Raw genomic sequence first — 54,370 nt, 5'->3', positions numbered from 1 at the left:
CATCGGGAAGGTCAGCAGCAGCGCCAGCCCGGCGAAGGCCCAGGCGGCGAGGAACTTGCCGGTCACCGCCTCGGCACGGGTGATCGGCAGGGTCATCAGCAATTCGATGGTCCCCGACTTGCGTTCCTCCGCCCACAGGCGCATGGCGATGGCCGGAATCAGGAACAGATAGAGCCAGGGGTGGAAGTTGAAGAAGGCGTTCAGATCAGCCTGGTTCCGCTCGTAGAAACTGCCCAGGTAGAAGGTGAAAACGCCCGATAGCACAAGGAAAATGACGATGAACACGTAGGCCAGCGGCGTGGCGAAATAGCTCGCCAGCTCGCGCCTGAAGATGACCGGCAACTGCTTCATGCCGCCTCCCCCCGGGTCAGGCTGCGGAACACTTCGTCGAGGCGGCCGCGCTCGACATCCAGCTCGCGGATGTGCCAGCCGCGCTCGGCGATCAACGCATTGACCTGCGGGAAGATCACCTGCCCCGGCTGCGCCAGCACGGTCAGGCTGCCGTCCACGGTGTTCTCTTCCAGTCCGGCGACGCCCGGCAGCGCCGCCAGCGCGGCGTGGTCCAGCGCGCCTTCGGCCACCAGCGTCACCGCCTGGTGGTAGCGCGAGCGGCTTTCCAGCGTCAGCGGCGTGCCGTCGGCCACCAGCCGGCCATTGGCGATCACCACGGCGCGGGTGCAGACCGCCGTAACCTCTTCGAGGATGTGCGTGGAAATGATGATGATGCGCCCGCAGGCCAGGCGGCGGATCAGCTCGCGCACCTGGTGCTTCTGGTTCGGGTCGAGGCCGTCGGTAGGCTCGTCGAGGATCAGCACCTGGGGATCATGGAGGATCGCCTGGGCCACGCCGACGCGGCGCTTGAAGCCTTTGGACAGGGTTTCGATGGACTGCTCGCGGACCTGTTCCAGTTCCAGTTGCTCGACCACCCGGCCGACCCGCTCGCGCTTCTGTGCGCCACGGAAGCCACGGACCTCGGCGATGAACTCGAGGAAGGCGCGGACCCTCATGTCGCCATAGCAGGGCGCCCCTTCGGGCAGGTAGCCGATCTGCCGCTGCGCCTCGAGCGTTTGGGTGAGGATGTCGTGGCCGAAGATGCTCGCGGTGCCGGAAGTCGGCGCGAGGAAGCCGGTCAGCATCTTCATGGTGGTGGACTTGCCGGCGCCGTTGGGGCCGAGGAACCCCAGCACCTCGCCCTGCGCCACGCGCAGCGACAGATCATCGACCGCCGTGTACGGGCCGAAGCGTTTCGTGAGTCTTGTTATTTCGATCATGGTCTCTCACCGTGCGCCCGTCCCGGTACGCGGAAACGCTGGAGGGAGACGGGCTCTCCAAATGGCAGCGGGACTATAGGAATGCACGGCGGGGCAATGCAAGGCAACGTGCCTTACCAAAGATTACAAGGCACGCCGCCATCACCAACGCTGCGGCCGACCCGGCACGGGCAGCCGCGAAGCGTCAGGGACTGACCTGGTAGCCGCGTCCCTGCAGGCAACTGCTGTAGGCGGTGGCGCTGGCCGAACTCTGCGCGCTCTGCTGATCGCGGCGGCCCTGGCGACGCTCCTGGCGCTGGCGCATACCGCCGGCCACCGCGCCGGCAGCGGCGACTTCACCGGCGCGGTTCTGCCGGTACTGCTGCTTGGTATCGTCGCTGACCCGGTCGTAGACCTCGTCATGCTGCCGCCCACGCACCTCGGCGCCGACCGCACCCGCCGCCGCCCCGGCTGCCGCGCCGCGCACGCGTCCGCCGACATGCGGGCTGGACGTGCCGGCGCTGCTCGCGGCGTTGGCGGCAACCCCGTTGCAGTAGTCCATGTCCTGCTGCATCTGCTGGCTGCTCTGGCCATTGAGCGGCATCACCGACTGAGCCCCGGCCGGCGTCGCGCAGACCAGCGCCAGCAGACATCCCCAGGTAACGGTACGCATCGCTCCACCTCCATCGAATGGAACCCTGATCAAGCAGGATAGCCCCTGCCGACGGGGCGTCAGCCCGGCTCCGACCAAGCGCCCACGGCTTTGCTGCACGCCCCCTGATCCGGCACACTAGCGCCCCTGAGCAATCGCTCGTTTTACTTCTGCCAGCCATAGGGCCTGTATGCCACGTTACCCGTTCCGCCGCTTCGGTTTTGGTGCCCTGCGCCGCCTGCTGTACCTCTGGGTGCGCTCGGAAACCATCAACCAGTCGGCCTTCAGCCTGAAGATCGACCGCAGCAAGCCGGTCCTCTACGTCCTGCAGCAACCCTCGGTAACCGACCTCGCGGTGGTGGACAGCGAATGCCGCAAGGCCGGCCTGCCGCGGCCGGTGATGCCGGTGGCAGTGGGTGAATCCATCGAGCCGGCGGCCTTCTTCTACCTGACGCCGGAGCCCGACTGGCTCGGCCGCCAGGACAAGCGCGGCGCGCCGCCGGCGCTGGTGCGCATGCTCGGCGCCATCGGCCAGAACGGTATCGACGACGCGCAGATCGTTCCGGTCAGCGTGTTCTGGGGCCAATCCCCGGACAGCGAGAAGAGCGCCTGGAAGCTGCTGTTCGCCGACAACTGGGCCGTCACCGGGCGCCTGCGCAAACTGGCGCGCATCCTCATCCTCGGCCGCAAGACCCGCGTGCAGTTCTCCGCGCCCATCCACCTGCGCGAACTGGTCGAGCAGGACAAAGGCCATGCGCGCACCCTGCGCATGGTGCAACGCATCCTGCGGGTGCATTTCCGCAACCAGAAGACCGCGGTGATCGGCCCGGACCTCTCCCACCGCCGTACCCTGGTCAAGGGCCTGCTGCGCGCGCCGCTGGTGCGCCAGGCGATCCAGGAAGAGTGCGATACCCAGAAGATCGCCCAGGAAAAGGCCGAAGCCACCGCCCTGCGCTACGCCAACGAGATCGCCGCCGACGTCTCCTACCCGGTGATCCGCTTCCTCGAAGTGACCCTGACCTGGTTCTGGAACAAGCTCTACGAGGGCGTGAAGGTCAACCACATCGAGCGCGTGCAGGACGTCGCCCAGGGCCACGAGATCGTCTACGTGCCCTGCCACCGCAGCCACATCGACTACCTGCTGCTGTCCTACCTGCTGTTCCGCAACGGCCTGACCCCGCCGCACATCGCCGCCGGCATCAACCTCAACATGCCCATCGTCGGCTCCATCCTGCGCCGTGGCGGCGCCTTCTTCATGCGCCGCAGCTTCAAGGGCAACCAGCTGTACACCGCGGTGTTCAACGAATACCTGCACACCCTGTTCAGCCGCGGTTTCTCCACCGAGTACTTCGTCGAAGGCGGCCGCTCGCGCACCGGGCGCATGCTGCACCCGCGCACCGGCATGCTGGCGATCACCCTGCGCAGCTTCCTGCGCGACTCGCGCCGGCCCATCGTCTTCGTCCCCGTGTACATCGGCTACGAGCGCGTACTCGAAGGCCGCACCTACCTGGGCGAGCTGCGCGGGGCGGCGAAAAAGAAGGAGTCGATCTTCGACATCTTCAAGGTCATCGGCGCGCTGAAGCAGCGCTTCGGCCAGGTCTGGGTGAACTTCGGCGAGCCGATCCACCTCGACCGCTTCCTCGACCAGCAGCAGCCGGACTGGCGCCAGCAGACGCTGGGCCCGGAATACCGCCCGGCCTGGCTGTCGGACACCACCAACCACCTGGCCCGCGACGTCGCCCGCCACCTCAACGACGCCGCCGCGATCAACCCGGTGAACCTGGTCGCCCTGGCGCTGCTCTCCACCACCCGCCTGGCCCTGGACGAAACCGCCCTGGCGCGGGTGATCGACCTCTACCTCGACCTGCTGCGCAAGGTGCCCTACTCACCCAGCGCAACCCTGCCCGACGGCGACGGCCAGCAGCAGATCGAATACGTGAAGAGCATGAACCTGCTCAGCGAACAGAAGGACGCCCTCGGCCACATCTGCTACCTCGACGAGCAGAACGCGGTGCTGATGACCTACTACCGCAACAACGTGCTGCACATCTTCGCCCTGCCGGCGCTGATCGCCAGCTTCTTCCAGAACAGCGGGCGGATCAGCCGCGAGCAGTTGCTGCGCTACACCCGCGCGCTGTATCCGTACCTGCAGGCCGAGCTGTTCATCCGCTGGAACCTGGACGAACTGGACGCCGTGGTCGACCAGTGGCTGCAGGCCCTGGTGGCCAGCGAACTGCTCAAGCAGGAGAACGACACCTTCATCCGTCCGGCCCCCAGCTCGCGCCAGTACGTGCTACTGACCCTGCTGGCCCGCTCCATCGCCCAGACCCTGCAGCGTTTCTACATGGCCATCTCGCTGGTGCTCAACGCCGGACAGAAGCAGCTCAGCGCCGAGGAACTGGAAAACCTCTGCACCGTGATGGCCCAGCGCCTGTCGATCCTCCACGGCCTCAACGCCCCGGAGTTCTTCGACAAGAGCCTGTTCCGTCACTTCATCCAGACCCTGCTGGACGAAGATGTGCTGCGCAAGGACGAACACGGCAAGCTGAGCTACCACGAACTGCTCGGCGAACTGGCCGAAGGCGCGGCCAAGCGGGTGCTGCCGGCGGAAATCCGGCTGTCGATCCGCCAGGTCGCGCTGGACCGGCCCAGCCAGGAGCAATCCCCCAGCGCAGAGCCACCCGCCACCCAGGCCTAGCGCGCCCGTCGGCGACATCCGCCGAATACTTGACGCACCCTGCCGCGATCGTTAGTTTTCTGACACATCATCCATCGATCGCGGTCAGGGACGCTCCCGTGTTCAACAGGATCCTGCTCGTCTGCGTCGGCAACATCTGCCGTAGCCCCACCGCCGAACACCTGCTTCGCGAATCCCTGCCAGGCAGCGGCATCGCTATCGCCTCGGCGGGGATTAGCGCCCTGGTCGGCCACCCTATCGAGAGTACCGCGCTGGCTATCCTCGGCGACCACGGCCACCGTCCGCCGCCCCATCGCGCCCGTCAACTGAACCGCGAGCTGATCCACGAGGCCAACCTGGTGCTGGTCATGGAACACGGCCAGATCCAGGACGTCATCCGACTCTCGCCCGAGGCACGCGGCAAGACCTTCCTGCTCGGCAAATGGCTGCACAACCTGGAAATCCCCGACCCCTATCGCAAGGGCCCGGAGGCGTTCGAGCACAGCTACCGGCTGATCGAACGCGCGGTATCCAGCTGGGCCGGGCGGCTACGCCCGCGAAGACAGCAGGTGCCCGGCCAACCGGGCCAATCGGCATGACGCCGACACCTCCACGGACCCCGTTCGGTTGTCGGGTCCACCCTCGGCGCACGAAGCACCAGGAGTCCACAGCCGTCCATGAACAACCAGCACACGCCCCCGCCCTTCGATGACCGCGACCTCGGCCAGCCACCGCGCCGTCTGCGCATCCTGCATGTCGCCGAAACCATCCAGGGCGGCGTCGCCAGCTACCTGGAAACGCTGGACAAGACCTCCCCCCACGACAACCGCTTCCTGATCCCCGGCAGCCAAGCCCACTGCACCTCGATTGCTCCCGACAAACTGCTGCCGTTCAAGGGCGAGCGGCGGCTCACGCGCATCGCCCACCTGTTCAAGGCGCTGCATGGCGCCCTGCGGCGCGAACGCTATGACCTGATCCACCTGCACAGTTCGCTGGCCGGCTACGTCTTCGTCCTGCGCCGGCTGGCGCTGCTGAAATCTCCGCCCGCGGTGTACTGCGCCCACGGCTGGTCGTTCCTGCGCGAAACGTCACGCCTGGAACACCTGGCGTGCCGCTCCCTGGACTTCCTCACCGGCGTGCTCGCGAACGGCATCATTCATATATCCCGCACCGAGCAGGCGCGCGCGGCGTTCATCCCCAATGCCAACCAGGCCGTGCTCTACAACCCGATCGATCCGCACTACATCGCGCAACCGCCATCGACCACCGAACGGTCGGCCAATACCGTGCTGTTCGTCGGTCGCCTGGATTACCAGAAGGGCTTCGACGTGCTCTACCGCGCCTTCCTCGATCCGGCGCTGCAGGACTGCCGGCTGCTGGTGGCCGGGTCGTCGGTACTCGCAAGCTCCGCCTACGGGGAAACCGCCAACGTCCGCTTCCTTGGCTGGCAGAACAAGGAAAGCCTGCACCGGCTCTACGAGCAGGCCACGCTGACCATCATGCCGTCACGCTGGGAAGGCTTCGGGCTGGTGGCCATCGAATCCCTCGCCAGGGGCACTCAGGTACTGGTCAACCAGACCGGCTCGCTGCCGGAGATCGTCGCGCCCGTTGGGCTGGTGGCGGACCTCTCGCGCGCGGACACACTGGTCGAACAGCTCAGGCACGCCCTCGACGCGCCGCCCCGCCATACGCCCGAAGCCCTGCACGCCTTCGTCAGGGAGCGCTTCGCGCCGGAGCGTTTCGCCCGCGAGCTCTCGGCCTTCTACGCCAGGACCCTGGGCATCGACGCCAGCCTGCAGAACCTGCCCGCGCAGTCGTAGCCAGTGTCTGGAGCCGGCCGCCGGGACATCCGGCAACACATCTCCCTCACCTGGATCAGGGACGCTGCAACTATCCTGGGGCATGCTTGTCCTACGCCCCCCTGAGTTCAAGGAGAGTCCCACCCCATGAAAGCCCTTCCCCTCCTCCTGATGGCCGGCCTGCTCGCCGCCTGCAGTTCCACGCCCCCGGCGAGCAAGGCATCGCTGGACGGCGAAGTGTTCTACCTGCAGCGCATCGCCCTGCCGCCGAGCGCGAAAGTGACGGTCAGCCTGCAGGACGTATCCCTGGCCGACGCCCCCGCCCAGGAACTGGCCCAGCAGACGCTGGAGCCGGGTCGCCAGGTGCCGCTGGCCTTCCATCTGGAATACGACCGCGACGCGGTCAAGCCGGGCCATAGCTATGCCGTCAGCGCGCGCATCGAGGACAATGGCCGCCTGATGTTCATCAGCACCGAGCGCCACAGCGTCAAGCTGGACGGCCAGGACCCGCAACCGCTGCGCGTACGCGTCGACCCGGTGCGCTGATTCACCACGCCGCCGGGTTTTCCCTGGCGGCGTCAGTCCGTTAATCTCCCCGCCTCATTCTCCACCTCGGCGGCCACACTGGCCGCCGAACTCCGTTCAAGGAAGTTTCGATGTTGCGAATCCCCGCTCTGCTGGCCGGCGCCCTGCTCTCGGTCAACGCCTTCGCCCTGTCCCTCTCCGACCTCAGCCAGAGCGACGCCTCGGGCGGCCTGAAGGACGCATTGACCCAGGGCGCGCAGGTCGCCGTGCGCCAGCTCAGCCAGCCTGGCGGCTTCAGCAATGACCCGCAGGTGCGCATCGAACTGCCGGGCAAACTGGGCAAGGCCGCCAAGACCATGAAGCAGTTCGGCATGGGCGCGCAGGTCGACCAGCTGGAAGCCAGCATGAACAAGGCCGCCGAGGCGGCCATGCCGCAGGCCCAGGCACTGCTGCTGGACGCCGTGAAGAAGATGACCGTGACCGACGCCAAGGGCATCCTCCAGGGTGGCGACGATGCCGCCACCGAATACCTCGACCGCAGCAGCCGCGAGCAACTGCGCGCCAAGTTCCTGCCGATCATCAAGCAGGCCACCGACCAGGTCGGCGTGGCCAAGCAGTACAACGCCTTCGCCAGCCAGGCCGCCGCCTTCGGCGTGGTCGACGCGAAAAGCGCCAACATCGAGAACTACGTGACCGAGGAAGCGCTGGACGGCCTGTTCAAGGTCATCGCCGAACAGGAGAAAGGCATTCGCCAGAATCCCACCGCCGCGGCCACGGGCCTGGCGAAGAAGGTGTTCGGGGTGCTCTGAGCCTCTCCCGAACGGCAAAAGAAAAGGCCCGGCAGATGCCGGGCCTTTTCATGTCGAGCAGTTCCCGCTCGCGAACATCTCCCGGCGACCAGGGTGTGAAGCGGCTCGCTCCTACAACGGAGCTCGACCAGCAGGCGACTCCTCAGTCTCACTCTGGGCAATGAACTCCAGCATCTTTTCGCTGCCGTCGACCAGATCGGCGTGGATCGCTGCGCGGGCGGCGGTGCCGTCGCCTTCGCGCAGCGCCCGCAGGACGTCCCAATGATGCTCGATGGCCATGCGCTCGTTGAAGTCGGCGTAGGCCTGGGCGATCAGCGGGCCGGTGCGCATCCACAGGCTGTCGAGGAAGGCGCGCAGCAGCGGCATGCCGGCGACGTCGGCCAGGGCGAAATGGAACGCCTGATTGAGCTTGAGCGCCGAAACCAGGTCCTCGGCATGGATCGCCGCCAGGTTGGCGCGGATGTTGGCTTCCAGCGCATTCAATTGCTCGGCGCTGGCCCTGGCGGCAGCCGTCTCGGCCGCCAGCCCTTCGAGGGCCACGCGGATGCTGCGGATTTCCAGGTACTGCTCGCGGGTAAGCAGCGGCACGCGGATGTCGCGCGGCGTCCTGAGTACCAGTGCCTGTTCCTTGGCCAGTTGCAGGATGGCGTCGCGCACCGGGGTCACGCTGGTACCCAGTTGCTGGGCCAGGTCGCGGATACGCAGGCGGTCGTCCGGCTTGAAGCGGCCGGTGATCAGCGCCTCGTGCAACAGCGCATAGACGCCGCTGCCCAGGTAGGAATGGTTCAGTCCTTCGATCGGGTAGTTCATCGCTTTCTCATCGCGTGCTGCGGCATTTCCGGCGCGCATGATGCGGATTGAGCGCGCCGGATGCCAGCGGGATCACACATGCTGGCCGCCGTTGATGTGGATTTCCGCGCCATTCACGTAGGACGCGCCACTGGTGCAGAGGAAATGGATCAACGAGGCGACCTCCTCCGGCTTGCCCAGGCGGTGCATGGGAATGTCGCGCTCGACGATCAGCTCGGTCCCGGAGGAAAGGATCGCGGTATCGATCTCCCCCGGCGCGATGGCATTGACGCGCACGCCGTGCGGGCCGAAGTCGTGGGCCATCTCGCGGGTCAGCGCCGCCAGCGCGGCCTTGGAGCAGGCGTAGGCGACGCCGGCGAAGGGATGCACCCGTGAACCGGCAATGGAGGTGACGTTGATCACCGAGCCCTTGGCCGCCTTCAGCTCATCGAACAGCCCGCGCGCCAGCAGCGCGGTGGAGAACAGGTTGACGTTGAACACTTTCAACCAGGTGGCGTAGTCGCTTTCCAGCACGCCCAGGCGCTCCCCGTCCTGCCCTTTCGGCGAGATGCCGGCGTTGTTCACCAGCGCGTGCAGGGTGCCACCGAGCTTTTCGCGGATCTGCGGCAGGCTGGCCTGCACGCTGTCGATGTCTTCCAGGTCCAGGTGGATGTGGTTGATCAGCCCTTCGGCCCAGGGGCATTCGGCGCTCCAGTCCTGGCGCGAGGCGGTGAACACGCGCCAGCCCGCGGCGTTGAAGTGCTTCACCGTCGCGTGGCCGATGCCGCGGCTGGCGCCGGTGAGCAGCAAGGTCTTGGTCGGATTCATTGCATCCCCCTGCAAAAATGGACGTCCGTGGTGGCACGACGAGTATCGGCGTGCGCAATGGATCAAATAAAAACATGATGCATCATGTTTTGGAAGGTGTTTAAATCGACTTCGCGTCAGCCAATTCCAAACAACAACAAGAAACTGGAGGACATCCCATGCTCGACCGCACCTGCACCGCGCGCTCCTCACCCTGAGCCAACGGGCGACCGGTCGGCCTCCCAGCTCGGGCCGCCCCAGCCCTTCTCTTGAAGCTGCCTTCTTTTCGATGGGCCGGATTGGCCCGACCAGGAGTAATTGCATGTTCAAGAAAGCCGTAGCACTGATGATGCTGGCCGGCGGCGCCGCCCAGCTCCACGCCGAGACACTGACCGTGGTGTCCTTCGGTGGCGATAACAAGGTGGCCCAGGAAAAGGCCTTCTACAAACCCTTCGAGCAACAGGCCAAGGTCACCGTCCAGGGCGCCGAGTACAACGGCGAGATGGCCAAGATCAAGGTCATGGCCGACACCGGCAAGACCAGTTGGGACGTGGTCGAGGTGGAATCCCCGGAACTCATGCGCGGTTGCAGCGAAGGCCTGTTCGAGCAGCTCGACTGGTCGAAGCTGGGCAAGCGCGAGGACTTCCTCGACGCCGCCGTGAGCGACTGCGGCGTGGGCATCTTCATCTGGTCCACGGTGCTGACCTATGACGCCAAGAAGCTCGCCAGCGCCCCGACCGGCTGGGCCGACTTTTGGGACGTGAAGAAGTACCCGGGCAAGCGCGGCCTGCGCCGTGGCGCCAAGTTCACCCTGGAGTTCGCCCTGGAAGCGGACGGCGTGAAACAGGCCGACCTGTACAAGGTGCTCGGCACCAAGGAAGGCGTGGACCGCGCGTTCAAGAAACTCGACGAGATAAAGCCCTACATCCAGTGGTGGGAAGCCGGCGCGCAACCGCTGCAATGGCTGGCCGCCGGCGACGTGGTGATGACCAGCGCCTACAACGGCCGCGTCGCCACCGCGCAGAAGGAAGGCCGCGACTTCGCCATCCAGTGGAACGGCAGCATCTACGACCTGGACCACTGGGCCATCGTCAAGGGCAGCCCGAAGAAGGAGCTCTCCGAGCAGTTCATCGCCCTGGCCAACAAGCCCGAGCACCAGAAGGTCTTCGCCGAGAGCATCCCCTACGGCCCGACCAACAAGAACACCATCCCGCTGATCGACCCGGCCATCGCGCCGAATCTGCCCACCGCGCCGCAGAACCTGGAAAACGCACGCGCGATGGACACCGAGTTCTGGATCGACCACGGCGAGGAACTGGAACAACGCTTCAACGCCTGGGCGAGCAAGTAAGCCGGTGGCGACCGTCCGGCCCGCCCCGGACGGTCGCGCCAGCCTCGCCGCAGCGCCTGTCCGCCTGAACCCGCAGTACCGCGCTACCCGCTCCACCCACGCTGAACCCGCTGGAGATGTACCCGTGCCCCTCAACACCGCGCCCGTCCACGACCACCTGCTGGAAGCGGCTCCCGCCCAAGTGAGCGACGTCCAGGCCACCGCCATTGCCGAGGAATACTTCGGCCAGCGCGGCACGCTGAACCGCCTCGCCGGCGAACGCGACCTGAACTTCCACATCAGCCACGGCCACGGCGACGACCGCCTGCTCAAGCTCTCCCACCCGCTGGAAGATCCGCAGGTGGTGGACTTCCAGACCCGCGCCCTGCTGCGTGTCGAAGCTGCCGACCCAACCCTGGCCGTGCAGCGCGTCTATCCCTCGCTGGGCGGCGAGTACCAGATGCCTGTGGAAGTCGACGGCCAGCCAATGCTTGCGCGGCTGTTCTCCTTCGTCGACGGCGTACCGCTGCACCGCGTGCCGCAACGCAGCCGCGCCCTGCGTGAAAACCTCGGCGACGCCCTGGCGCGCCTCGGACTAGCGCTCAACGGCTTCGAACACCCGGCGTCCGGCCACGAACTGCTGTGGGACATGAAGCACGCCTCGCGCCTGCGCCGGCTGCTGGCCTACATCGAGGACCGCGAGCAGCGCGCGCTGGTCGAACGCTTCCTCGATAACTTCGAGCGCCACGCACTGCCCCGCCAGGCCACGCTGCGCGCCCAGGTCATCCACAACGACCTGAACCCGCACAACGTCATCGTCGACGCCGCGCATCCCGACCTGCTGCGCAACATCCTCGACTTCGGCGACATGGTCCACGCCCCGCTGATCAACGACCTCGGCGTCGCCGCCGCCTACCAGGTGGGCGAACCGGACGCACCGCTGGCCCCCGCCTGCGAGATGATCGCCGCCTACCACCGACGCTGCCCGCTGCTTGAGGCCGAGCAGGAAATCCTCGCCGACCTGATCGCCACGCGCCTGATCATGACCCTGTGCATCACCGCCTGGCGCGCCAGCCTGCATCCCGAGAACCGCGACTACATCCTGCGCAACACCCGTCACGCCTGGCAGGGCCTGCAAGGCCTGGCCCGCCTGAGCCGCGAGCAGGCGCAGGAACAGATCGCCGCCGCCTGCCGCGCCCCGGCCCACTCCATCTCCAGCGGAAAAGAGGAGCCCCGCCCATGACCATGCCCAACGGATTCAGCCCGGCCGACGCCGACCGCCTGAGCGCTGAAGAGCGCCGCCTGATCGAGCGCCGCGAGCGCCTGCTCGGCCCGGCCTACCGGCTGTTCTACGAGCGCCCGCTGCACACCGTGCGCGGCGAAGGGGTCTGGCTCTATGACAAGCAGGGCAACCGCTACCTCGATGCCTACAACAACGTCGCCTCCATCGGCCACTGCCACCCGCGCGTGGTGCAGGCCATCGCCAGCCAGGCGGCGGTGCTGAACACCCACACCCGCTACCTGCAGGAAGGTATCCTCGACTACGCCGAGGACCTGCTCTCCACCTTCCCCGCCGGCCTCGACCAGGCGATGTTCACCTGCACCGGCAGCGAGGCCAACGACCTCGCCCTGCGCATCGCCCGCCACTACACCGGCGGCACCGGGGTGATCATCACCCGCTTCGCCTACCACGGCGTCACCGGCGACATCTCAGAACTCTCGCCCGCCCTGGGCAGCGGCATCACCCTGCCCGCCCACGCCCGCACCGTGCGTGCGCCGGACGCCTACCGCCTCGGCGCCGAAAACGTCGCCAGGACCCTCGCCGACGACGTGCGCGCCGCCATCGCCGACCTGCGCGCCCACGGCATCAAGCCCGCCGCGCTGCTGCTCGACGGCATCTTCGCCAGCGACGGCGTGCTGCCCGATCCAGCCGGTTTCCTCAGCGAAGCGGTGAAGGTTGCCCGCGACGAAGGCCTGCTCTACATCGCCGACGAAGTACAAAGCGGCTTCGCCCGTACCGGCGCGACGATGTGGGGCTTCCAGCGCCACGGCGTGCAGCCGGACCTGGTCACCCTCGGCAAGCCGATGGGCAACGGCCAGCCGATCGCCGGCGTGGTGGCTCGGGCGGACATCCTCGATACCTTCGGGCGCAACGTACGCTACTTCAACACCTTCGGCGGCAACCCGGTGTCCTGCGCGGCGGCCCAGGCGGTGCTCGACGTGATCCGCGACGAACGCTTGCAGGAACGCTCGCAGCGCATTGGCGACTTCATGCTCCAGGGCATCCGCAAGCTGGCCGAGCGCCATGAACTGATCGGCGACGTGCGCGGCGCGGGGTTGTTCCTCGGCGTCGAACTGGTGACCGAGCGCGCCGACAAGACGCCCGCCACCCACCAGACCCGCCGCGTGGTCAACGCCATGCGCGAACGCGGCGTGCTGATCAGCGCCGCCGGCCCATTGGAGAACATCCTGAAGATCCGCCCGCTGCTGGCCTTCGAGCAGGAACACGCCGAGCTGTTCATCGACTGCCTGGACAAGGCATTGCAGGAAGTTGCCGGCTGAATCGACAGCGCAGGCAGAAACGGGCGTGGGCTACGGAGGTTTACCCCTCGCAGCCCACGCCCGTTTTCAATTCAGTGATCTTCAGAAACCTGCGCCGACGTTGATCATCGCGGCGGAATTGCCCAGTACCACCAGCTCGGTGCCGACCGGCCCGAGGCGAACGCCGAGGGAAGGAATGATCGCCGGTGCCACGCCGTAGCGGTTCAGCGGGATCTTGTCGCGGTACTTGCCGTGATAACCCTGCAACGCACCGCCGGTAACCTTGGCGTAGAACGGCGTACCCTCCCGGTCGAAACGCTTGCCGGCGTAGGCATAGTTGGAGCGCTGGCTGAAGGAGTTGCGGAAGGTCGCCCCGCCGAACACGATACCGTCGGCTCGATTGCGCTCGAGGCCGATCAGATCCTGGTGGTTGTTGTGCTCCGGGTCGTGGCTCCAGTGAGTGGTGTAGACACTGCTCTGCAGGTACCAGAAATCCCCGTTCCCGGCTTGGGCGGCGGCGCAGCCGAGTGTCAGCAGCAGCGCAATCGACAGGGCGGAACGGTTCATGGCAACAGCCTCGGGGAGCCTTCAGAAAAACAGGCTCAAAGCCTAAGCCTCCCACCCTGAACCCTCTCTGAACCAATGCCGAACAGACCTGGACGAAGCTTTCTTCAGCCTTCCAGCGCGACCAGTTGCTGCCGGCTCTGCTCGAACCAGCGCAGCAGGTAGCCCGCCAGCAACTGCGTGCGGCGCGGCAGGCGGCCCTGGTACGGATGGATGAGGAACACCGGTTGGGTGCGGGTCTGGTACTCGCGCAGCAGCCAGATCAGGCGACCTTCAGCCAATTCCTGCTGAATCATGTAGGACGGCAGCCGGCTGATACCCGCGCCGGCCAGCGCCGCCTTCTTCAGCAAGGTGTAGTGGTTGCTCGCCAGCAGGCCGCTGACCGTCACCCGGAACAGTTCGTGATGGCGCTGGTAGAGCCAGATGCCGCTGTCCTGGTAATGGGTGTTCTGCAGGCAGGAATGCCCGGCCAGTTCCGCCGGCGACTGCGGCACGCCGTGTTGCGCCAGATAATCCGGGGTGGCGCAGGTCAACTCCTGCAGGGCGAACAGCGGCTTGGCCACCAGGCGCTCGTCCACCGCCAGGCTGCCGGAACGAATCGCCAGGTCGAAACCATCCGCCACCAGGTCACGCCGTTCGTTGGACAGGTCCAGTTCGAGACGGACGTCCGGGTACTCACGGGAAAATTCCATCAGCCAGGCATCGAAGAAAGTCTCGCCCAGGGACACCGGCACGCTCAAACGCACCGTGCCCCGCGCCTCGTCCTGCAACGCCAGCACCGCCTGCCGCGCTCGCACCGCCTGGAGGTTGAGCGCCTGGACCTCGGGCAACAGCGCAGCGCCCGCAGCGGTCAGCGACAAACGCCGCGTCGTGCGGTGCAGCAGCGTTGCACCCAGGGCCTGTTCCAGGGCGGAAATGCGCTTCGACAACTGCCCTTTGCTGCAGCCCAGGCGCTCCGCCGCGCGGGTGAAACTGCCGCATTCCAGGAGCACGGCGAAGGCCGAAAGGTCTTCCAGATCGCTGGCAATTGTTTCCATATGAAAACCAAAGGTTGTCGATTGGCTGGATTATCACAACAAGACGCCACTTTACTCTGTAGTCGTCTTCAGCCAAATCCCCTCGGAGCCTTCATGAAAATCATCCTGATCGGTGCCAGCGGCACCCTCGGCCAGGCCGTCGCCAACGAACTGGGCCAGCGCCATGAGATCATCCGCGTCGGCCGCAACAGCGGCGACCTGCGCGTGGACATCACCGACAGCGCCTCGATCCGCGCACTGTTCGAGCAGACCGGCGGTTTCGACGCCCTGATCAGCGCCGCCGGCACGGTACACTTCGGCCCGCTCGCGGAAATGGGCGAGACGGAAATGGCAATCGGCCTGAAGGACAAGCTGATGGGCCAGGTGAACCTGGTGCTGATCGGCAGCCAGTACGCCAACGACGGCGCCTCCTTCACCCTCACCAGCGGCATTCTCAGCGAACAGCCGATCGTGCTGGGCAGCTCGGCCAGCCTGGTCAACGGTGCGCTGGAAGGCTTCGTGCGCAGCGCCGCCCTGGAACTGCCACGCGGCCAGCGGATCAACGCGGTGAGCCCGAACGTGCTGGAAGAGTCGATGGAAGGCTATGCGCCGTTCTTCCGCGGCTTCAAGCCGGTGCCGGCCGCCGACGCCGCCCTGGGCTTCGCCCGCAGCGTGGAAGGCGCGCAGACCGGGCAGGTATACAAGATCTGGTGATGGTGCAACGCGGGTGACACGTTCGCCTCGGTTCGCGAGCAAGCTCGCTCCTACAAGTTGCAGCGCTCTTCGTAGGAGCGAGCTTGCTCGCGAACGGATCCCTACTCGGTCTTCCCCGCGTAGCAGACCGGCGAACTCCCCTCGCCCTGCTTCTCCAGCTCGTCCTCGAGAAACTCCGCCAGCACCTGGGCATTGTTGTGATCCTCGTCCTTGGCCGCGTAGAGCAACGTCAAGTTGCCCTTCCGCGCCAGGTCGAGCAGCCCCATCCAGTACTCCGGGTGGGCATTCAGCTCGCGGTGGTACGCCGTGCGAAATTCTTCGAACAGCCCCGGATCGTGGTGGAAGCGCTGACGCAACTCGTTGGACGGTGAAACCTCCTTGGCCCACAGCTCCATCTGCAGGTCTTCCTTGCGGATCCCGCGCGGCCACAGGCGGTCCACCAACACACGCTGGCCATCCTCCGGTGCCGCCGGCTCATAGGCACGCTTGCAACGAATCATCCGATTTCCTCCCCGAGCCTGGCATTACCCTTGAGATGACCGGCTTCGCTGGGTAACGTGGGCCCACTTTCGAGGGAGCCCGTTCCATGCGATCCAGCCGTTTCATTCTGTTCAGCCTGCTACCCCTGTTCGCCGCCTGCCAGGTGTGGACACCGAACAAGACCGATCTTAACGCCTCCACCCGCCTGCAGGGCGAACTCAGCCGACAGGACGGCAAGCTGATGTTCCGCAGTTGCGCCGAACAGCGCCGCTTCAGCGTCGAGGACAGTGGCAATACCGGCCTGCCCCGCGAAGCCAGCAGCCTGTTCGACGACGGCGCCAGCACCCTGTTCGTCGACCTGCGCGGCAACTTCAGCGGCAGTACCGCCTCGGGCACCGACGGCAAGCTGGAAGTCAGCAAGATCTATCGCCTGCAGCACGAAGGCCCCGGCTGCGACGATCCGAACTTCAAGCGCAGCATCGTCCGCGCCCACGGCAATGAACCGGGCTGGAGCGTGCTGATCAACAACCAGGGGCTGCTGCTCGAACAGCCCGGCAAGGCATCGCTGGTGGTGCCCTACATCGCCGAGGGCCTGCCCAATGGCAGCACCAGCTACTCCAGCGAGGCCAACGGCGAAAAGCTGGAGCTCTGGGTCGCCCCGGCGCGCTGCCAGGACAGCATGAGCGGCGCGCTGACCAACCTGTCCGCCGAGCTGCGGGTGGACAACCAGGTCATGCAGGGTTGCGCCTATCCGGGCGGATCCAGCAACGACTGACTGCCCCGCGCTCCCGCTTGCGGGGGAGAAGTAGCCTGAGGGGTCTTTGATCCTGCAGGAGCGGACCAGCGCTTTCCCGACTCAGAGCGCTCGTTCGGCGGCCTGCCGTGCGTGGATGGCCGTGGTATCGAACAGCGGCACCGACGCGTCCTGCGGGCCGACCAGCAGGGAAATCTCGGTACAGCCCAGGATCACCGCCTGCGCGCCGCGCGCCACCAGCGAAGCGATGATGCTTCTATAGGCCTCGCGCGACTCATCGCGAATCCGTCCCAGGCACAGCTCCTCGTAGATGATCCGGTGCACCACCTGGCGCTCGTCTGCCGAGGGCGTCAGCACCGCCATGCCGAACCGCTCCTGCAACCGGTCCTTGTAGAACGCCTGCTCCATCGTGAAGCGCGTGCCGAGCAGGCCGACCGTCGTCACCCCCGCCGCGCGGATCGCCTCGGCGGTCGGGTCGGCGATATGCAGCAGCGGAATGTCCACCGCCGCCTCGATGGCCGACGCCACCTTGTGCATGGTGTTGGTGCAGAGCACCAGGAAGTCCGCGCCAGCCGCCCGCAGCGAACGCGCCGCGTCGGCCAGCAGGCGTCCGGCGGCGTCCCAGTCGCCGGCATGCTGCAGACGCTCGATCTCGTGGAAATCCACGCTGTACAGCACGATCTTCGCCGAGTGCAGGCCGCCCAGGCGTTCCTTGATGGCCTGGTTGATCTGCCGGTAGTAGGGAATGGTGGATTCCCAGCTCATGCCGCCAATCAGTCCGATGGTTTTCATGGGTTCACTCCAGCCCACAGCAGGGAACGCCGCCCGACAGCGCCGCGCCCTGTTCGGCGCACTGGCGCACGGTCTCGATCAGCGGATCGAGATCGAAGCCCTGGGACAGCAGCCACAACGGGTTGTAATAGGTGGTCTCGTAGCGCTCGCCGCTGTCGCAGAGGATCGCCACGATCGAGCCGCTCTCGCCACGCGCCACCATCTGCTGCGCCACCAGCAACGCGCCGACCAGATTGGTGCCGCTGGAACCGCCGACACGTCGGCCCAGTCGCTGCGCCAGGTAATGCATGGCCGCCAGCGACAGATCGTCCGGCACCTGGCAGCAGGCATCGATCACCGCGGGCAAGAAGGATGCTTCCACGCGCGGCCGACCGATACCCTCGATGCGCGAACCGTAGCTCAGCGTCAGGTTGCGGTCGCCGGTGCGGTAGGCATCGAAGAATACCGAGCGCTCGGCGTCGGCGCAGAGCACGCGGGTGTCATGCCGGCGATAGCGGGCGAAGCGGCCAAGGGTGGCCAGTGTGCCGCCAGTGCCGGGGCTGGAGACCAGCCAGGACGGTTCGGCGAAACGCTCGTGGCGCATCTGCTGGAAGATCGACTCGGCGATGTTGTTGTTCGCCCGCCAGTCGGTGGCGCGCTCAGCGTAGGTGAACTGGTCCATGAAGTGCCCGCCGGTTTCCTTCGCCAGGCGCTCGGACTCGGCGTAGATCTGCGTCGGGTCCTCCACCAGGTGCGCCTGGCCGCCGTAGAAGGCGATCTGCGCGATCTTCTCCTTGGAGGTGCTGGCCGGCACCACGGCAATGAACGGCAGGCCGAGCAGCCGCGCGAAGTAGGCTTCGGAGATCGCCGTCGAGCCGCTGGACGCCTCGATCACCGGAGCGCCCGGCTTCAGCCAGCCGTTGCACAGCGCGTAGAGGAACAGCGAGCGCGCCAGGCGGTGCTTGAGGCTGCCGGTGGGGTGGCTGGACTCGTCCTTGAAATACAGGTCGACGCCCGGCAGGCCAGGCATCTCGAGGGGGATCAAATGGGTATCGGCGCTGCGCTGGAAATCCGCCTCGATGATGCGAATCGCCTCGCGGGTCCAGTTACGGTCTTGGGCGGACATGCTGTTTCCTCGTCGAATGGCAGAAAGTCAGTCCAGCACACCGGCGGGTGGCGTGGGCGGCGCGCTGCGCCACTGACTGACGGCGACCCCGACGAACACCAGGCCGGCGGCCAGCGCCTGCTGGCCGCTGAACACTTCGCCCAGCAGCAGCGCGGCGAAGATCAGGGTGAACACCGGAATCAGGTTGATGAAGCCCGTCGCCTGGCTCGCCGGCAGGCGGCTGACGCCGAAGTTGTACAGGCCGTAGGCGCCGACGGTCACCACGCTGCCCAGGTAGATCAGCGCGAACCAGCCGCTGGGGCCCGGCGCGGACGGCAACCCGGAGCTGAGCAGCGCCAGCGGCAGGAAGAACAGCGAGCCGACGAACGCCTGCATGGCGGTCAGGATGAACGGCGAGTAGCGCGCCGACAGGTGCTTGAGCAACAAGGTGTAGCCGGTGGCGCAGAGCATCGCCAGCAGCTCGTAGAAGTTGCCCAGCAGCGGATGCGGCGCATGGCCGTCCGACTCGCTGGCCAAGGTCAGCCAGAGCGCGCCGAGCACCGCCAGGGCGAAACCGAACCAGGTGTTGCGAGCGATCTTCTCGTGCAGCAGGAAGAACGCCCCCACAGCCACCAGCAACGGCAGCAGCGCCGTGATCATGCCGGCCTGGGCGGCGCTGGTGTGCTGCAGCGCCAGGGACTCGAAGATGAAGTACAGGCAGGGCTCGCAGGCGGCGAGCCCGAGCAGCCATTTCCAGTCGCCCGGCCGGTAGTCGATGCGTCCGCGCCAGCGCCAGGCGATGAGGAAGATCAGGCTGCCCAGCGCCATGCGGACGAAGATCACCCACATCGCCGGCATTTCCTGGAAGGCGAATTTCAGGGCGATGAAGGAACTGCCCCAGAGCGCCATCGCCAACACCAGGCACGCCAGGGCGAACGGCCGGGATTGCTGCACGGGACGCTCCAGTCAAAAGATCCCCGGAGTATAGGAGGCGCGCGCTTGCGGCCGACAGGTACAGAACGGGAGGGAAACTGTATGGGCCGGGCGGACGCCTGTAGGAGCGAGCTTGCTCGCGAACCGTCTCAACGACCTATCCGCCGGTGAATCCGTTCGCGAGCAAGCTCGCTCCTACAAAAGCAGGTCGGGATCACTCCCAGGGCTTGCCCTTGGTCCCCCGCTCCACCGGCGCACGCTGCTGCATCGCCGCCTTGGCCAGCAGGTGCGCACTGATCGGCGCGGTGATGAACAGGAACACGGTGATCAGCAGCTCATGCAGGCTGACGCCCTCGCCACGGGTGCTGAAGTACAGCATGGAGCCCAGGATCACCCCGCCGACACCCAGGGTCGACGCCTTGGTCGGCGCATGCAGGCGGGTATAGAAATCCGGCAACCGGTACAGGCCGATGGCGCCGAACAGGGCGAACAGGCTGCCGGCCAGCAGCAACGCACTGACCAGCGCTTCGATGATCCATTCGCCGTTCATTCGATGATGTCTCCGCGCAGCAGGAACTTGGACAGGGCCACGGTGCTGACGAAGCCCATCACCGCGATCAGCAGCGCCGCCTCGAAGTACAGGCCGCTGCCCTTCCAGATGCCGAACAGCACGATCAGCGCGATGGCCTCGATCGACAGGGTGTCCAGCGCCAGGATGCGGTCCGCCGTACCCGGCCCGCGAATCAGCCGCGCCACGGTGAGCAGCAGCGCGAGCCCCAGGATCGCCAGGCACAAGGGAATCACGTAGCCGAGCATTCGAATACCTCCTTGAGCGGCGCCTCGTAGCGGGCCTTGATGTCCGCCGCCAGGGCCTGCGGGTCCGGCACGTCGAGGCCGTGGACCAGCAGCGTGCGGCGGTCGTCGCTGAGATCGGCGGAGACGGTTCCCGGCGTCAGGGTGATCACGCTGGCGAGGATGGTGATCGCCAGGTCGTCGGTCAGCTCCAGCGGAATCTCCACGAAGCCCGGCTGCAACCGGGACCTGGGCCCCAGCACCAGCCTGGCCACCTGCAGGTTGGCGAGCACGATGTCGTACAGCACCAGGCCGAGGAAGCGCAGCAGCAGGCCAGGCCGGCGAATGCGCGGCGCGGACAGCAGCAGGTTGCGGCACAGCAGCGGGATCGTCAGGCCGAGGAAGGCGCCGAGCAGCCAGTGGCCGAGGGAGAAATCGTTGACCAGCAGCAGCCAGGCGAACAGCAGGATGGCGCTGAGCAGCGGGTGCGGGAGGACGCGACGGATCATGCGCCACCTCCCAGCAGGATCGCCTGGCGGTACAGGTCGACATCCAGCAGTTGCGCCGCGGTCGCCTGGGCGTAGGCCAGCAGCGGCCGCGCGGTGACCACCAGCAGCGGCGCGCTGGCCAGCAGCCCGAAGGTCGCCAGCAGCTTCACCGGCTCACGCTCGGCGCTGCCCAGCACGGTGCGGCCAGTGCGCCAGAACAGCGTACTGCCAGCGCGGCTCAGCGCGACGATGGTCACCAGACCGCTCACCAGCACCACGCTCCACAGGGCGATGGCTTCGCTGCCGCCGCTCACCGAACGCAGCAGCATCAGCTTGCCGAGAAACCCCGACAGCGGCGGCAGCCCGGCCACCGCGATGGCACCGAAGAAGAAGGCGCCGCCCAGCAGGTGCGGTTGCAGCAGCGCCGGTCCTTGCACCAGGCGGCCGGCCTTGTCGCCACGCTGGCGGGCGATCAGGTCGGCGAGCAGGAACAGCCCGCCCGCCACCCAGATGCTGTGCAGCATGTAGTAGAGCGCCGCCGACAGCGCCGCCTGGGTCCCCAACGCCAGCGCCGCCAGCAGGGTGCCGGCGGACACCACCACCAGGTACGACAGCAGCCCCTGCAGCGTGGTCGCCGCCAGCGCGCCCAGCGCACCGGCGACGATGCCCGCCAGCGCCAGCGGCCAGAGCCAGGCTTGCGCGAGGTTCGCCAGCTCGCCGGCCTGCTCGCCGAAGATCAGCGTGTAGACCCGCAGGATCGAATAGATGCCCACCTTGGTCATGATCGAGAACAGCGCCGCCACCGGCGCACTCGCCTCGGCATAGGCCCTGGGCAGCCAGAAGTACAGCGGCAGCAGCGCGGCCTTGAGGCCGAACACCACCAGCAGCAACAGCGCCGCCGCCCGCACCAGCGGCGCCTGCTCGACGCCCAGTTGCGCCACGCGCTCGGCCATGTGCGCCATGTTCAGGGTGCCGGTGATGCCGTAGAGCGTGCCCACTGCGATCAGGAAGAACGCCGAGCCGACCAGGTTTAGCACCACGTAGTGCACGCCCGCCCGCACCCGCCCTGCCCCGCCGCCATGCAGCAGCAGCGCATAGGAGGCGATCAGCAGGATCTCGAAGAACACGAAGAGGTTGAACAGATCCCCCGTGAGGAAGGCGCCATTCAGACCCAGCAACTGGAACTGGAACAGCGCGTGGAAGCGCTTGCCACGCCGGTCATCGCCACACAGCGCGTAGATCAGCGACAGGCAGGCGAGCAGCGCGGTGGCCGCGACCATCAGCGCGCTGAGGCGATCGAGCACGAGGATGATGCCGAACGGCGGTTGCCAGTTACCCAACGCGTAGAACTGCACCGCGCCGCTGTCGGCCTGTTGCAGCAGCACGGCGGAGAGCGGCAGCAGCGACAGGGTGGCGAGCAGCGACAGGCCGCGCTGCGCCCGCTCGCCGAGCGGACCGGCGAGCAGCAGGCAGCCGGCGAACAGCGGCAGCAGGATGGGCAGGATCAGCCAGTGGTTCATCGGTCCTGCCCTCCTTCCTGGCCATTGCCACCGTCCACATGATCACCACCGGTCTCGGCCAGCCCACGCAGGGCCAGGACGATGACGAAGGCGGTCATGGCGAAGCCGATGACGATGGCGGTCAGCACCAGCGCCTGGGGGATCGGGTCGCCGGCGTTGGCGACCTTGCCGATCACCGCCGGATCGCCGGCCAGCCGGCCCATGGCGAAGAGGAACAGGTTGACCGCGTAGGACAGCAGGGTCAGCCCCAGCACCACCGGGAAGGTCCGCGCGCGCAGCAGCAGGTAGACGCCGCTGGCGGTCAGCAGGCCGAGGGCGATGGCGAACAGCGCTTCCATCAGTGCGCCTCCTTGGACAGCATCGGAGCCTCCGGCGGTGCGGTGACCGACCCCAGGCCCGAGAGGATCAGCAGCGTCGCGCCGACCACGGTGAAGTACACACCCAGGTCGAACAGCATCGCCGTGGCCAGCTCGATCTCACCCACCAGCGGGATGTCGAAGTGGCCGAATGCAGAGGTAAGGAACGGGAAGCCGAAGAACCAGGCGCCCAACCCGGTCAACCCGGCGATCAGCACGCCGAGCCCGGCGAGGCGGCTGTAGTCCAGCGGCAGGCGCGTGTTCACCCAGCGGTTGCCGCAGGCGATGTACTGCAGGACCAGCGCCACCGAGGTGATCAGCCCGGCGATGAAACCGCCGCCCGGCAGGTTGTGCCCGCGCAGGAAGATGAACACCGAAACCAGCAGCGCCAGCGGCAGCATCAGCCGCGACAGCACGCCGAGGATCGGCGGGAAGCGGTCCGCCGCCCAGGTCCGCCCCTCGTCGTCACGCTCGGTGCGCAGCAGGCGCAGGCCATCGAGCAGGGCGAAGATGCCGACGGCGGCAATCGCCAGCACGGTGATCTCGCCGAGGGTATCGAAGCCACGGAAGTCGACCAGGATCACGTTCACCACGTTGTGGCCGCCACCGCCGGATACGCTGTTCTCCAGGTAATAGCCGGCGATGCTGTCGTACGGACGGGTCAGCACGGCATAGGCCAGCAGGGTCACCATCACGCCCGCGCCTATCGCCACCACGAAGTCGCGCAGGCGACGCAGGCTGCTGGATGACACCGGCGTGCGCGCCGGCAGGTAGTACAGTGCGAGCATCAGCAGGACCATCGTCACCACTTCCACCGACAGCTGGGTCAGCGCCAGGTCAGGCGCGGCGAAGCGGGCGAAGGCCAGCGCCACCAGCAGGCCGGCGATGCTGAGGATGACCAGCGCGGTCAGGCGCTGGCGATGGAACCACACGGTGAGAGGACCGGCCAGCGCCAGCAGGACCAGGCCCAGCGCGGTGATGCCGTCCAGGGGCGTCTGCGCGCGCGAGCCTTCGAGGCCCGACAGCGGCGCCAGGCCGGCGAACACCACCACCACGGCGGCCAGCACCAGCAGCATGGCGTAGCGCTGCAGAGAACCATTTTCCAGGTAGCCAGTAATCCGTGTGGCGATGCACGCCACGCGTTGCACCTGCTGTTCGAACACCAGCTTGGCGTCCACCACCGGCAACCCCGCGTACCAGTCGAACAGCGGCTTGCGCAGCACATAGAGCAGCACACCGCCGGCGCTGGCGACGAAGCTCATCGCCAGCGGCTCGTTGAAGCCATGCCAGATCGCCAGGCTGTACTCGGGCAACGCGCCGTTGAGACTCGACGCGGCGGCGCCGGCCAGCAACGGGCCGACGGTCAGCGACGGCAGCACCCCCACCAGCAGGCAGATCAGCACGAGGATTTCCACCGGCACCTTCATGTAGCGCGGCGGCTCGTGGGGATGCGGATTGGGCAGGTTGATCGGCTCGCCGTTGAAGAACACGTCGTGGATGAAGCGCACCGAATAGCTCACCGAGAACAGCGCGCCCAGCGTCGCCAGCGCCGGGATCACCCAGTTGAAGCTGCCCATCATGCTCTGCGCCAGGGTCTCGCCGAAGAACATCTCCTTGCTGAGGAAACCATTGAGCAGCGGCACGCCGGCCATCGATGCCGAGGCCACCATCGCCAGCACGGCAGTGTGTGGCATGTACTTCCACATGCCGTTGATGCGGCGCATGTCGCGGCTGCCGGTCTCGTGGTCGACTATCCCGGCGGCCATGAACAGCGAGGCCTTGAACGTGGCGTGATTGATGATGTGGAAGATCGCCGCGACGTTGGCCATCGGCGAATCGAGGCCGAACAGCAGGGTGATCAGGCCCAGGTGACTGATGGTCGAGTAGGCCAGCAGGCCCTTGAGATCATTCTGGAACAGCGCCATGAAGGCGCCCATCAGCAGGGTCGCAAGGCCGGTCAGGCTGACTAGGTAGAACCACAGGTCATTGCCCGAGAGCAGCGGATACAGGCGCGCCAGCAGGAACACACCGGCCTTCACCATAGTCGCCGAGTGCAGGTAGGCGGACACCGGCGTCGGCGCGGCCATCGCGTGGGGCAGCCAGAAATGGAAAGGGAACTGCGCGGACTTGGTGAATACTCCCAGCAGCACCAGGCACAGCGCCAGCGGGAACAACGGGCTGGACTGCAGCACCTCGCGCGCGCCGAGCACACTGGAAAGCTCGAAGCTGCCGACCACATGGCCGATCAGCAGGATACCGGCCAGCAGCGCGAGACCGCCGCCACCGGTGACCGCCAGAGACATGCGCGCACCCTTGCGCGCATCCGAGCGATGGCCCCAGAAGCCGATCAGCAGGAACGACGACAGGCTGGTCAGCTCCCAGAACACCAGCATCAGCAGCAGGTTTTCGCTCAGCACCACGCCGAGCATGGCGCCCATGAACAGCAGCAGGAAGGCGAAGAAGCGCCCGGCGGGCTCCTTCTCGGAGAGGTAGTAGCGGGCGTAGAGGATCACCAGCAGGCCGATCCCGAGGATCAGCAGGGCGAAGAGGAAGCCCAGGCCGTCCAGGCGCAGGCTGAGGTTCAGGCCCAGCTCCGGCAGCCACGGCGTGCTGACCACCCGGGCCTCGCCGCCCAGCACCGCGCGCTGGCTCAACAGCAGGATCAACCCCGTCAGCGGCACCAGGCCGGTGGCCGCCGCACAGGCGCTACGCCCGAAGCGTTCACTCAGGAGGGGCAGCAGCACCCCGAAGAAAGGCAGCGCAATGATCAGCGCCAGCATCATGACCCACTCCTATCGCCGCCGGGCGGCCCCATACAAACGACCCCGCGCCCTGCGGCCGGCGTGCGAAGGCAACGATTATCCATATCTATCGATTACGTGTCATGGATTGAACTATTACTAAAATCCAGACTGCCCACGCCCGTTGCGGCGCGCGCAGGAAACAGGCTCCCGGAAACGATAGCGCGCGACAGCCGGAAGACTGTCGCGCGCTGAAGTCCGGCTACCTCAGGGTAGCCGCATGGAGCTTAGTGGGAGACGCGGCTGGTGCCGTTGACGGTCAGGATGCGCACGCGCTCGCCGACACGGAACACGGCACCTTCGTCGACCTGCTGGACGTAGGCGCGGGTGCTGCCGTCGTCTTCGCGAACGGTGATTTCCACACCCTGGGTGCGGGTCAGGCCTTCCTCGGTGGCCGCACCGAGCAGGCCGCCAGCCACGGCGCCGATGATGGCGGTGACATAGCTGCCCTTGCCGCCACCGATGGCGCTACCGCCGATACCGCCGACCGCGGCGCCGGCAACGGAGCCAATCGGGGTCTTGGTGCCTTCGATCTTCACGGGGCGCAGGGCCTGGATGGTACCCATGCGAACGTTCTGCACGGTACGTGCCTCTTCACGGGTATAGGTGTCGCCAGTCAGGCTGGACTGGCAACCGCCAAGGGTGAGAGCCAGAGCAGCGAACGTCACAGCGAACAGGGCGGATTTACGCATGTATGAAACCTCCGGATAGGGCGACGAATATTAGACTCCGACGACAGCCCTGCTGTCACGCCAGGCCTTGCAACAAACTCGTACGGTTCAGCTTTCGTACAGTCTGAGCCAATAACCGTGAAAATGCCTGCCCCAGCTCAGCTTTATGTGGATCGATGGATCGGCTAGGGTAGGCGCCCGTACGAGGAGCGCTCATGGATTACTTCATCATCGTCGTCACCACCGCCGCCGGCCTGTACTTCCACTGGTGGATCTACTGGCGCATCCGCCGCTGGATGGATCGCGACCTCGCGCTGTCGCTGGCGGGCGACGATCCGGCCAAGCGCGGCTACCTGCTGCAGCGCCTGGAAGAAGCCAAGCGCCAGCGCGTCAAACGCCGCGACCTGCCCCAATGGCTGCAGCAGGCCGCCGACGATTACCGCGCCGCCTGAGCCAGCGTCCAGAACCGCGCCAAGGCTTCGGCGCGCCGTTCCAGCTCTCCCGCCGCCCGGGCACAGGCCTGGGCCAGGCTGATAGGCCCCGGCACCAGACTGAACGCGGCCTCGATCCCCTCCTCCCGCAGTTCATCCAATCCTTCGCCCAGACTGCCGGCCAATGCGATCACCGGTACCCCGGCACGACGCGCCAGGCGCGCCACGCCGACCGGCGTCTTGCCGTGCAGGCTCTGGCCATCCAGGCGGCCTTCGCCGGTGATCACCAGCCCGGCGCCTTGCAGCGCCTGCTCCAGCCCCGACAACTCGGCGACCAGCTCGATACCCGGACGGAAGCGCGCCTTGAGGAAAGCCCGGCTGGCGAAGCCCAGGCCTCCCGCCGCCCCGACGCCGGGAAACAGGCTGTGATCCTCGCCCAGCGTTCGCGCGGCAACCTCGGCGAAATGCCGCAGCGCTGCATCCAGTTGTTCCACCTGGGCCGGGCTTGCGCCCTTCTGCGGCCCGAACACCGCCGAGGCGCCGTGCGCTCCGCACAGGGGATTGTTCACATCGGCGGCGACTTCGATCTCCACCTGCCGCAGGCGCGGATCGAGGCCGGACAGGTCGATCGCCATCAGCGTACCGAGCGCCGCGCCGCCGTCCCCCAGCTCGGCACCCTGGGCATCCAGGAAGCGAGCGCCCAGCGCTTGCAGCAAGCCCAGCCCGGCATCGTTGGTGGCGCTGCCGCCCAGCCCGAGAATGATCTTGCGCGCGCCGGCCTCCAGCGCCTCGTGCAGCAGCTCACCGGTACCCCGGCTGGTGGTGCGGGTCGCGTCGCGCTTGCGCTCCGGCACCCAGTGCAAGCCACTGGCGGCCGCCATTTCGATCACTGCGGTGCCGTCTTCGAGCCATCCCCAGTGTGCCGTCACCGGCTGCCCGAGCGGACCGCAGACCCGGCACTCGCGCCGCTCGCCCGGCTTGGCGGCCAGCAGCGCATCCACCGTGCCCTCCCCGCCGTCCGCCATCGGCCGCAGCAGCGCCTCATCGGTTGGGCGCGCACGCAGCCAGCCACGGGCGATGGCCCGGGCGACGTCGGGTGCGCAAAGGCTTTCCTTGAAGGAATCCGGGGCGATGACGACTTTCATGGAGGCAGGTCCGTCGTGCGGAGGGATGAAGGCATCCTACACCGCATGAAAGACGAACATGGACCAGACCTGCAGGAGCGAGCTTGCTCGCGAACAACCCCGTAGCGGCGGCTGGTTCGCGAGCAAGCTCGCTCCTACGAAAAGCGTATCGTCGTGACTGTGATGCGCAGTCAGTCAGGGGGCGAGACGCTCGCGCACCCAGGCGCCGTTCTCGACGCGGAAATTGAGACGATCATGCAGGCGGCTCGGACGCCCCTGCCAGAACTCGATGCGACTCGGCAGCAGGCGGTACCCGCCCCAGAAATCCGGGCAGGTCGGCGCCGTATCGGCGAAGCGCTTTTCGGTTTCCGCGAGCAGTTGCTCCAGCTCGCCGCGTCCGTCGATCACCCGGCTCTGCGGCGATGCCCAGGCCCCCAGTCGACTGCCCAGCGGGCGTACCCGGTAATAGGCGGCGGATTCTTCGCCGGAGACCTTCTCGACCTGCCCCTCGATGCGCACCTGGCGCTCCAGCGCCGGCCAGAAGAAGGTCATGGCCGCACGCGGGTTTTCACCCAGTTGCTGGCCCTTGGCGCTGTCGTAGTTGCTGAAGAAGGTGAAGCCGCGCTCATCCAGGCCCTTGAGCAGAAGCACCCGGCAATGCGGCTGCCCCTGGGCGTCCACGGTGGCAAGCATCATCGCGTTGGGTTCGACCGGCAGTTGCTCGGTCTTCACGGCCTCCTCGAACCACTGGTGGAACAGACTGAAAGGCTCGACGGGAGCCTGGGACTCATTCAGTCCGTCACGGGTATATTCGCGGCGCATATCGGCCAGGGTCTGAGCCATCGGAAGTCTCCTCGGAACGAAGGCCCCAAGCTTATCCAGAGTTGCGCCTTCGCGCTTGATCCACGACAAGCGACATTCCACCCGGAATGCCGCTTCCGTGAGCCGGGATCAGTTTTTCTGCGCCAGCGCCAGCAGGCTGGTGCGTTGGGTCAGCAGCACTTCGACGCGGCGATTCTGCGCGCGGCCCTCGACGCTGCCATTGTCGGCGCGCGGCAGGCTCGAACCGACGCCCTTCAGGCGCAGCCGGTCGGCGCCCAGGCCGCTCAGGCGGAAGATCGACGACACCGCCTGGGCACGCTGCAGGCTGACCTTGTCATTGAGCGCCTTGTCGCCCGAGCTGTCGCTGTGGCCCAGCACCAGCACGCCGCTTTCCGGGTCGTTCTGCAGCATCTTCGCGACATTGCCCAGCGGGCCGAGGGTGATCGGCAGCAGGAGCTCGGGACGCTTGGGATTGAAGGAGCTGTCCACCGGCGCGATCAGCACCAGTGCATTCTCGCGACGCTCGACGGTGAACTTGCTGCCGGCCACCGCCGCACGCAGGCTCTGCTCGCGCTGGTCCAGCCATTCCTTGCTTACTTGCAGGGTCTGCGGTTTCGCACTCTTCTCCCCGGCGACCTGGCTATCGCCGGCACCGAACGGCCACCACCAGCGGTCGCCAGGCTGTTTGTCGGCGGCCGAGGCAATCCTGGGTGCCTCGACGGGCTTTTTCTCCACTGCCGGAGCCGCAGCGGTCGTCTCGACGTCCTTGCCGAAGGGCCACCATCCGTGGCTGCTGCCGGCAGCCGGGGCAGCGGCGGTGCTCTCCTTGTCCTTGGCCTGGAACTGACTGCAGGCGGACAGGCCGATGCAGAGGGCGAGCATGGAGATCTTCAGCGCATTCATGAGAGCGATTCCATAAGTCGGAACATGAAGGGAGACTGGAGCGCCACTGGCAGGCAGTGGCGCCCTGACTTCAGCAATCAGCTTAAGAATTGAGCATAACTTACTCAGTTGGAACGAGATTTTAAGTCCCAACTGACGAGCGGTGCATGCCAATGGCTATGCGAAGGCCGTCACAATCGAGAACGGCCTTTCGAAGGCGCGGTGGGAAGAAGGTTCCTCCCGTCCGTCGCTACAGGCACTCGCCGGCGATGCGCGCCAGGCGCTGGGCGCGGGGGTCCATCAGCACGTAGGGGCCAAGGGTGTTGGTGACGAAGCCGAAGGCGAGCCCGCGCTCGGGGTCGGCGAAACCGATGGAACCGCCAGCGCCTGGATGGCCGAAGACCCGTGGGCCGAGGCCATAGGTGGCGTTGGCCACGCTTGGTTGGTCAAGCATGCAGCCCAGGCCGAAGCGCGTACAGGTCAACAAGGTTCGATCCTCGCCAACGGCATGTTCGCGGGTGAGTTCGGCCAGCAGCGCGTCGTCCAGCAGCCTGCCCTGCAGCAGGCCGCTGTAGAAACCGGCCAGCGAGCGCGCGTTGCCGTGGCCGTTGGCCGCCGGCTGCGACATGCGCCGCCATTCCGGCTTGTTGGTGCTGGTGAGCACCGACGGCGGATTGGTGAAGGCGCGGGTGGAGAGCGCCGCAGGCTCGGTCATCATGGTCTTGAGCAGGCGCTGGGCGGCGGCATCGCCCAGGCTGCCCTTGCCACGGGCGATATGCGCCACGCGGTGAAACTCGGCGTCGTCCAAGCCGATATGGAAATCCAGCCCCAGCGGCTCAGCGGTGCGCGCGATGATGGCGGCACCCGGCTCACGGCCATCGACACGGCGGATCACTTCGCCGATCAGCCAACCGTAGGTGATCGGCGCGTAACCGTGCTCGGCGCCCGGCGTCCACCAGGGCGTCTCGGCGGCCAGCGCAGCGGTCATGCTCGACCAGTCATAAAGGGCCTCCGGCGCCAGCGGCTCGCGGACCGCCGGCAGGCCGGCGCGATGGCAGAGCAGTTGGCGCACGGTGATGGCCTGCTTGCCGGCCTGGGCGAATTCCGGCCAGTAGCGTGCCACCGGGGCATCGAGTTCCAGCTTGCCCTCCCCCACCAGTTGCAGGGCGGCGACGGCCGCGAAGGTCTTGGTGCAGGAGAACAGGTTGAGCAGCGTATCGGCCTGCCAGTCCTGGCCAGGCTCCTTGCCCGCGCTGCCGGCCCAGAGGTCGACCAGCGTCTCGCCACCAACCTGGATGCACAGCGCCGCACCGCGTTCCTGCGGGTCTTCGAACAGGGCGCTGAAGGCGTCGGCAACAGGGGTGAAGCGGTGGTCGCAATGGCCGTGCAGGGTCATCGGAATCTCCAGTGGGTGGGGCATGAACGAAGGGGCGGAGGCACCATTGTTCCAGCGCACTCCGCCCCTGTGAACCCCGCTAAAGGCGGGTATCGGCCTTACGAATGACGCCTCATTGGCTGTCGGCCTGTTCCTCGTCGGCGCCGCCGGCGTCCGCCGGTACCGGTTTGGGTTCCGGCGCGGCCTTCGCCGCCGCGCGGGCCTGCTCGTCGATGGCCTTGAGCGCCTGCTGGTTGGCCTTGCGCACGGCGTCGACGAAGCCGGTGAACGGCAGGTCGGTGATGCCGACCAGGCCGATATGGCCGTTCTCGCCATCGAGCAGGCGACCGGTCACCGGCTGGTCAAGGTACTGGAACCAGTGCGCGCCGACGACGTTCGGGGCCTTCACCGCCTCGGCGAGGAAGCGCCGGTAGGCCTCGCCACGCTGCTGCTCGTTGTACACCTCGGCCACCCCGCCCCAGAACGGCCCGCGGTCACGGGAGCCGAAGTGGAACTCGGTGATCAGCACCGGCTTGTCCAGGCTGTTCACGTAGTTGGCGTCATAGCCCTGCTGCGGCAGCGGCACGTAGAGGTTGAAGCTGAGCAGGTCGCAGTACTGCGCGCAGGACGCCAGCGCCTCCGGCGTGCTGACGGCAAAACGCGGACCGAGCAACAGGTGGTTGGGCGCATGCCACTTCAGCGCGTCCTTGAGGGTCTTGAAGTACTGGTCGGCATACAGGCGCAGGAAGGCGCTGTAGTCCTGGGCGACGGCCGGATGTGCGTCGCTCGGCTGCGGCGCCTGGTAGCCGGGCGCATCGAGGTCCTCCCAGGCGGCGATGGGCACGCCCCAGGCCTCGGCCAGCGCCTCGTGATCCGTGTACTTGTCCTTCAACTGTTTGATGAAGGCGCGCTTGGCCGGGCTGTCGGTGGACAGTTTCAGCGCCCCGAAGGCCAGCGCATAGTGCGACTGCGCATCGTCGCCGCGTCCGGCCCAGGCCAGCTCGTTGTCGGCGTAGTAGCCGAGCAGCCAGGCGTCCTCGCGATGGTCGCGGGCGGCGATGGCGATGGCGCGTTCGGCGGCCATCGCAAAGCGCGGGTCGAACGGGTCGGGCATGGCGCCCCACCAGTCGTAGCCGGTGCTGACGGTGGAATAGTCGCCGCTGATGGACAGCGGCACGCTGTAGGGCAGGCGCGGCGCCTCGGCGAACGCCGGATCGCTCCAGTCGCCCAGGGTGTTGAAGCCCCAGGCGCCGAGGCGCTGCAGGGTGCGTTCGCGCCAGGCGGTCGCCGCGGCATCGCCGGTCAGCCCGCCATCGGTGCGGAAGCGGTTGGCGGCGTAGAAGTCATACCAGCGGCCATTGCCGAAGGCCCGTCCTTGCTGGGCGCCGACGCCGCTGCGGTCGTCGCTCTGGCCGTAGAAGGCCGCCAGCGGATCGCCTTCCTTGGGCAGGCTGGCGAACATGTATTCACGGCCTTCGACGTAGGTCTGGCTGCTGTCGGCGTTCACCGCGTTGACGCCCAGGGACCAGAACGAATGCCCTTCGGGCGTGACCAGCCACCAGCGGCCATTGCGCTTCTCGGTGCGGAAGAAGCCGGTGCCTTCGAAGGCCGGGCCATCCAGCAGGCCGCCAAAGGCATCGCGCCCCGCCGCCGGCTGCCATTTTTTCAGTTGTTCGCCTTCGGCTTTCCAGGCGTTGGCAAGCTGCTCGGCGCTCTTCACCTTTTCCGGCCAGTCGCCACGGCTGGCCTGGCCGAAGCCATCGACGATACCGGTATAGGCCTTGCGCCACTGGTCGCCGTCGGCATAGGTGCCGAAGCGGCCCAGGAGGATGTCCTGCGCCGCCTTGGGCGCATTCAGGTAGAGCTTCACCGCGCCGACCTGGCTGCGGTTCAGCTCGCCGCTCACCTTGCTGGCCAGCAGCAGGCGCTGGCCATCCTGGGTAACGGGCATGGGCACGCCGGCGCGCATGCCGAAATCTTCCGGCGCGGTGCCCCGCAACGGAATCAGCAGGGTCTGCGCCGGACCGGGCGGCAGCGCGATGCTGGCATGCAGCCCCGGCGCGCCGGCGACACCTTCGATCGCCACTTCCAGGGTGATGGCCCAGTCCATGCCGTTCTGGATGCGCAGGCTCATGCTGTCAGCCTGGGACCAGTCCCAGCTGCCGTTGGCCGGCGCCAGGCTCAGGGTCGGCCGGGGTGCGGGGCTGAAGCTCACCCGCCGCAGGATCTCGCCTTCGGGCGTAGCCTCGGCGGTGGTGCTGGGCAGGTCGGCGTTCTGCGTGGTGACGGTGACCACGGCCATCGGTTTGACGAAGTTGAACAGGGTTTCATTGCCGCCGGCCGACCAGGCCGGGGCACTGGCAATGGCCAGGCTGAGCAGCAGCGGCAGATGCCAACGCATCGATGTCATGTGTTCGAGTCCTTGCAGCACGCCCGCCGAGTGGCGGGCGTTCGTTTGACAGCAAGCGCGCGATGGCGCTCCCGCGCACTCAAGCGATTTCGCGGCGGAAGGGAGGCAGCGCGTTGAGAATGGCCTTGCCATAGCGTTGGGTCACCACGCGGCGGTCCAGCAGCGTGATGGTGCCGCGGTCCTGCTCGGTGCGCAGCAGGCGCCCACAGGCCTGTACCAGGCGCAGCGAGGCGTCGGGCACGGCGATCTCCATGAACGGGTTGCCGCCACGCGCCTCGATCCATTCCGACAGCGCCGCTTCCACCGGGTCGTCCGGCACGGCGAAGGGAATCTTGGCGATCACCACGTGCTCGCAATAGGCACCGGGCAGGTCCACACCCTCGGAGAAGCTGGCCAGGCCGAACAGCACGCTCGGCTCGCCATCGTCGACCCGCGAGCGGTGCTTGTTCAGGGTTTCCTGCTTGGACAGGTTGCCCTGGATCAGCACGCGCTTGCGCCAGTCGCGGTCCAGGCCGTCGAAGACCTCCTGCATCTGCTTGCGCGAAGAGAACAGGATCAGCGAACCGCGCGAACCTTCGACGATCTCCGGCAGCTCGCGGATGATCGCCGCGGTGTGGGCGGCGGCATCGCGCGGGTCGGCCTTGAGGTCGGGCACCCGCAGCACACCGGCGTCGGCATGGTGGAACGGGCTCGGCACCACGGCGGTGACGGCGGCACGCGGCAGGCCGGCGCGCATGCGATAGCGGTCGAAGGTGCCCAGCGCGGTAAGCGTCGCCGAGGTCACCAGCACGCCGTAGGCCACGTTCCACAGGTTGCGGCGCAGGGTCTCGGCGGCGAGGATCGGGCTGGCGTTGGCTTCGATGTCGTAGAAGGTGCCGCTCTCGGCCAGGGTCAGCCAGCGCGCCATCGGCGGGCTGTCTTCCGGGTCCTCGCAGGTGAAGGCGGTCCACAGTTCCCAGTTGCCCTGGGCGCGGGACAGCAGGCTGCCGAACAGCGGGTACCACTCCTCGGCCTGATGACTGGCGATGCCGACGCTGCCCTCCCCGTCCATGGCTTCCTTGAGCAGTTCGGTGAGGCGGGTGAAGAGGTCGGTGAGCTTGGAGAAGCCCTTCTTCAGCTCGATGCCCATCTCGCGGATGTGCTCGGGGATCACCCCGCCCTCGAAGCGATGGCGCGGCCGCTCGCGGCCTTCCATGTCTTCGCCGGCGCGGAAGTCGCCGACCTCCTCGCAGGCGGTGAACATGAACTGCTGGTGCGTGCGCAGCTCGCGGGCCAGCTCCGGCACCTGTTCGATCAGGCGGCCGAGGTCACCCGGCAGCGGGTTCTGCGCCAGCAGCTTGGTCAGGTTCTTCTCCACCTGGCCCAGCCAGTCGGCGGTGGCGCGCAGGCGGGTGAAGTGGGCGAAATGGCCGATGGCCTTGTCCGGCAGGTGATGACCTTCGTCGAATACGTAGAGGGTGTCGCGCGGGTCCGGCAGGATCGCGCCGCCGCCCAGGGCGAGGTCGGCCAGCACCAGGTCATGGTTGGTGACGATCACGTCGACCTTGGTCATGCCTTCGCGCGCCTTGTAGAAGGCGCACTGCTGGAAGTTCGGGCAATGGCGATTGGTGCACTGGCTGTGGTCGGTGGTGACCTGCGCCCACTGCGCGTCCTCGATGGCCTCGGGCCAGGAGTCGCGGTCGCCGTCCCAGCGGTTGCCCGCCAGGCGCTCGATCATCTGGTTGAACAGCTTGGTGGAGGTCTCGTCCACGTCGATGCGGAAGCCTTCCTCCTCGAACAGCTGGGCGGTGGCGCTCTGTGCCTGGCCTTCCTGCAGCAGATGGTCGAGCTTGGACAGGCACATGTAGCGCCCGCGCCCCTTGGCCAGGGCGAAGCTGAACGACAGGCCGGAATTGCGCAGCAGGTCGGGCAGGTCCTTGTGGACGATCTGCTCCTGCAGGGCGACGGTGGCGGTGGCGACGACCAGGCGCTTGCCGGCAGCCTTGGCGCAGGCGATGGCGGCGAGGCTGTAGGCAACGGTCTTGCCGGTGCCGGTGCCGGCTTCCACGGCGACCACGGCGGCGTCGCCCAGGCGATGGCCTTCCTCGTCGCTGGCGATGGTCCCCAGGACCTTGGCGACTTCGGCGATCATCAGGCGCTGGCCGTAGCGCGGCTTGAGTTCCTTGGCCTCGAGGAAGCGCGAGTAGGCGCCCTGGATCGTGGCCTTGAGTTCGGTGCTGAGCATGGACTTCCCGGGCCCCGGACACGCCCTGGCGGACATATCCGGATGCTGGATAAATTTTCAGTGGTTCGAATCGGCGGCTATGATAGCGCGCTTGACTTCAATCGCCAGCGGAGATCGTCCGAATGACACCCTTTGCCTTCGTCTATGCCCTGCACGTCCTGGCCGCCCTGGTCTGGGTCGGCGGCATGTTCTTCGCCTGGATGGTGCTGCGCCCGGCCGCCGTCGCCGCGCTGGAGCCGCCGCCCCGGCTGAATCTGTGGCTGGAGGTATTCCCGCGCTTCTTCCGCTGGGTGTGGGCCGCGGTGATCCTGCTGCCGGTGACCGGCATGGGCATGCTGCACCTGAGCTTCAACGGCATGGCCGGCGCGCCGCGTTATGTGCAGGTGATGATGGGCCTCTACGTGGCGATGCTCGCGCTGTTCCTGCGCCTCCAGGCGCTGCAACTGCCGGAGCTGCACCGCGCGGTGGAAGCGCAGGACTGGCCCGCAGGCGGCGCCGCGCTGGGCAAGATCCGCAAGACCGTAGGCCTGAACCTGCTGATCGGCATGGTGCTGGTGGCTTTCGTCGCCGCGCGCCCGCACTGGTAAATCGCTGTGCCCGCCCGGTTGCCGGGCGGGCCTGGCATCAGAAGCGTTTCACTTCCAGGCGACCTTCGCGGCCCGCAGGGCCTTCCGCACCGCCCTTGCCATCCGAGCCCGGACGCTCGCCGGCCACCGAATAGAACCAGCAACCGCGCTCGGCACTGCGCGGCCCCGCCTTGCCCGCCTTGCCGCCGGCACCACCGGCGCCGCCCTCGAGACGCACCCTCACCCGTTCGAGGTCGAACTGTTCCGGCACCTCCAGGCGCACCACGCCGCCGGCCGCGCCAGAGCTGCCATTGGCACCATCCTGACCATTGCCGGCGGGCCTCCCGCTGCCCCACAGGCAACCGGAGGTCTGCGCGCTGCCACCGTCCAGGCCGTCATAGCCCGGTGCGCCGACACCGCCGCGCACGTCGATCAACAGGTTCTCCACCTGCACGTCCTGCAGGTGCAGGACCAGGCTGCGGCCGCCGCTGGCCGGCTTGCTGAAGCTGCCCGAGCCGCCCTGCGCGGCAATCACGCTACCGTCGGCCAGATTGCCGTGCTGAACATCGATCTGCAGCGTATCGCCACCGGGGAACACGCCCAGGCGCGCGTTCTTCGCCAGGTCCAGCTCGCCGATCTTCAGCACCTTCACCCGCGACGGAATGAGCAGCGCGCCTTCCTCGCCGACACTGACGCGATCCAGGCTCAGGCTATCGCCCTTCACCGGCAGGCGCAGCACGGTATTGGCCTGGACCGAGACGTTTCCGGCAGCCGAGCACGCCAGCGGCGCGCACAGCGCCAGGCCCAGCAACGACTTACGCATGGGTATCTCCTTCTACCTTCGCGGATGCCGGTCGCTCAGCCGCCGGCTGCGGCAAGGTGGCGAAATGGAAGACGCCGAACAGCAGTATCTGCAGACGGTCCATCCCCGGATGAGGTCGACCGCGCAGGCGTTTGCGCAGCGCCAGGACCTCGATGACGTGAATCAGCAGAATCAGCGCGCCGGCCGCATTGAGCAACGTACCGAAGGGATGTGCGAAAGGCTGGATCAGATTGGCCAGCACCGCCAGCCAGAACAGCAGGGCAATCAGCTTGCCCAAACCCAACAACGCCTTCATGAGATACCCCCGTTTTTTTCTTTGTCGGGGAACATACTCTGCTGCCGGAAGCGATGCCAGTGGCAAGCCACTATGACAAAGGGGGCCAGATGGCCCCCTTTGAGCACTCCATCACGCCTGGATCATTGACGCGTGATCTTGATCTCCACGCGACGGTTCTCGGCGCGGCCTTCCTTGGTCTTGTTGTCGGCGACCGGCTGGCTCTCGCCATAGCCTTCGACCGACTTGATGCTGCTCGCCGGAACGCCCGCATCGACCAGATAGTTCGTCACGGCGTGGGCACGGCGCTCGGACAGTTTCTGGTTGTAGGCATCGCTGCCGACGCTGTCGGTGTGACCGGCAATGTTCAGCTCGGTGGTCGCCGCTTCGCCCTTCAGGCGGGTGGCGATGGTGTCGAGCTTGTCCTTGTCCTGCGCGTCGATCTTCGACGAGTCGAAGGCGAAGTGCAGGTCACGCACGACGATGGTCTCTTCCTTGGGCAATGGAGCCGGAGCGGGCTCAGGAGCCGGAGCGGGCGGCGGAACCTCCGCCACTTGTTCCTCGGCACCATGCACCCAGCAATAGGACGCCCCCAGCACACCGCCAATCAAGGCACCCCAACCCGCCCAGGCACTGCTTTCCGTAGCGCCCAGACCAGCGCCGCCGACACCGCCAACCACGGCGCACGTCGGCCAATCGGACTTCTGCAACCCTGCGCAGCCGGTGAGCAACGTGCTGACCAGCAGCAGGGGTAAAGCGGTCCTTGTGATGCTCATAAATTCATCTCTCCTCTAATGATCGGGTCTTGACCGACACTTACCGAGTAAAGACGGCACTGACAGAATGCGCCAGCACTAGGCCACAGGGGTGTCACACGCTAGTCTTCGTCCATCCATCATCGCCTTCGACGAGCCCCATGATTTCATCACGCACACCGCAACAAGCTCTCGCCGCCCTGCTCGACCGCTATGCGCCGCAGCGCCTGCTGCTGGTGGGCGCCAGCCAGATCCCGGCGGTGGATGCCTTCTGCGCCGCGCACCCGGACTGCGAACTGTTCCACGCCCCCGCCGGCGCGCTACCGGCGGACATCGCCGCGCACCGCTACGACCTGGCGCTGCTCGCCGACTGCCTGGAGCACCTGCCTCGGCGCGACGCCCAGCAACTGGTGGGCGGTATCCGCAACCTCAACAGCAGCAAGGTTGCCGTGCTGGTCGACCTGGACGCCGCGCAGGCCCAGGACACCGATTTCTACGCGCTGGCCATGCAGGCCAGCGAACGCTTCCAGCGCGACGCGCAGGTGCTCACCCTGTTCACCTACGATCTGCACGAATACAAGCAGGTCCCGGACTGGCTCAACGCCAAGTTCTGGGCCAACCCGGAAAACTTTGGGAAGTACTGGTGGTGACCATGACCGAACCGACCTGCCCCTGCGGAAGCGGCCGTCCTTTACCCGAATGCTGCGGCCGCTTCCATGCCGGCCAGCGCGCGCCCACGGCCGAGGCCCTGATGCGTTCGCGCTACAGCGCCTACGCCCTGGGCCTGGTGGACTACCTGCGCGATACCACCCTGCCCGCCCAGCAGGCCAGCCTGGACCTGGAGGCCATCCGCACCTGGAGCCTGGGCAGCACCTGGCTGGGACTGGAAGTGGAAAGCCACGAAGTGCTCGGCGGCCAGCCGGAACATGCGCGGGTCACCTTCATCGCCCGCTGGCACGACGGCAACGGCGAGCACAGCCATCGCGAGTGCTCGGGTTTCGTCCAGCGCGAAGGCCACTGGTACTTCCTCGACCCGACCGTGCCGATGAAGCTCGGGCGCAACGATCCGTGTCCCTGCGGCGCCGGTGGCAAGCTGAAGAAATGCTGCGGACCGTGGATCGAGTGAATCGCGAACTCCCCCCACTTGGGGACGTTCGGTGTCTGGGCTAGAATCCGCGCTTTTTTCCGGGGCGGCGGTGTTTCGCCGCACCGGCTACCCCTGCCGGACCTCGCCATGCTGCTGACCGTTCTCTATATCATCGCCATCACCGCCGAAGCCATGACCGGCGCACTCTCCGCTGGCCGCCGCAGCATGGACCTGTTCGGCGTGGTGCTGGTGGCCTGCGTCACCGCCCTGGGTGGCGGCTCGGTGCGCGACATGCTGCTGGGCCATTACCCGCTGACCTGGGTACGCCACCCGGAATACCTGGCGCTGACTGCCGGCGCGGCACTGGTCACCGTGTTCATCGCCCCGCTGATGCGCCACCTGCGCTCGCTGTTCCTCGCGCTGGACGCCGTGGGCCTGGTGGCCTTCACCCTGATCGGCTGCCAGGTCAGCCTGGAAATGGGCCACAGCCTACTGATCGCGGCGGTCAGCGGCGTGATCACCGGGGTCTTCGGCGGCATCCTGCGGGACATTTTCTGCAACGACGTGCCACTGATCTTCCGTCGCGAACTCTATGCCAGCGTGTCCTTCGCCAGTGCCTGGTGCTACCTGATCTGCCTGCAGATCGACCTGCCCAAGGAGCAGGCCATGCTGATCACCCTGTTCGCCGGCTTCCTGTTCCGCATGCTGGCGATCCGCTTCCGCTGGGAAATGCCCAAGTTCGTCTACCAGGACGATCCGCAGCAGGGCGACTGATCAGTCCGCCAGCTTCAGGTGGCTGGTGTCCGGCGCGGGCGCCGCCGGGGCGGCCTTGGCCTGGCCCATGTCGCTGCCGACCGGGGCGACGCTGAACTGGCTGAGGTCCACGCGCGGCGCCTGGGCCTCGGGTTTCCCGTCCTGCAGGTCGGTGCCCACCGGCGCCAGGCCGAAGTCCGGCGCATCGACGGCAGCAAACGCCGCCATGTACCCGTCGCGCGGCGCCACCTTCAAGCGCCCTTGCGCCTGGGCGGCGGGCGGCTGTGCCGACGCGCTCGCCGGAGCCGCGGCGGGCGGCGGCGCCAGTTCGATCTCCTCGACCGGCGCATCCATGTCCACCACCTCGACAATGGCGCCGGCGCGCTCGATCACGCTGCGGTACTTCTCCGCCGACACCGCGTCCAGGTTGTTCTTGATCACCATACGCCGGCCGGAGAACAGCAACTCGATGCGCTGAGCATCGGCCTGGAACAGCTTGGCCAGGTTGGCTTTCACGCTGTCGAGCTGGGCACCCGGCACGGTCCGACCCGAAAAGGCGATCTCATAGCGGCTCATCATCACTCTCCTGTGTTAACCCGCCGGTTACATTCGGCCAGTATGGTGCAGCTTCTTTTAACGTAACAACAACTTGCAGCCGAGCAGGTGCTTGGTACACTGGGGCGTCTTGGGGGATAGACATGAATTATCAGGCGCAAATGATAAGAATTTTCAGCCTGTTCTGGCTGCTCGGCCTTGTGTCGGGTTGCAGCTGGATGTCGGGTAACTTCATACAACCAGAAGTGAAACTGGTGAAGGTCGACGTCGTCAAAGCGCGCCTGCTGGAACAGGAATTTACCCTGCACTTCCGCATCGACAATCCGAACGACTTCAGCCTTCCGGTCCGTGGCCTGGCCTACAAGGTCAAGCTGAACGATATCGACCTGGCCGAGGGCGAGTCGAACAACTGGTTCACAGTACCCGCCAACGGCCATGAAACCTTCGAGGTCCCGGTAACCACCAACCTCTGGCGGCACATGAAGTACATCGTCAAGCTGCTGGAAGATCCGGACAAGCCGATCCGCTACCGTCTCGACGGCGAAGTGAAGACCGGCCTGCTGTTCGGCCAAGACGTGCACATCGCTCGCAATGGCGAGATAATTCCCGGCGATTTCATCCCCGAGTGAGCTTCACCATGAGCCAGGAACCCCACGTACACGGTCCGAACTGCAACCACGACCATGATCACGATCACCACCATGACCACGGTCACGTGCACGGCCCGCACTGCAACCACAGCCACGAGCCGGCACGCAATCCGCTGAAGGACGTGGGCCGCAACGATCCATGCCCCTGCGGCAGCGGCAACAAGTTCAAGAAGTGCCACGGCGCCTGAACCACGCCCTGACGCACCCCGCAGAAGGCCCGCCCAGTGCGGGCCTTCTGCTGTCCGTCCCGACGCTCGGCCAGCCGCTGAAAATCCCGCCGCGCGTGGCTTGCACAGCCTCCCTCGGCTCACTAACGTAGCGCCTTTCCACGCGACCCTTTGTGCAGGAGCACACCCTCATGGCCCCGCGAGCCTTCCGCCGGCTTCCCAGCTTCGGCCTTGCCGCCACCCTCAGCGCCGCCGTCAGCCTCGCCGGCTGCCAGAGCTGGCTGAACGACCGTTACGCCGGCAGCGTGACGCCCACCAGCGGCGTGCAGCCGATCAAGGGCCTCGCGGACAACGTATCGATCCGCCGCAACAGCCTGGGCATGCCGTTGATCGAGAGCAGCAACTTCCACGACGCGCTGTTCACCCTGGGCTACGTGCACGCCAGTGACCGCATCAGCCAGATGGTCGGCCTGCGCCTGATGGCCCAGGGGCGCCTGTCGGAAATGGTCGGCCCCGGCGCACTGGAAACCGACCGTTTCATGCGCACGGTGAACCTGAAGAAGGCGGCGGACGCCCTCTATGCCGGCGCCTCGCCGCGCATCAAGCGCTTCTTCGAGACCTATGCGCGCGGCGTCAACGCCTACCTGTTCCGCTACCGCGACAAGCTGCCGATGGACCTGGCCGAATCCGGCTACCGCCCCGAGTACTGGAAGCCAGAGGATTCCGCGCTGGTCTTCAGCCTGCTGAACTTCGGCCTGGCGGTGAACCTGCAGGAGGAAATCGCCTCGCTGGTGCTCGCTCAGAAAGTCGGTGCCGACAAGCTGCCCTGGCTGACACCGATCTACCCGGACGAAGCGCTGCCTCTCGAGGAGGCCGAAAAGCTCAAGGGCCTGCGCCTTGACGGCAAGATTGCCGGCCTCGACGCCCTCGACCGCGCCGCCGGCCAGATCGCCGCCCTGCAGATGATGGGCGTCGCCGCCTCCAACAACTGGGCCATCGCCCCGCAGCGTACGCGCAGCGGCAAGAGCCTCCTGGCCAACGACACCCACCTGCCGCTGTCCATGCCCTCGGTGTGGAACTACGTGCAGATCCGCTCGCCGAAGTTCAGCGCCGCCGGCGTCTCCATCGCCGGCGTACCGGGCGTGGTCGCCGGCTTCAACGGCAAGCTGGCCTGGGGCATGACGATGGTCATGGGCGACAACCAGGACCTCTTCCTCGAACAGGTGAAGCGCCAGGGCGGCAAGCTCTACTACCTCGCCAACGGCCAGTGGAAGCCGGCCATCGAACGCAACGAGACGTTCTTCATCAAGGGCCAGCGGCCGGTCCGTGAGATCATCTACGAGACCCGCCACGGCCCGCTGCTCAACAGCGCCCTGGGCGAGCGCAAGCACGAGTTGCAGCCGCTGCCGCTGTCCAGCGGCTACGGCATTGCCTACCAGAGCATCCAGGGCGAGTCCGACCGTACCCTCGACGCCTTCTTCGACCTGTCCCGTGCGAAGAACGTCGAACAGGCCTTCGATGCCACCCGCGACGTGCGTGCGATGGCGCTGAACATCCTGTTCGCCGACGAGAAGCACATTGGCTGGCAAGTCACCGGGCGCTTCCCCAACCGCAAGGAAGGCCGCGGCCTGCTGCCCTCTCCCGGCTGGGACGGCCGCTACGACTGGGACGGCTACGCCGAGCCGATCCTGCACCCGTCCGACCAGGACCCGGCACAAGGCTGGCTGGGCACCGCCAACCACCGCACCGTGCAGCCCGGCTACGGCGCGCAGCTGTCCAGCTCCTGGTACTACCCGGAGCGCTACGAGCGCATCGCGCAACTGGCCGGCGCCAGCAAGAGCCACGATTACCGCAGCATGATCGCCATGCAGTACGACCAGACCACGCCGTTTGCCGGCAAGCTGCAATCGATGCTGGACGCACCGGGCATGGCGCAACCGCTGAAGAAGGCCATCGACGCCCTGCCCACCGACCAGCGCGCCCGTGCCCGCGAAGCGCTGGACCGGATCATGGCGTTCGACGGCAAGCTCTCGCCGACCTCCTCCGACGCCGCTCTGTACGAGGCCTTCCTGCAGGAAAGCAGCAAGCAGATCTTCCTCGACGAACTGGGGCCGGAAGACAGCCCGGCCTGGAAAGCCTTCGTGGAGAACGCCAATCTCTCCTACTCGGCCCAGGCCGACCACCTGCTGGGCCGCGACGACAGCCCGTTCTGGGACGACGCCCGCACCCCGCAAAAGGAAGACAAGCCGGCGATCCTCGCCCGCAGCCTGGCCGCCGCCATCGCCTTCTGCGAGCAAACGCTGGGCAGCGACCGCCGCGCCTGGCAATGGGGCAAGCTGCACACCTACGAATGGCTCAGCGACAGCACCAGGATGGCGCCCAACCTGAGCGCCGGCCAGCGCGCCAGCCTCAACGCCATCAAAGGCTACCTGGACCGTGGCCCCTACCCCGCCGGCGGCGACCACACGACGCTGAACGTCTCGGCCTATCACTGGGGCCAGGACTTCGATACCTGGCTGATCCCGGCCATGCGCATCGTCGTCGACTTCGGCCAGAGCGAGCCGATGATCGGCCTCAACAGCAGCGGCCAGTCCGGCAACCCGGCCAGCCCGCACTATGCCGACGGCATCGACGCCTGGCTGAAGGGCAACTACATGAGCTTCCCCTTCCAGTCGCAGAACCTGGAGAAGGTCTACGGCGTGAAACGCCTGACGCTGGTCCCGGGCAAGTGACCGACTGAAAAAATTCTCCGGGGTCGGGAACTTGTGTCCCATCCCGGAATCAGAACAGTCGACTTACTCCATGATCATATTCGGGCACCCCTTGGGTGCCTTTCTTTTTTCCCGCCTCACTCCCGCTGTACGCCCCTTCTGCAAGAACCTTCCCGGTTGACACTCCCACGCATCCTTTCGACCAGGAGTCATCGTCATGTCCGAATCCCTCATCGTCATCACCGGCGGCCCCGGCGCCGGCAAAAGCACGCTGCTCGAACACCTGCACCGCCATCACGGCCTGAACACCGTCGAGGAAGGCGGTCGGGCGATCATTCGCGAGCAGTTGGCCAGCGGCGGCGATGCCCTGCCGTGGGCGAACCGGGAGGCCTTCTGCCAGGCGATGCTCGCGCACGCGCTGACGACCCGCGAGCGAGCGCTCGATGCGGGTGGATTGTGGCTGTTCGATCGTGGCCTGCCGGATGTGCTGGGGTATGCGCGGCTCTGCGGCCTGCCGATTCCGGAGGAGCTGGAAACCGCCGCAAGGGAACTGCGCTACGGACCGACCGTGTTCCTGGCGCCGGCGTGGGAAGCCATCTACCGCAACGACGCCGAACGCCGGCAGGACTTCGCCGAGGCGCAGCGAACGGCCACGATCATGAGCGAGCTTTACGCAGAGTTGGGCTACCGCGTGCTGGAGCTGCCCCGCGGCAGCCTGGAAGAGCGGGCGGAGTTCGTCTTGGCAGAGTGCCCCCTGTAGGTCGCAGCGGCAGATGCCCAATAAAAAACCGGGCCTTGGCCCGGTTCTTCACAACAGCAACGCGATCAGGCCTTGGGCAGGGTAACGCCGGTCTGCCCCTGGTACTTGCCGCCGCGATCGCGGTAGGAGACTTCGCAGGCTTCGTCCGACTGCAGGAACAGCATCTGTGCCACGCCTTCGTTGGCGTAGATTTTCGCCGGCAGGTTGGTGGTGTTGGAGAACTCCAGGGTCACGTGGCCTTCCCACTCCGGCTCCAGCGGTGTGACGTTGACGATGATGCCGCAGCGCGCGTAGGTGCTCTTGCCCAGGCAGATGGTCAGCACGTCGCGCGGAATGCGGAAGTACTCGACGGTACGGGCCAGGGCGAAGGAGTTCGGCGGGATGACGCAAACGTCGCTGTTGATGTCGACGAAACTCTTCTCGTCGAAGTTCTTCGGGTCGACCACAGCCGAATGGATGTTGGTGAACACTTTGAATTCGGCGGCGCAGCGCACATCGTAGCCATAGCTGGAGACACCGTAGGAGATCACCCGGCTGTCATCGGCACCGCGAATCTGGCGCTCGACGAACGGCTCGATCATGCCGTGCTCCAGAGCCATGCGGCGAATCCACTTGTCCGATTTGATGCTCATGGCGGGCGTCCCGTAGCTGTTGAAAAAAGAAGGCGAATCTTACCGGCAAGCGCGCCGCCCGGCAAAGGGGCGCGCCCGGCGGCATTGTCACGGTTCAGTCGTCGCTGATGGAGATGCTCGGCATGTCCGGCGCGGCCTTCTCGCTCAGGGCGATACGCGCACCGACGCAGCGGGCCATTTCCTGGTAGATCATCGCCAGCTGGCTTTCCGGGTCGGCGATCACGGTGGGCTTACCGCCGTCGGCCTGCATGCGGATGGCCATCGACAGCGGCAGCGACGCCAGCAACTCCACGCCATACTGCGCCGCCAGCTTCTCGCCGCCACCCTCGCCGAACAGATGCTCGGCATGGCCGCAGTTGGAGCAGATGTGCACCGCCATGTTCTCCACCACGCCCAGCACCGGGATGTTGACCTTGCGGAACATCTCCACGCCCTTCCTGGCGTCGAGCAGAGCCAGGTCCTGCGGGGTGGTGACGATCACCGAGCCGGCCACCGGCACTTTCTGCGCCAGGGTCAGTTGGATGTCACCGGTGCCCGGCGGCATGTCGATGACCAGGTAATCCAGGTCGTTCCAGGCGGTCTGGGTGATCAGTTGCAGTAGCGCGCCGGAAACCATCGGACCGCGCCACACCACCGGGGTGTTGTCGTCGGTGAGGAAGGCCATCGACATGACTTCGACGCCGTGGGCTTCCAGGGGGATGAACCACTTCTGCTCGCGGATCTTCGGCCGGGTGCCTTCGGGGATACCGAACATGATGCCCTGGCTCGGGCCATAGATGTCGGCGTCGAGGATGCCGACCCTGGCGCCTTCGCGGGCCAGCGCCAGCGCGAGGTTGGCGGCGGTGGTGGACTTGCCCACGCCGCCCTTGCCGGAGGCCACGGCGATGATGTTCTTCACGTTGCTCATGCCCGGCACCTGGGCCTGAGCCTTGTGCGCGGCGATCCGGGTTTCCACCTTGACCTGGGCCGAGTCGACGCCGTCCAGCGCTTCCAGGGCCATCTGCACCGTCTGCGCCAGGCCGTTCTTGAACAGGCCGGCCGCGTAGCCCAGCTCCAGGGTCAGCGCGACGCGCCCGCCCTGGATGTCCAGCTCGCGCAGGTAGCCGGCGTCCAGCAGGTTCTGGCCGGTGTGGGGATCGGTGATCTGGCGGAGAAGGTTTTCTACCGTGGCTCGGTTGGCGGCGCCCATGCGTACTCCCGATGAAAGACTGAGCAGAATAGGCGGGCATAGTACGCCTCTCGCCGCAGCCTTGCTTGGGATCATCGGGAGTAAGCCGGGTTCGCGAGCAAGCTCGCTCCTACGCAAAGCCAGTCCCCTGCGGGGGCGAGCTTGCTCGCGAACAGCCCATGCGCCCAATGGTCGCGGATGGGCTCCGCCCTACAGCCAAGCGGCCCACGGGTGAAAAATTCGCCACGCCCCTATATAGTTGCCGACTTCCCTCGTTTTTCCGTCACGGCCGATCATCATGTCCGAAGCCCGCAAGATCCTCGTCACCAGCGCCCTGCCCTACGCCAACGGTTCGATCCACCTGGGTCACATGCTGGAGTACATCCAGACCGACATCTGGGTGCGTTTCCAGAAGATGCGTGGCAACCAGGCGGTGTACGTATGCGCGGACGATGCCCACGGTTCGGCCATCATGCTGCGCGCCGAGCGCGAAGGCATCACCTCCGAGCAACTGATCGACGCCGTGCGCGCCGAACACATGGCCGATTTCGCCGACTTCCAGGTGAACTTCGACAACTACTACTCGACCCACTCGGACGAGAACCGCGAGCTGTCGTCCTCCATCTACGTCAAGCTGCGCGAAGCCGGCCACATCGCCACCCGCCCGGTGACCCAGTACTTCGACCCGGAAAAGCAGATGTTCCTGGCCGACCGCTTCATCAAGGGCACCTGCCCGAAGTGCGGCACCGCCGACCAGTACGGCGACAACTGCGAAGCCTGCGGCGCGACCTACTCGCCCACCGAGCTGAAGGACCCGAAATCGGCGATCTCCGGCGCCACCCCGGTGCTCAAGGAGTCGCTGCACTACTTCTTCAAGCTCCCCGACTTCGACGCCATGCTCAAGCAGTGGACCCGCAGCGGCGCCCTGCAGGAGTCGGTGGCGAACAAGATCGCCGAGTGGCTGGATTCCGGCCTGCAGGAATGGGACATCTCCCGCGATGCGCCCTACTTCGGCTTCGAGATCCCGGATGCTCCGGGCAAGTACTTCTACGTCTGGCTGGACGCGCCGATCGGCTACATGGCCAGCTTCCAGAACCTCTGCGCACGCCGTCCGGAGCTGGACTTCGATGCCTACTGGAACAAGGATTCCAAGGCCGAGCTGTACCACTTCATCGGCAAGGACATCGTCAACTTCCATGCGCTGTTCTGGCCGGCCATGCTCGAAGGCGCCGGCTACCGCAAGCCGACCGCGCTGAACGTGCACGGCTACCTGACCGTCAACGGCCAGAAGATGTCCAAGTCGCGCGGCACCTTCGTCAAGGCGCGCACCTACCTGGACCACCTGGACCCGGAATACCTGCGCTACTACTACGCCTCCAAGCTCGGCCGCGGTGTCGACGACCTCGACCTGAACCTCGAGGACTTCGTGCAGAAGGTCAATTCCGACCTGGTCGGCAAGGTGGTCAACATCGCCAGCCGCTGCGCCGGTTTCATCCACAAGGGCAACGCCGGCGTGCTGGTCGAAGCCAACCCGGCTCCTGAGCTGGTGGAAGCCTTCAAGGCCGCCGCGCCGGGCATCGCCGCCGCCTACGAGGCCCGCGACTTCGGCCGCGCCATGCGCGAAATCATGGCTCTCGCCGACCAGGCCAACGCCTGGATCGCCGACAAGGCGCCGTGGGCCTTGAACAAGCAGGAAGGCAAGCAGGACGAGGTGCAGGCCATCTGCGCCCTGGGCGTGAACCTGTTCCGCCAACTGGTGATCTTCTTGAAGCCGGTGCTGCCGAAGCTGGCCGAAGCCGCCGAAGCCTTCCTCAACGTCGCCCCGCTGAAGTGGAGCGACCACGAGCAACTGCTGGCCAACCACCAGCTGAATCCGTTCAACCCGCTGATGACCCGTATCGAACCCGCGAAAATCGAAGCCATGATCGAAGCCTCCAAGGAAGACCTCGCCGCCTCTGCGGCCCAGCCGGCCGGCAACGGCGAACTGGTGAAGAACCCCATCGCCGCCGAGATCAACTTCGACGCCTTCGCCGCCGTCGACCTGCGCATCGCGCTGATCGAGAAGTGCGAGTTCGTCGAGGGCGCCGACAAGCTGCTGCGCCTGACCCTGGATATCGGCGACGAGAAGCGCAAGGTGTTCTCCGGCATCAAGAGCGCCTACCCGGAGCCGAGCAAGCTCGAAGGCCGCCTGACCCTCTACGTGGCCAACCTGGCGCCGCGCAAGATGAAGTTCGGCGTCTCCGAAGGCATGGTCCTGGCCGCCGGCCCCGGCGGTTCGGAAATCTACCTGCTGAGCCCGGACAGCGGCGCCAAGCCCGGCCAGCGCGTCAACTGACCGGTAGCCTGCCGCCCGCGAAGCCCAACCGATGTTGGGCTTCGCTGTTTTCAGGCCACGCGGATTGTCTTGCGCCAGCCATGCGCATAAATTATGCGCATATCACCACGGACCATCGCCATGCATGCTCCCTACGATCTCCAGGCCCCGAAGAAGCCGACCAACCTCAGCCTCAACAGCGACCTGCTGAAGAAGGCCCGGGAGCTGGACGTCAACCTGTCCGCCGTGCTGGAAGAGGCGCTGGCCGAAGAGGTCAAACAGCGCCTCGCCCGCCAATGGCTGGAGCAGAACCGCGAGGCCATCGACTCGTACAATCGCCATGTCGAGGAGAACGGTGTGTTCAGCGAGGGACTGCGGAGCTTCTGATGGCGCAGTTCAATCTCTATCGGAATCGCAATCCGCGCTCGCAGGAAGACATTCCGCTGCTGCTGGACGTGCAGAGCGAACTGCTGGATTCGCTGAAGACGCGCATGGTCATTCCGCTGAGCCGCAGCCAGTCGCTGCAGGGCATCAGCCGCCTGACGCCGAAGGTGACCTTCGACGAAATCGACTACCTGCTGCTGACGCCACAGATGGCGGGCATCTCCAGCCGCGATCTGGGCGAGCCGGTCGGCAGCCTGGCGCACTTGCGCGGCGAAATAATCGCGGCTATCGATCTACTGATCACTGGCATCTGAACGGCCATCCGGATGGATAACCCCCTGCAATGACCGAACTCGCCCTCATCCTGGTCAGCGCCATCCTGGTCAACAACTTCGTGCTGGTGCAGTTCCTCGGCCTGTGCCCGTTCATGGGCGTGTCGCGCAAGATCGAGACGGCCATCGGCCTGTCCCTGGCCACCACCTTCGTCCTCACCCTCACCTCGGTGTGCAGCTACATCCTGCAACGCTACGTGCTGCAGCCGCTGGACCTGGAGTTCCTGCGCACCATCGGCTTCATCCTGGTGATCGCCGTGGTGGTGCAGTTCACCGAGCTGCTGGTGAAGAAGAGCAGTCCGCTGTTGTACCGCGTGCTGGGCATCTTCCTGCCGCTGATCACCACCAACTGCATCGTCCTGGGCGTGGCGCTGCTCAATGCCAACAAGCCGGAGTACGGTTTCCTGCAATCCACCCTGCAGGGCTTCGGCGCCGGGCTGGGCTTTTCCCTGGTACTGGTGCTGTTCGCCGCCATGCGCGAGCGCATCGCCATCGCCGACGTGCCCAAGCCGTTCCAGGGCGCGGCCATCGGCATGATCACTGCCGGCCTGATGTCGCTGGCCTTCATGGGCTTCACCGGGTTGCTCAAGCCATGAGCACGGTGCTGCTCGCTGTCGCCATCCTCGCCCTGCTCTGCCTCGCCAGCGGCGCGCTGCTGGGTTACGCGGCGGTGCGCCTGAAGGTGGACGGCGACCCGGTGGCCGAACAGATCAACGCCCTGCTGCCGCAGACCCAGTGCGGCCAGTGCGGCTACGCCGGCTGCAAACCCTACGCCCAGGCCATCGCCGAGGGCGACGCGATCAACAAGTGCCCGCCCGGCGGCGCGGCCACCATCGCCGCCCTCGCCGACCTGCTGGACGTCGAGCCGCAGCCGCTGGACGCCGCCGAGGAAACCCCGCCGCGCGTGGCCTACATCCGCGAGGCCGAATGCATCGGCTGCACCAAGTGCATCCGCGCCTGCCCGGTGGACGCCATCGTCGGCGCGGCCAGGCTGATGCACACGGTGATCGTCGACGAATGCACCGGCTGCGACCTGTGCCTGGAGCCCTGCCCGGTGGACTGCATCGAGATGCGCGATCTGCCGGTGCGCATCACGGACTGGAAATGGCCATTGCCGGATACCCGGCTGATCGCCAGCGACCGGGAGCAGGCGGCATGAGCGCACAGGCCTGGAGCTTCCCCGGCGGCATCCATCCGCCGGAGAACAAGCGGCAATCCACCGCAACGCCGATCCAGCGGCCGCCACTGCCGCGCCTGCTGGTCCTGCCGCTGCAACAGCACATTGGAGCGCCCGCGCTGCCCTGCGTCGAGGTCGGCCAGCGCGTGCTCAAGGGGCAGATGATCGCCGAGCCGGGCAGCGCCATCAGCGCCGCGCTGCACGCTCCGACCTCCGGCACCGTGGTCGCGCTGGACGAACAGCCTTACCCTCACGCCTCCGGGCTGACGGCGCCGGCCATCGTCATCGACAGCGACGGCCAGGATGCATGGGCAGCGCTCGACGCCTGTTCCGAGTATGCGTCCCTCTCCGGGGTCGAACTGCTCGAACGCATCCGCCACGCCGGCATCGCCGGACTCGGCGGCGCCGGCTTCCCCACCGCCGCCAAGCTGGCCACGCGGCCGCAGGACGATCTGCACACCCTGGTCATCAACGGCGCCGAGTGCGAACCCTACATCAGCGCCGACGACCTGCTGATGCGCGAGCGCGCGGCGGAGCTGGTGCAAGGCATCGACATCCTCGTGCACATCCTGCAGCCGGAGCAGGTGCTGATCGGCATCGAGGACAACAAGCCCGAGGCACTGGCCGCCGTGCAAGCCGCCATCGGCGAACGGAACGTCACGCTGCGGGCGATTCCGACCAAATACCCCTCGGGCGGCGAGCGTCAGTTGATCCAGGTTCTCAGCGGCCGCGAAGTGCCCTCCGGCGGGCTGCCGGCGGACATCGGCATGCTCTGCGTGAACGTCGGCACCACCGTAGCCGTGGCCGATGCCGTGCTACGCGGGCGGCCGCTGATCTCGCGCATCGCCACCCTGACCGGCGCGGCCCTGGAGCGCCCGTGCAACGTCGAGGCGCTGCTCGGCACGCCAGTGGGCGAACTGCTGGATTTCGCCGGCCTCGACCGTTCGAAGCTGGACCGCCTGATCCTCGGCGGGCCGCTGATGGGCGTCAGCCTGCCCTCGCTGGACGTGCCGCTGATCAAGACCAGCAACTGTCTGCTGGCCGCCAGCGCGACGGAACTGCCGCCGGCGCCACCGGCCATGCCCTGCATCCGTTGCGGCGACTGCGCCCAGGTCTGCCCTGCCAGCCTGCTGCCGCAACAGCTGCACTACTTCGCCCTCGGCGCGCAGCACGAGCAGTTGCAGGCGCACAACCTGTTCGACTGTATCGAGTGCGGCGCCTGCGCCTACGTCTGCCCGTCGAGCATCCCGCTGGTGCAGTACTACCGCGCGGCCAAGGCCGATATCCGCGAGTTGCAGCAGCGCCAGTTGAAGGCCGAACAATCGCGCCTGCGCTTCGAACAGCGCCAGGACCGTCTGCGCCGCGAGGAAGAACAACGCACCGTCGACCGCCTGGCCCGCCAGGAACGCGTCGCACGGGCGCAGGAAAGCGAAGCCAAGGTGGAAGCGACGGTGCCGGCAGCGCAATCGGTGATCGAGCGGGTGAAGGCCGAGAAGGCCGTGGGCAACGCGCCGGACCGGCTCAAGCGGCTGAAGATCGAGGCGAGCATGGCCCAGGTCGCGTTGAAGAAGGCCGAGAAACAGCTCGCCAGCCACGACACCGAACAACTGCGCGCCCAGGTCGTCGAATTGCGTGAGGCCGCCGGGCAGGTCAAGGCCGCGTTGGCGGCGGCCGAGGCGGAGAGCCATACCGCGCCAGCTCCGCTCGACAACGAAGCCACGCTGAAGAAAGCCAGGATCGACGCCGCAATGGCCCGCGCCCAGGTGAAGAAATCCGAGAAGGCCTTCGGCGAATCGCCCACGGACGAACAGCGCGCCACCCTCGCGTCACTGCGCGAGGACGTCGAGCGCATCGAACGCCAACTCAACGAATTGCAGGGGACCGCCATGCCGACCGAACCGAAAGCCACCCAAGCCGTCGACGGAATCCTCGCCCTGCGCCAGGCCAAGCTCGCGTACATCGCCCAGCGCGACGCCCTGCGCCAGGCCGAACGCGACGGCGCTTCCGAAGAGGAACTGGGCGCGATCCGCCAGGCTCTGGCCGCCGCGGAAGCCGCCCTGCACGCCGCCGAGGACGCCAGCGGCAAGGCGCCGCCGGACCTGGTGCGCACCGACAAGCACCCGATGAGCGCCGCCCTCCGCGCCGCCAGGACCGAACTGGCCTACGCCCGCGCCGACCTGAAGAAGCTCGAACGCGAAGGCGCCGGCAACGCAGCCCTGGATACCGCCCGTGCCCGCCTGCAAGCCGCCGAACGCGCCGTGGCCGACGCCAGCGGCGAGACGCCTTGATGAAACTGCCGCGCATCGCCTCGCCCCACGCCACCGGCAGCAACCGCACGCAGAAGGTCATGCTGACCTTGCTGGCCGCCTGTGCGCCGGGCGCCCTGGTGCTGATCGGCCTGTACGGCGTCGGCACGCTGTTCAACCTGCTCTGGTGCAGCCTGATCGCGCTGGCCACCGAGGCGGCGATGCTCAGGCTGCGCAATCGCCCGCTGGTTTTCTTCCTCAAGGACGGCAGCGCGCTGGTCACCGCCGTGCTGCTGGCCCTCGCCCTGCCGCCTTACGCGCCGTGGTGGCTGAGCCTGATCGGCACGGTCTTCGCCCTGGTGTTCGGCAAGCACCTGTATGGCGGATTGGGGCAGAACCCGTTCAATCCGGCGATGATCGGCTACGTGGTGGTGCTGGTGTCCTTCCCGCTGCAGATGAGCCAATGGCCGGCGCCGGACAGCGCGCTGGGTCTCGGCGAAGGGCTGCGGCAGATCCTCGGCGTCGCCGGCCAGGCGCCGGACGCCTGGGTCGGCGCCACCGCGCTGGACGTGCTGCGCAACAACAACAGCCTGACGATGGACGAACTGCTGGCACAATCCAGCGCCTTCGGCCATATCGGCGGACGCGGCATGGAACTGGTCAACCTGGCGTTCCTCGCCGGCGGGCTGTTCCTGCTCTGGCGCAAGCTGTTCACCTGGCACGCGCCGGTGGGCATGCTCGGCGCACTGTTCGTCACGAGCCTGCTGTTCTGGAACGGATCCGGCTCCGACTCCCACGGCTCGCCGCTGCTGCACCTGTTCAGCGGTGCGACCATGCTCGGCGCCTTCTTCATCGTCACCGATCCCGTCTCCGGCGCCACCAGCAATCGTGGACGCCTGGTGTTCGGCATCGGCGTCGGCGTGCTCACCTATGTGATCCGTGCCTGGGGCGGCTACCCGGACGGCGTGGCCTTCGCCGTGCTGCTGATGAACCTCGCCGCGCCGACCATCGACTACTACAGCCGTCCACGCACCTACGGGCACAAGAAGCCCGAGCGTGGCTTCAAGATGGGGGACTGACATGCCCGGCGCCCCTCGCTCGATGCTGAAGAACGCCCTGGTGCTCGGCCTGTTCGCCGTGGTCACGGTGGGCGGGGTGGCGCTGGTCCACCAGCTCACCGCGCAGCGCATCGACGATGCCCAGCGCGAAGCGCGCGGCCGCGCCCTGCTGGAACTGTTGCCGACGGGCAGCTATGACAACCATCCGCTGGACAGCCAGGTCGACGCCTTCGATCCCAAGCTGCTCGGCCGCAACGCGCCGGCCCCTGCCTTCGTCGCCCGCCGCCAGGGCCAGGCCACGGCGGTGATCCTCCAGGCCATAGCGCCGGACGGCTACAGCGGCTCCATCCAACTGCTGGTGGGCGTCACCGCCGAAGGCCGGCTGCTCGGCGTGCGCGTCACCGCGCACAAGGAAACCCCGGGGCTGGGCGACAAGATCGAGCTGGGCAAGAGCGACTGGCTGCACGGCTTCGACGGCCGCTCGCTGACCGACCCGGCGGAGGCTGGCTGGAAGGTGAAGAAGGACGGCGGCCAGTTCGACCAGTT

57 protein-coding genes (2 of these 57 only partly in view) are annotated in these 54,370 nt (G+C 66.8%); 27 read left to right on the top strand and 30 right to left on the bottom strand.

All coding sequences use genetic code 11. The features are described from left to right. From ACYCAX_RS13450 to ACYCAX_RS13440, 3 genes are all read right to left on the bottom strand, one after another. Positions 1-351, bottom strand: partial view of an ABC transporter permease subunit gene (locus ACYCAX_RS13450; protein WP_294973244.1) — the 5' end (the start) only. 384 nt of this gene lie to the left of the window's left edge; 351 of the gene's 735 nt are visible here — the first part of the coding sequence; its start codon is at positions 349-351; its stop codon lies off the left edge, out of view. Next, entirely contained in the window at positions 348-1,271 is a 924-nt protein-coding gene (locus tag ACYCAX_RS13445) for an ABC transporter ATP-binding protein (protein WP_294973242.1), read from the bottom strand. Before ACYCAX_RS13445 ends, ACYCAX_RS13450 begins: the two co-directional genes overlap by 4 nt. Positions 1,272-1,455: 184 nt before the next feature. Then, complete coding sequence (locus tag ACYCAX_RS13440; protein WP_294973240.1) at positions 1,456-1,923, bottom strand: YMGG-like glycine zipper-containing protein; 468 nt, start codon at positions 1,921-1,923, stop codon at positions 1,456-1,458. Positions 1,924-2,092: 169 nt separating this feature from the next. Here ACYCAX_RS13440 and plsB point away from each other — a divergent pair, with 169 nt between their 5' ends. From plsB to ACYCAX_RS13415, 5 genes are all read left to right on the top strand, one after another. Then, positions 2,093-4,600 (top strand): glycerol-3-phosphate 1-O-acyltransferase PlsB, encoded by a 2,508-nt coding sequence (gene plsB, locus ACYCAX_RS13435; protein ID WP_460248219.1) that lies wholly within the window; start codon positions 2,093-2,095, stop codon positions 4,598-4,600. A gap of 98 nt (positions 4,601-4,698) precedes the next feature. Next, the gene (locus ACYCAX_RS13430) at positions 4,699-5,178 is read left to right on the top strand and encodes a low molecular weight protein-tyrosine-phosphatase (RefSeq protein ID WP_015476236.1); all 480 of its coding nucleotides are present in this window, start codon (positions 4,699-4,701) and stop codon (positions 5,176-5,178) included. A gap of 78 nt (positions 5,179-5,256) precedes the next feature. Continuing rightward, on the top strand, positions 5,257-6,399 hold the full coding sequence (locus tag ACYCAX_RS13425) for a glycosyltransferase family 4 protein (RefSeq protein WP_294973235.1): 1,143 nt from the start codon (positions 5,257-5,259) through the stop codon (positions 6,397-6,399). 126 nt (positions 6,400-6,525) lie between these two features. After that, positions 6,526-6,924 carry a YbaY family lipoprotein gene (locus ACYCAX_RS13420; protein WP_015476234.1) on the top strand — a complete coding sequence of 133 codons (399 nt, stop codon included), beginning with the start codon at positions 6,526-6,528 and terminating at the stop codon, positions 6,922-6,924. A 110-nt stretch (positions 6,925-7,034) separates the two neighbouring features. Next, entirely contained in the window at positions 7,035-7,712 is a 678-nt protein-coding gene (locus ACYCAX_RS13415) for a DUF4197 domain-containing protein (RefSeq protein WP_015476233.1), read from the top strand. A gap of 111 nt (positions 7,713-7,823) precedes the next feature. Here the strand turns inward: ACYCAX_RS13415 and ACYCAX_RS13410 are convergent, their stop codons facing one another. Continuing rightward, positions 7,824-8,522, bottom strand: a complete 699-nt coding sequence (locus ACYCAX_RS13410) for a GntR family transcriptional regulator (RefSeq protein WP_294973232.1) — start codon at positions 8,520-8,522, stop codon at positions 7,824-7,826. Positions 8,523-8,594: 72 nt separating this feature from the next. Further along, positions 8,595-9,329, bottom strand: coding sequence for an SDR family NAD(P)-dependent oxidoreductase (locus tag ACYCAX_RS13405; RefSeq protein ID WP_015476231.1), 735 nt, complete (start codon positions 9,327-9,329; stop codon positions 8,595-8,597). A 301-nt stretch (positions 9,330-9,630) separates the two neighbouring features. On the opposite strand from ACYCAX_RS13405, the gene ACYCAX_RS13400 reads away from it, so the two are divergent. The 3 genes from ACYCAX_RS13400 to ACYCAX_RS13390 all read left to right on the top strand — a co-directional run bounded on the left by ACYCAX_RS13400 (position 9,631) and on the right by ACYCAX_RS13390 (position 13,200). Then, positions 9,631-10,659, top strand: a complete 1,029-nt coding sequence (locus ACYCAX_RS13400; protein ID WP_460248218.1) for an ABC transporter substrate-binding protein — start codon at positions 9,631-9,633, stop codon at positions 10,657-10,659. 124 nt (positions 10,660-10,783) lie between these two features. Next, positions 10,784-11,881 carry a phosphotransferase gene (locus ACYCAX_RS13395; protein ID WP_460248217.1) on the top strand — a complete coding sequence of 366 codons (1,098 nt, stop codon included), beginning with the start codon at positions 10,784-10,786 and terminating at the stop codon, positions 11,879-11,881. Further along, a complete protein-coding gene (locus ACYCAX_RS13390) occupies positions 11,878-13,200 on the top strand; it encodes an aspartate aminotransferase family protein (protein WP_460248216.1) in 1,323 nt (440 codons plus the stop codon). Before ACYCAX_RS13395 ends, ACYCAX_RS13390 begins: the two co-directional genes overlap by 4 nt. Before the next feature lie 81 nt (positions 13,201-13,281). On the opposite strand, the gene ACYCAX_RS13385 is transcribed toward ACYCAX_RS13390, so the two are convergent. Together ACYCAX_RS13385 and ACYCAX_RS13380 are read right to left on the bottom strand one after the other, a co-directional pair. After that, positions 13,282-13,746, bottom strand: coding sequence for a sn-glycerol-3-phosphate transporter (locus ACYCAX_RS13385; RefSeq protein WP_460248215.1), 465 nt, complete (start codon positions 13,744-13,746; stop codon positions 13,282-13,284). 104 nt (positions 13,747-13,850) lie between these two features. Continuing rightward, the gene (locus tag ACYCAX_RS13380; protein WP_294973223.1) at positions 13,851-14,780 is read right to left on the bottom strand and encodes a LysR family transcriptional regulator; all 930 of its coding nucleotides are present in this window, start codon (positions 14,778-14,780) and stop codon (positions 13,851-13,853) included. A 93-nt stretch (positions 14,781-14,873) separates the two neighbouring features. Here ACYCAX_RS13380 and ACYCAX_RS13375 point away from each other — a divergent pair, with 93 nt between their 5' ends. Next, positions 14,874-15,473, top strand: a complete 600-nt coding sequence (locus ACYCAX_RS13375; protein ID WP_015476225.1) for a short chain dehydrogenase — start codon at positions 14,874-14,876, stop codon at positions 15,471-15,473. Positions 15,474-15,574: 101 nt separating this feature from the next. Here the strand turns inward: ACYCAX_RS13375 and ACYCAX_RS13370 are convergent, their stop codons facing one another. Continuing rightward, positions 15,575-15,973 (bottom strand): DUF488 domain-containing protein, encoded by a 399-nt coding sequence (locus tag ACYCAX_RS13370; protein WP_015476224.1) that lies wholly within the window; start codon positions 15,971-15,973, stop codon positions 15,575-15,577. 86 nt (positions 15,974-16,059) lie between these two features. Here ACYCAX_RS13370 and ACYCAX_RS13365 point away from each other — a divergent pair, with 86 nt between their 5' ends. Further along, entirely contained in the window at positions 16,060-16,728 is a 669-nt protein-coding gene (locus ACYCAX_RS13365) for a COG3650 family protein (RefSeq protein ID WP_015476223.1), read from the top strand. 81 nt (positions 16,729-16,809) lie between these two features. Here the strand turns inward: ACYCAX_RS13365 and ACYCAX_RS13360 are convergent, their stop codons facing one another. The 10 genes from ACYCAX_RS13360 to ACYCAX_RS13315 all read right to left on the bottom strand — a co-directional run bounded on the left by ACYCAX_RS13360 (position 16,810) and on the right by ACYCAX_RS13315 (position 26,165). Beyond that, positions 16,810-17,499, bottom strand: coding sequence for an aspartate/glutamate racemase family protein (locus ACYCAX_RS13360; protein ID WP_294973219.1), 690 nt, complete (start codon positions 17,497-17,499; stop codon positions 16,810-16,812). 4 nt (positions 17,500-17,503) lie between these two features. Next, entirely contained in the window at positions 17,504-18,604 is a 1,101-nt protein-coding gene (locus ACYCAX_RS13355) for a PLP-dependent cysteine synthase family protein (RefSeq protein WP_015476221.1), read from the bottom strand. Positions 18,605-18,631: 27 nt separating this feature from the next. Further along, a complete protein-coding gene (locus ACYCAX_RS13350; protein ID WP_294973217.1) occupies positions 18,632-19,537 on the bottom strand; it encodes a DMT family transporter in 906 nt (301 codons plus the stop codon). 193 nt (positions 19,538-19,730) lie between these two features. Beyond that, positions 19,731-20,066, bottom strand: coding sequence for a Na+/H+ antiporter subunit G (locus ACYCAX_RS13345; RefSeq protein ID WP_015476219.1), 336 nt, complete (start codon positions 20,064-20,066; stop codon positions 19,731-19,733). After that, positions 20,063-20,332, bottom strand: a complete 270-nt coding sequence (locus ACYCAX_RS13340; RefSeq protein ID WP_294973214.1) for a K+/H+ antiporter subunit F — start codon at positions 20,330-20,332, stop codon at positions 20,063-20,065. The genes ACYCAX_RS13345 and ACYCAX_RS13340 overlap by 4 nt, the downstream gene beginning before the upstream one ends. Continuing rightward, complete coding sequence (locus ACYCAX_RS13335; RefSeq protein ID WP_015476217.1) at positions 20,317-20,817, bottom strand: Na+/H+ antiporter subunit E; 501 nt, start codon at positions 20,815-20,817, stop codon at positions 20,317-20,319. Before ACYCAX_RS13335 ends, ACYCAX_RS13340 begins: the two co-directional genes overlap by 16 nt. Then, a complete protein-coding gene (locus ACYCAX_RS13330; protein ID WP_294973211.1) occupies positions 20,814-22,316 on the bottom strand; it encodes a monovalent cation/H+ antiporter subunit D in 1,503 nt (500 codons plus the stop codon). The genes ACYCAX_RS13335 and ACYCAX_RS13330 overlap by 4 nt, the downstream gene beginning before the upstream one ends. Then, the gene (locus tag ACYCAX_RS13325; RefSeq protein ID WP_294973209.1) at positions 22,313-22,654 is read right to left on the bottom strand and encodes a Na+/H+ antiporter subunit C; all 342 of its coding nucleotides are present in this window, start codon (positions 22,652-22,654) and stop codon (positions 22,313-22,315) included. The genes ACYCAX_RS13330 and ACYCAX_RS13325 overlap by 4 nt, the downstream gene beginning before the upstream one ends. Beyond that, a complete protein-coding gene (locus ACYCAX_RS13320; protein WP_015476214.1) occupies positions 22,654-25,455 on the bottom strand; it encodes a monovalent cation/H+ antiporter subunit A in 2,802 nt (933 codons plus the stop codon). The genes ACYCAX_RS13325 and ACYCAX_RS13320 overlap by 1 nt, the downstream gene beginning before the upstream one ends. Before the next feature lie 245 nt (positions 25,456-25,700). Then, entirely contained in the window at positions 25,701-26,165 is a 465-nt protein-coding gene (locus ACYCAX_RS13315) for an outer membrane lipoprotein (RefSeq protein WP_015476213.1), read from the bottom strand. 194 nt (positions 26,166-26,359) lie between these two features. Between ACYCAX_RS13315 and ACYCAX_RS13310 the strand changes: the two genes are divergently transcribed. Beyond that, positions 26,360-26,596, top strand: a complete 237-nt coding sequence (locus ACYCAX_RS13310; protein WP_015476212.1) for a hypothetical protein — start codon at positions 26,360-26,362, stop codon at positions 26,594-26,596. Here the strand turns inward: ACYCAX_RS13310 and ACYCAX_RS13305 are convergent. The 6 genes from ACYCAX_RS13305 to dinG all read right to left on the bottom strand — a co-directional run bounded on the left by ACYCAX_RS13305 (position 26,581) and on the right by dinG (position 35,412). Further along, on the bottom strand, positions 26,581-27,720 hold the full coding sequence (locus tag ACYCAX_RS13305) for a glycerate kinase (protein ID WP_460248214.1): 1,140 nt from the start codon (positions 27,718-27,720) through the stop codon (positions 26,581-26,583). The genes ACYCAX_RS13310 and ACYCAX_RS13305 overlap by 16 nt on opposite strands. 174 nt (positions 27,721-27,894) lie before the next feature. Continuing rightward, a complete protein-coding gene (pdxH, locus tag ACYCAX_RS13300; protein ID WP_294973202.1) occupies positions 27,895-28,542 on the bottom strand; it encodes a pyridoxamine 5'-phosphate oxidase in 648 nt (215 codons plus the stop codon). A 108-nt stretch (positions 28,543-28,650) separates the two neighbouring features. Continuing rightward, positions 28,651-29,424: an OmpA family protein gene (locus ACYCAX_RS13295; protein ID WP_015476209.1), complete on the bottom strand. Its 774-nt coding sequence runs from the start codon at positions 29,422-29,424 to the stop codon at positions 28,651-28,653. 229 nt (positions 29,425-29,653) lie between these two features. Further along, the gene (locus ACYCAX_RS13290) at positions 29,654-30,799 is read right to left on the bottom strand and encodes a serine hydrolase domain-containing protein (RefSeq protein ID WP_460248213.1); all 1,146 of its coding nucleotides are present in this window, start codon (positions 30,797-30,799) and stop codon (positions 29,654-29,656) included. Positions 30,800-30,911: 112 nt separating this feature from the next. Beyond that, entirely contained in the window at positions 30,912-33,188 is a 2,277-nt protein-coding gene (locus tag ACYCAX_RS13285) for a beta-galactosidase (protein WP_294973198.1), read from the bottom strand. A gap of 79 nt (positions 33,189-33,267) precedes the next feature. Continuing rightward, complete coding sequence (gene dinG, locus ACYCAX_RS13280) at positions 33,268-35,412, bottom strand: ATP-dependent DNA helicase DinG (RefSeq protein ID WP_081517739.1); 2,145 nt, start codon at positions 35,410-35,412, stop codon at positions 33,268-33,270. A gap of 122 nt (positions 35,413-35,534) precedes the next feature. On the opposite strand from dinG, the gene ACYCAX_RS13275 reads away from it, so the two are divergent. After that, complete coding sequence (locus tag ACYCAX_RS13275) at positions 35,535-35,999, top strand: CopD family protein (protein WP_294973194.1); 465 nt, start codon at positions 35,535-35,537, stop codon at positions 35,997-35,999. 37 nt (positions 36,000-36,036) lie between these two features. On the opposite strand, the gene ACYCAX_RS13270 is transcribed toward ACYCAX_RS13275, so the two are convergent. The 3 genes from ACYCAX_RS13270 to ACYCAX_RS13260 form a co-directional block, all read right to left on the bottom strand. Then, entirely contained in the window at positions 36,037-36,801 is a 765-nt protein-coding gene (locus ACYCAX_RS13270) for a collagen-like protein (protein WP_460248212.1), read from the bottom strand. Beyond that, positions 36,794-37,096 carry a DUF1145 domain-containing protein gene (locus ACYCAX_RS13265; protein WP_015476203.1) on the bottom strand — a complete coding sequence of 101 codons (303 nt, stop codon included), beginning with the start codon at positions 37,094-37,096 and terminating at the stop codon, positions 36,794-36,796. The genes ACYCAX_RS13270 and ACYCAX_RS13265 overlap by 8 nt, the downstream gene beginning before the upstream one ends. Positions 37,097-37,218: 122 nt before the next feature. Further along, positions 37,219-37,851: an OmpA family protein gene (locus tag ACYCAX_RS13260; RefSeq protein ID WP_041711805.1), complete on the bottom strand. Its 633-nt coding sequence runs from the start codon at positions 37,849-37,851 to the stop codon at positions 37,219-37,221. Positions 37,852-37,991: 140 nt separating this feature from the next. On the opposite strand from ACYCAX_RS13260, the gene ACYCAX_RS13255 reads away from it, so the two are divergent. The 3 genes from ACYCAX_RS13255 (at position 37,992) to ACYCAX_RS13245 (ending at position 39,691) form a co-directional block, all read left to right on the top strand. Next, a complete protein-coding gene (locus ACYCAX_RS13255; RefSeq protein ID WP_015476201.1) occupies positions 37,992-38,480 on the top strand; it encodes a DUF6231 family protein in 489 nt (162 codons plus the stop codon). 2 nt (positions 38,481-38,482) lie between these two features. After that, positions 38,483-38,956: a YchJ family protein gene (locus ACYCAX_RS13250; RefSeq protein WP_015476200.1), complete on the top strand. Its 474-nt coding sequence runs from the start codon at positions 38,483-38,485 to the stop codon at positions 38,954-38,956. A gap of 108 nt (positions 38,957-39,064) precedes the next feature. Then, the gene (locus ACYCAX_RS13245) at positions 39,065-39,691 is read left to right on the top strand and encodes a trimeric intracellular cation channel family protein (RefSeq protein WP_015476199.1); all 627 of its coding nucleotides are present in this window, start codon (positions 39,065-39,067) and stop codon (positions 39,689-39,691) included. Here ACYCAX_RS13245 and ACYCAX_RS13240 read toward each other — a convergent pair whose 3' ends face one another. Beyond that, positions 39,692-40,246 carry a hypothetical protein gene (locus tag ACYCAX_RS13240; protein WP_294973187.1) on the bottom strand — a complete coding sequence of 185 codons (555 nt, stop codon included), beginning with the start codon at positions 40,244-40,246 and terminating at the stop codon, positions 39,692-39,694. A 122-nt stretch (positions 40,247-40,368) separates the two neighbouring features. On the opposite strand from ACYCAX_RS13240, the gene ACYCAX_RS13235 reads away from it, so the two are divergent. From ACYCAX_RS13235 to ACYCAX_RS13220, 4 genes are all read left to right on the top strand, one after another. Then, positions 40,369-40,854, top strand: coding sequence for an LEA/WHy family protein (locus ACYCAX_RS13235; protein WP_041711803.1), 486 nt, complete (start codon positions 40,369-40,371; stop codon positions 40,852-40,854). Positions 40,855-40,862: 8 nt separating this feature from the next. After that, positions 40,863-41,063: an SEC-C metal-binding domain-containing protein gene (locus ACYCAX_RS13230; RefSeq protein WP_294973184.1), complete on the top strand. Its 201-nt coding sequence runs from the start codon at positions 40,863-40,865 to the stop codon at positions 41,061-41,063. Between the two features lie 170 nt (positions 41,064-41,233). Then, the gene (locus ACYCAX_RS13225; RefSeq protein ID WP_294973183.1) at positions 41,234-43,774 is read left to right on the top strand and encodes a penicillin acylase family protein; all 2,541 of its coding nucleotides are present in this window, start codon (positions 41,234-41,236) and stop codon (positions 43,772-43,774) included. A gap of 196 nt (positions 43,775-43,970) precedes the next feature. Further along, positions 43,971-44,513: an AAA family ATPase gene (locus tag ACYCAX_RS13220; protein ID WP_294973181.1), complete on the top strand. Its 543-nt coding sequence runs from the start codon at positions 43,971-43,973 to the stop codon at positions 44,511-44,513. A 65-nt stretch (positions 44,514-44,578) separates the two neighbouring features. Here the strand turns inward: ACYCAX_RS13220 and dcd are convergent, their stop codons facing one another. Both dcd and apbC read right to left on the bottom strand, forming a co-directional pair. After that, positions 44,579-45,145: a dCTP deaminase gene (gene dcd / locus ACYCAX_RS13215; protein ID WP_015476193.1), complete on the bottom strand. Its 567-nt coding sequence runs from the start codon at positions 45,143-45,145 to the stop codon at positions 44,579-44,581. 94 nt (positions 45,146-45,239) lie between these two features. Continuing rightward, a complete protein-coding gene (gene apbC, locus ACYCAX_RS13210; protein ID WP_294973178.1) occupies positions 45,240-46,334 on the bottom strand; it encodes an iron-sulfur cluster carrier protein ApbC in 1,095 nt (364 codons plus the stop codon). A gap of 277 nt (positions 46,335-46,611) precedes the next feature. Here apbC and metG point away from each other — a divergent pair, with 277 nt between their 5' ends. From metG to rsxG, 8 genes are all read left to right on the top strand, one after another. After that, complete coding sequence (gene metG / locus ACYCAX_RS13205; protein ID WP_460248211.1) at positions 46,612-48,648, top strand: methionine--tRNA ligase; 2,037 nt, start codon at positions 46,612-46,614, stop codon at positions 48,646-48,648. Between the two features lie 120 nt (positions 48,649-48,768). Next, the gene (locus tag ACYCAX_RS13200; protein ID WP_015476190.1) at positions 48,769-49,014 is read left to right on the top strand and encodes a type II toxin-antitoxin system CcdA family antitoxin; all 246 of its coding nucleotides are present in this window, start codon (positions 48,769-48,771) and stop codon (positions 49,012-49,014) included. Next, positions 49,014-49,325 (top strand): CcdB family protein, encoded by a 312-nt coding sequence (locus ACYCAX_RS13195; RefSeq protein WP_015476189.1) that lies wholly within the window; start codon positions 49,014-49,016, stop codon positions 49,323-49,325. Before ACYCAX_RS13200 ends, ACYCAX_RS13195 begins: the two co-directional genes overlap by 1 nt. Before the next feature lie 29 nt (positions 49,326-49,354). Next, positions 49,355-49,939: an electron transport complex subunit RsxA gene (gene rsxA, locus ACYCAX_RS13190; protein ID WP_460248210.1), complete on the top strand. Its 585-nt coding sequence runs from the start codon at positions 49,355-49,357 to the stop codon at positions 49,937-49,939. Beyond that, on the top strand, positions 49,936-50,502 hold the full coding sequence (gene rsxB, locus ACYCAX_RS13185) for an electron transport complex subunit RsxB (protein ID WP_294973170.1): 567 nt from the start codon (positions 49,936-49,938) through the stop codon (positions 50,500-50,502). Before rsxA ends, rsxB begins: the two co-directional genes overlap by 4 nt. Further along, complete coding sequence (gene rsxC, locus ACYCAX_RS13180) at positions 50,499-52,808, top strand: electron transport complex subunit RsxC (protein ID WP_460248209.1); 2,310 nt, start codon at positions 50,499-50,501, stop codon at positions 52,806-52,808. Before rsxB ends, rsxC begins: the two co-directional genes overlap by 4 nt. Next, a complete protein-coding gene (locus ACYCAX_RS13175) occupies positions 52,808-53,845 on the top strand; it encodes an RnfABCDGE type electron transport complex subunit D (protein ID WP_294973166.1) in 1,038 nt (345 codons plus the stop codon). The genes rsxC and ACYCAX_RS13175 overlap by 1 nt, the downstream gene beginning before the upstream one ends. Position 53,846: 1 nt before the next feature. Continuing rightward, positions 53,847-54,370 carry the 5' portion of an electron transport complex subunit RsxG gene (gene rsxG, locus ACYCAX_RS13170; RefSeq protein ID WP_294973164.1) on the top strand. 130 nt of this gene lie beyond the right edge of the window, so 524 of the gene's 654 nt are visible here — the first part of the coding sequence; its start codon is at positions 53,847-53,849; its stop codon lies off the right edge, out of view.

The organism is Pseudomonas sp. MT3 (assembly GCF_054720805.1).
This window is presented reverse-complemented; position numbering and strand designations above follow the sequence as displayed.

Bases quoted from the DNA above. Each gene is read 5' to 3' on its own strand.
- ACYCAX_RS13445 (WP_294973242.1), bottom strand. From the start codon at position 1,271: ATGATCGAAATAACAAGACTCACGAAACGCTTCGGCCCGTACACGGCG.
- ACYCAX_RS13440 (WP_294973240.1), bottom strand. From the start codon at position 1,923: ATGCGTACCGTTACCTGGGGATGTCTGCTGGCGCTGGTCTGCGCGACG.
- plsB (WP_460248219.1), top strand. From the start codon at position 2,093: ATGCCACGTTACCCGTTCCGCCGCTTCGGTTTTGGTGCCCTGCGCCGC.
- ACYCAX_RS13425 (WP_294973235.1), top strand. From the start codon at position 5,257: ATGAACAACCAGCACACGCCCCCGCCCTTCGATGACCGCGACCTCGGC.
- ACYCAX_RS13420 (WP_015476234.1), top strand. From the start codon at position 6,526: ATGAAAGCCCTTCCCCTCCTCCTGATGGCCGGCCTGCTCGCCGCCTGC.
- ACYCAX_RS13415 (WP_015476233.1), top strand. From the start codon at position 7,035: ATGTTGCGAATCCCCGCTCTGCTGGCCGGCGCCCTGCTCTCGGTCAAC.
- ACYCAX_RS13410 (WP_294973232.1), bottom strand. From the start codon at position 8,522: ATGAACTACCCGATCGAAGGACTGAACCATTCCTACCTGGGCAGCGGC.
- ACYCAX_RS13405 (WP_015476231.1), bottom strand. From the start codon at position 9,329: ATGAATCCGACCAAGACCTTGCTGCTCACCGGCGCCAGCCGCGGCATC.
- ACYCAX_RS13400 (WP_460248218.1), top strand. From the start codon at position 9,631: ATGTTCAAGAAAGCCGTAGCACTGATGATGCTGGCCGGCGGCGCCGCC.
- ACYCAX_RS13390 (WP_460248216.1), top strand. From the start codon at position 11,878: ATGACCATGCCCAACGGATTCAGCCCGGCCGACGCCGACCGCCTGAGC.
- ACYCAX_RS13385 (WP_460248215.1), bottom strand. From the start codon at position 13,746: ATGAACCGTTCCGCCCTGTCGATTGCGCTGCTGCTGACACTCGGCTGC.
- ACYCAX_RS13380 (WP_294973223.1), bottom strand. From the start codon at position 14,780: ATGGAAACAATTGCCAGCGATCTGGAAGACCTTTCGGCCTTCGCCGTG.
- ACYCAX_RS13375 (WP_015476225.1), top strand. From the start codon at position 14,874: ATGAAAATCATCCTGATCGGTGCCAGCGGCACCCTCGGCCAGGCCGTC.
- ACYCAX_RS13370 (WP_015476224.1), bottom strand. From the start codon at position 15,973: ATGATTCGTTGCAAGCGTGCCTATGAGCCGGCGGCACCGGAGGATGGC.
- ACYCAX_RS13365 (WP_015476223.1), top strand. From the start codon at position 16,060: ATGCGATCCAGCCGTTTCATTCTGTTCAGCCTGCTACCCCTGTTCGCC.
- ACYCAX_RS13360 (WP_294973219.1), bottom strand. From the start codon at position 17,499: ATGAAAACCATCGGACTGATTGGCGGCATGAGCTGGGAATCCACCATT.
- ACYCAX_RS13355 (WP_015476221.1), bottom strand. From the start codon at position 18,604: ATGTCCGCCCAAGACCGTAACTGGACCCGCGAGGCGATTCGCATCATC.
- ACYCAX_RS13345 (WP_015476219.1), bottom strand. From the start codon at position 20,066: ATGAACGGCGAATGGATCATCGAAGCGCTGGTCAGTGCGTTGCTGCTG.
- ACYCAX_RS13340 (WP_294973214.1), bottom strand. From the start codon at position 20,332: ATGCTCGGCTACGTGATTCCCTTGTGCCTGGCGATCCTGGGGCTCGCG.
- ACYCAX_RS13335 (WP_015476217.1), bottom strand. From the start codon at position 20,817: ATGATCCGTCGCGTCCTCCCGCACCCGCTGCTCAGCGCCATCCTGCTG.
- ACYCAX_RS13330 (WP_294973211.1), bottom strand. From the start codon at position 22,316: ATGAACCACTGGCTGATCCTGCCCATCCTGCTGCCGCTGTTCGCCGGC.
- ACYCAX_RS13325 (WP_294973209.1), bottom strand. From the start codon at position 22,654: ATGGAAGCGCTGTTCGCCATCGCCCTCGGCCTGCTGACCGCCAGCGGC.
- ACYCAX_RS13320 (WP_015476214.1), bottom strand. From the start codon at position 25,455: ATGATGCTGGCGCTGATCATTGCGCTGCCTTTCTTCGGGGTGCTGCTG.
- ACYCAX_RS13315 (WP_015476213.1), bottom strand. From the start codon at position 26,165: ATGCGTAAATCCGCCCTGTTCGCTGTGACGTTCGCTGCTCTGGCTCTC.
- ACYCAX_RS13310 (WP_015476212.1), top strand. From the start codon at position 26,360: ATGGATTACTTCATCATCGTCGTCACCACCGCCGCCGGCCTGTACTTC.
- ACYCAX_RS13305 (WP_460248214.1), bottom strand. From the start codon at position 27,720: ATGAAAGTCGTCATCGCCCCGGATTCCTTCAAGGAAAGCCTTTGCGCA.
- pdxH (WP_294973202.1), bottom strand. From the start codon at position 28,542: ATGGCTCAGACCCTGGCCGATATGCGCCGCGAATATACCCGTGACGGA.
- ACYCAX_RS13295 (WP_015476209.1), bottom strand. From the start codon at position 29,424: ATGAATGCGCTGAAGATCTCCATGCTCGCCCTCTGCATCGGCCTGTCC.
- ACYCAX_RS13290 (WP_460248213.1), bottom strand. From the start codon at position 30,799: ATGACCCTGCACGGCCATTGCGACCACCGCTTCACCCCTGTTGCCGAC.
- ACYCAX_RS13285 (WP_294973198.1), bottom strand. From the start codon at position 33,188: ATGACATCGATGCGTTGGCATCTGCCGCTGCTGCTCAGCCTGGCCATT.
- dinG (WP_081517739.1), bottom strand. From the start codon at position 35,412: ATGCTCAGCACCGAACTCAAGGCCACGATCCAGGGCGCCTACTCGCGC.
- ACYCAX_RS13275 (WP_294973194.1), top strand. From the start codon at position 35,535: ATGACACCCTTTGCCTTCGTCTATGCCCTGCACGTCCTGGCCGCCCTG.
- ACYCAX_RS13270 (WP_460248212.1), bottom strand. From the start codon at position 36,801: ATGCGTAAGTCGTTGCTGGGCCTGGCGCTGTGCGCGCCGCTGGCGTGC.
- ACYCAX_RS13265 (WP_015476203.1), bottom strand. From the start codon at position 37,096: ATGAAGGCGTTGTTGGGTTTGGGCAAGCTGATTGCCCTGCTGTTCTGG.
- ACYCAX_RS13260 (WP_041711805.1), bottom strand. From the start codon at position 37,851: ATGAGCATCACAAGGACCGCTTTACCCCTGCTGCTGGTCAGCACGTTG.
- ACYCAX_RS13255 (WP_015476201.1), top strand. From the start codon at position 37,992: ATGATTTCATCACGCACACCGCAACAAGCTCTCGCCGCCCTGCTCGAC.
- ACYCAX_RS13250 (WP_015476200.1), top strand. From the start codon at position 38,483: ATGACCGAACCGACCTGCCCCTGCGGAAGCGGCCGTCCTTTACCCGAA.
- ACYCAX_RS13245 (WP_015476199.1), top strand. From the start codon at position 39,065: ATGCTGCTGACCGTTCTCTATATCATCGCCATCACCGCCGAAGCCATG.
- ACYCAX_RS13240 (WP_294973187.1), bottom strand. From the start codon at position 40,246: ATGAGCCGCTATGAGATCGCCTTTTCGGGTCGGACCGTGCCGGGTGCC.
- ACYCAX_RS13235 (WP_041711803.1), top strand. From the start codon at position 40,369: ATGAATTATCAGGCGCAAATGATAAGAATTTTCAGCCTGTTCTGGCTG.
- ACYCAX_RS13230 (WP_294973184.1), top strand. From the start codon at position 40,863: ATGAGCCAGGAACCCCACGTACACGGTCCGAACTGCAACCACGACCAT.
- ACYCAX_RS13225 (WP_294973183.1), top strand. From the start codon at position 41,234: ATGGCCCCGCGAGCCTTCCGCCGGCTTCCCAGCTTCGGCCTTGCCGCC.
- ACYCAX_RS13220 (WP_294973181.1), top strand. From the start codon at position 43,971: ATGTCCGAATCCCTCATCGTCATCACCGGCGGCCCCGGCGCCGGCAAA.
- dcd (WP_015476193.1), bottom strand. From the start codon at position 45,145: ATGAGCATCAAATCGGACAAGTGGATTCGCCGCATGGCTCTGGAGCAC.
- apbC (WP_294973178.1), bottom strand. From the start codon at position 46,334: ATGGGCGCCGCCAACCGAGCCACGGTAGAAAACCTTCTCCGCCAGATC.
- metG (WP_460248211.1), top strand. From the start codon at position 46,612: ATGTCCGAAGCCCGCAAGATCCTCGTCACCAGCGCCCTGCCCTACGCC.
- ACYCAX_RS13200 (WP_015476190.1), top strand. From the start codon at position 48,769: ATGCATGCTCCCTACGATCTCCAGGCCCCGAAGAAGCCGACCAACCTC.
- ACYCAX_RS13195 (WP_015476189.1), top strand. From the start codon at position 49,014: ATGGCGCAGTTCAATCTCTATCGGAATCGCAATCCGCGCTCGCAGGAA.
- rsxA (WP_460248210.1), top strand. From the start codon at position 49,355: ATGACCGAACTCGCCCTCATCCTGGTCAGCGCCATCCTGGTCAACAAC.
- rsxB (WP_294973170.1), top strand. From the start codon at position 49,936: ATGAGCACGGTGCTGCTCGCTGTCGCCATCCTCGCCCTGCTCTGCCTC.
- rsxC (WP_460248209.1), top strand. From the start codon at position 50,499: ATGAGCGCACAGGCCTGGAGCTTCCCCGGCGGCATCCATCCGCCGGAG.
- ACYCAX_RS13175 (WP_294973166.1), top strand. From the start codon at position 52,808: ATGAAACTGCCGCGCATCGCCTCGCCCCACGCCACCGGCAGCAACCGC.